Consider the following 57,671-nt stretch of genomic DNA (forward strand, 5'->3'; position numbering starts at 1 on the left):
GTTCAAACCCAGCAAGCCAGTGAACTTGGCAAACATATTCTGCCGCTACGCCAACGTGTTCCATCCATGCTGCAAGTTTATAGAGCGCCGTTGAGCCGATCACCATTGGGAAGGTAAACGCCGCATAGCCAGGACTAAATGGCAATCTCAGTAGTTTAAAGAAGGCTAGGTAGATGATCGCAGTCATTAATACCGCAATGCCAAACAGCAGACCCACGATCACTGGTGAAGGCTCGCTACTCACCGTTAGGTAGCCCGCCAGTGATAAGCTTGCAGGCGCCGCAAGAATTGCCATTGTCGGTTTAGCCGCATCAGGAATTTCCTGACTGAACATAAAGCGATAAATCATCATGGGTAGCATGACCGCATACGCCAACATACCAAACATCAAGGCACCATTAGCAATACCGCTCAGTGCAGGGTTACCTGAAAACGATACATCCGCAACGATAATGCCTACCGGTGGTACAAACCAGCTCGGAACCATATGGTGTAGCTCAAAGTCCTTAGCGCGGTGGTAAAGAAAACTCACCAAAAAGACAACGTGTAAACCAACGGCCACCAGCCACAGTCCATCTCCTAGCATCGGGTGAAAGTGCCCCAAAGAGTTAGACACCACCATGGTGCCCATCGCGAAGGTCGGCACCACACTGCCCACGACAGGGTGCGCTAAATCTTCACGCAACAAATGACGGTGAAAAAGGAATTTAACGGCTAGCACAATGAGCAACACACTCGCTAGCGCGGCTCCTGTCCATTGCGCATAACCATTAAACGACGCGGCGTTTTCCCAACACCAACCTAAACTGGCAATCCCTAGCGCTAAGCCAGCCATTGGGGTTGGCGCGCCCATCACTTTTGCTTTTGCTGCTTTAATCATTGTTGCCTCACACACTCTTTGTTTAGGCGTTCAGTTTACGCTTGCCAAACGTTCGAAAACATCTAATTATTTAAAACACTTGTTCAACTAAACTAAACGACCTTATGGCAGCCAATATTTCGCTCAAACAACTCAAAGTGTTTATCACGATTACTCAGCACGAGACGCTCACCTCGGCGTCTGAAGCGCTGTTTCTATCCAAAGCCGCCGTCAGCATGGCGCTCTCAGAACTCGAGAAACAGATCGGCCACTCACTATTTGACCGGGTAAACAACCGTCTTATTCTCAATCAAGAGGGGCAGAAGTTACTGCCATTGGCTGATGAGCTTATTGAGCGAGCGCAAGATATTGAGCAACTCTTCGATAACGACCAAACCTTGTCGGGCGAGCTGAAAATTGGCGCCAGTGACACCATAGGCAACCAAGTCGCGCCTTATCTGCTTAGTGATTTTCGCCAACAGACACAACACAGGTCACAAAGCTTGTTTATCTCCAACTCAGCGTTGATCTGCGAAAAGTTGGTCGACTATGAGCTCGATCTCGCGTTAATCGAAGGGAAGACCTTGCATCCGCAATTAATCTCTCAGCAGTTCAGTGAGGATGAAATGTGCGTAATCTGCCCGCCAGATTCCCCGCTCGTGAAACAAACTCACGTTCGCGTGGGCGACTTAGAAAGCAGCGAGTGGATACTCCGAGAGCCAGGCTCGGGATCAAGAGAGTTTTTCCTTCGCGTGATAGCGCCTCGCCTTGAGCATTGGCATGAGTCCTTTCAGCTCAATACCACCGAAGCATTGATTAACAGTGTTTCAGCAGGGTTGGGGTTGGGCTGTTTGTCGAGGTTATCCGCTGAGCCCGCGATTCAAGATGGCCGCGTTGTAGAGCTCAAACTGCCTCTCGATATGAAAAGACGCTACTGGTTACTGGTTCATAAAGAGAAGTATCAAAGCCCACTGCTGAAAACCTTTATTGAGTTTTGTTACCAGTGGCGGAAAGATTCAACAAGTTAGACAGCACTGGCACAAAGAGTAGCCACTTGGTTCTCAGAATCACCGCCTCATCTAGACTTAATTGGTCAAAAACTGTATAAAAAGCCAGTAATGATTTTGATAAATTTTGACTAGAGGACCAACCATGGCTGTAATCGTCAAGTACGTGGTAGAACGCAATGGAGAAGAGAAAATGACTTTTACCTCTAAAGCGGAAGCTGACGCATATGACAAAATGCTTGATATGGCGGATGAGCTGTTCGAGCTACTGGGTAAAAGTGACCTGCTAGAAGACGAAGGCAAGCAAGAAGACTTGGCGATGTTCCTAGCTCAAAACAAAGAAGAAGTGCTGTATGCACTTGGAGCGAAGCGCAAGCCAGCTCCGAAGAAAGCACAGAAAGTTGAAGCAGTCGAAGATACTGCTGACGAGCCGCAAGAAGACGCCGCTTAATCAACCTCCAAAATGCACTCAAGCCTCAGCACTACGCTGGGGCTTTTGCTTTTAGGGAAAGTAAATTCTTCAGCTTTACCCTAATACCAGACACCTCCTCACGCTATGATTGAGACAGTTTCCTGCTATCGAGAATCCCGATGAACCATCATATCGAAGTCTGTATCGACAACTTAGAATCCCTCCATCAAGCCATTCAAGGTGGCGCAACTCGAATAGAGCTCTGCTCCTCTCTTGCTTTAGGCGGACTGACGCCGAGCTTTGGTTTTATGAAAAAAGCGGCGCAGATTTCCACCGTTCCAGTCTATGCCATGATTCGTCCTCGCCAAGGGGATTTTCTTTACGATCAAGACGATATTGATGCCATGCTGCTCGACATTGAAGCAGCGGCAGAAGCGGGCTTACAAGGCATCGTGTTTGGTGTGTTGAATGCCGACGGTACAATCAACGTCGCTTTGGCTCAACAAGTCATGGACCGCGCTAACCTGTATGGCTTAGGAACAACCTTCCACCGAGCCATTGATCAATGCAGTAATTACCGCGAAGCCATTGAGCAAATCACAACACTAGGCTGTGAACGTATACTCACCTCTGGACTCGCGGAAAATGTTGAACAAGGCATTGATGTGCTCGCAGAAATGGTGCGCTTAGCCGACGGACGTGTCTCTATCATGGCAGGCGCGGGATTAACCGATAGCAACGTGGTTCAAATCGTTACGAAGACTGGCGTGAGAGAGGTTCACCTTTCAGGTAAGTCGACTCGTCGCAGTCACATGGCGCTCGCCGACAGTAAAGCCAAGATGGGTGCTAACAACGTAGATGACTTCACTATTCCGGTTACCTGCGCAGACAAAATTCAAAAGGTCGTAAAGGCTCTCAGTTCTCAGCGGTAATTCTTATCTTACTCGGCTCTAGTGCTAACATATTGATAGTTAGAGCAGCCGCAGTAGGGAGAAGCAGATGGCGAAACTGGATAAAAAGTTTTACGAGAACGAACTCGAGAAGCTTCAAGTCGAACTGGTCAAGCTACAAGAGTGGGTTAAGCAAGAAGGTCTGAAGGTCGTTGTTATCTTCGAAGGACGAGACGCTGCTGGTAAAGGCGGTGTTATTAAACGCATCACCGAAAAACTTAACCCACGTATTTGTCGAATTGCCGCGCTGCCGACTCCGACCGAAAAAGAGAAAACCCAATGGTACTTTCAACGTTACGTGGCACACTTACCTGCCGCTGGAGAAATCGTACTGTTTGACCGCAGTTGGTACAACCGCGCGGGTGTAGAGAAAGTGATGGGCTTTTGCAGTGATGAGCAATACGACGAATTCCTGCGCTCATGCCCAGAGTTCGAACGCATGTTGCAGCGCTCTGGGATTATTCTGCTCAAGTATTGGTTTTCCGTATCCGATGAAGAGCAAGAAAAACGCTTTTTAGGACGCATCAACACCCCAATCAAGCGCTGGAAGTTCAGCCCCATGGACTTAGAGTCACGCAACCGCTGGGCTGAATACTCAGAGGCCAAAGACAAAATGTTCGCCTATACCGATACCAAGCATTGCCCTTGGTGGGTGGTCCCTTCTGATGATAAAAAACGCGCTCGCCTCAACTGCATCAGTCACCTTTTGAGCCAAATTGATTATCACGAAGTAGAATACCCTACCGTAGAACTACCTGAATTAAACAAAGAAGGGTATATTCGCGCACCTATTGAAGATCAAACGTTCGTCCCCGAAAAGTATTAGGATAGCCATGGCCAAGGATCTGTTTTATAGCCTAGACCTCAATTTACTGCGGACCTTCTTGGTGTTATCGCAAGAACTCAACATGCGCAAAGCCTCTCAACGGCTATTTGTTTCTCAACCAGCGATAAGTCAAGCCCTGCAAAAGCTGCGTAATCATTTTGATGATGAGCTATTTATGAAAGTCCCAACGGGACTCGAAGCAACGCCATTTGCGGAAGAACTTGCGGTCGCCATTACCCCTCACCTAGATGGCTTAGCGGGAGCCTTAAATCATAAGAATCATTTTGATCCTGCGGCCATTGACTACCCGATTCGAATAGCGGTCTCTCCCGTGGTATTGACCTGCCTCTCTGGCGCGCTATATCAGCAAATCAAGCATGATGCTCCAAACTCAACGCTGGAACTGATTGGTTGGAATGAATCGACGCTAGAAGAAATTCAGAAAGGCCAAACCTTAGTCGGTATCGGCTACGACATGGACGCTATCAACAACGTATCGCGGGCGAAGCTCATCGATTTAACTGGGCAAATCATCGTGCGCAAAGATCATCCCATCACAAAAGATACCGTCTCTGCAGAAGATATGGTTGGTTATGATATCGCTTCCGTCATGACCCCTGGATGGAATGATAACTTTTCTCTAGCGCAGCAGATTATGCATCGCGCAGGCTATGAAGCCAAAGTCGGCTTTAGAAGTGAGTTTGTGTTAGCGGCTGTAGACATCATTCAGCACACAGATATGTACATGCCCCACTCTAACCTTTTTCCGATCAAGAGCTACCCACAATTAAAAGCACTTAATGCTCTAGTGAATGGAAATACGGTTCAATACCCAGTCCTTGCCTACTTTCATGCTAAACATCGTCAGAGCCCACTGGTGCTTTGGTTAAATCAGCTGATCAAAAGTGTCCTCAAACAGCAAATTGCCTAATAAGTATTGCTTATTAGGCTAATTAGCATTTTGAATTACTCATTGCGTTTTATCTCCATTACCCTTTGTGCTATAGCTCATGCCACGGAAGGCACCTCATTCGTCTTCAATAGGTATGCACATGAAAAAACTCGCTCTCATCGCCCTTTCACTTTCTAGCTTTATGGCCAGCGCGACAACGCTTCACGTCTCGCCAGAATTCAAAATAGGACCTTACGCGGGTTCAGGGATCTCTGGGGCAGGTTTGCAACTAGGGGTAACCGATGTATTCGGTCTTGATGCGCTTTATGTGAGCTACTCTCATACTGAAGCTGAAATCTTACTCGACGAAGATAAACTCACGACCTATCGACTCGGTGGGCAATATCAACTCGTTGATAAACCGATGAAAATGGCATTGCAACTTGAAGCCGGGATGGTTCAATACGAAGGTCATCGAGACTATATTTGGTCAGATCAATCCAAAAGCGCCGAAGGAAAAGGCGCAAGTATTTCAGGCGCTTGGGTTATCTTTGTTAACGATAATGTAGGCTTTCGCGTGGGAGCTGATATCAACTATATAGACCAGAAGAACACCTTATTCGGGACCAACTGGTCAGCCATGTTTTCAAGCGGCGTCGTGCTTCACTTTTAGCGCAACGCATCATCAATACTTTGTTCGCCCAAGTGGCGAACATCTTTGCCTTTGACAAAGTAGATGATGTACTCACAAATGTTTTGACAACGATCGCCAACGCGCTCAATCGCACGCGCAGACCACATGACCTGCAAGATATTCGGAATGTTCTTAGGATCTTCCATCATGTAGGTCATTAACTGGCGAATGACCGCCTCATATTCCGCGTCTATCTTGTCATCAAGCTTATACACTTCAGCGGCGGCATCGACATCCATTCGTGCAAAGGCATCCAGCACTTGGTGTAACATGGCAATGGCTTGGCGACACAATGGTTCAAGCGACACTTGAAACTGACGCTCTTTAGAAGATGGGCTCTCTATCGCAACGTAGGCGATTTTCGTCGCCACATCCCCAATACGCTCAAGGTCGGTGATGGTTTTGATGATCGCCATAATGAGGCGCAAATCTTTGGCCGTTGGCTGACGCTTGGCAATAATCCGAGTACAGGCTTCGTCAATCGACACTTCCATCGCGTTCACTTTATGATCATCGCGGACCACTTTGCGCGCTAACTCAATGTCTTCTTTGTGCAGAGCTTGCATCGCAAACGACAATTGCTGCTCTACTAATCCGCCCATAGTCAGAACATGGGTTCGAATGGATTCGAGTTCGACATTAAATTGACCTGAAATATGGCGCCCAAAGTTCATTAATTATCCTTAAATCCTATAAGTGTATTAACCGTATCTACCTGTAATATAGTCTTCGGTCTGCTTTTTCAATGGAGAGGTAAAAATAGAGTCAGTATCTGAGTACTCTATCAACTTACCCATGTGGATGAACGCCGTATGATCGCTCACACGAGCTGCCTGCTGCATGTTGTGCGTGACGATCACAACCGTGTACTTGGTTTTTAAATCGTTGATCAGCTCTTCAATGGTTAGCGTCGAAATCGGGTCCAAGGCTGATGTTGGCTCATCCAATAATAAAACCTCGGGCTCAATCGCGATCGCCCTTGCAATCACCAAACGCTGCTGCTGACCGCCAGACAAACCAAACGCATTTTCGTGTAATCGGTCTTTAACCTCATCCCACAAAGCGGCGGATCGAAGCGAGCGCTCTACCGCATCATCCAAGACTCGGCTATTTTTAATACCTTGAAGACGCAAGCCATAAACAACGTTTTCATAGATCGATTTCGGGAATGGATTCGGTCTTTGAAACACCATGCCAACTCGGCGACGTAAGGTGGCGACATCAACGTCAGCGTCATAGACATTTTTATTGTGCAGTTTTACTTTGCCAGATACCTGACACCCTTCCACTAAGTCGTTCATACGATTGATGCAGCGAAGCAGCGTCGACTTACCGCAACCTGACGGGCCGATAAACGCAGTCACCTGACCTTTCGGGATTCGCATCGAAATATCGGTGAGCGCCTGAGCGTTTTGATAGAACAAGTTAAGCCCCTCGATCGAAATCGAGGTCTGCTCATCGCTCAAATTATTTACATCTAATGGCGGCTGATAGCCCAATGTTTGATCGACTGAAAACATGCTCTAATCTTGTCCTAATGTGCGGTATTTTTCACGCAAGTTATTACGAATACTGATTGCCGTTAAGTTAAGTCCGATGATGACCGTCACGAGCAAGAAAGAGGTCGCATAAACCAACGGTCTTGCTGCCTCAATATTGGTAGTTTGAAAACCAACATCGTAGATATGAAAGCCTAGATGCATAAACTTTCTTTCTAAGTGTAGAAACGGAAACTGACTATCAACAGGCAGTGTAGACGCCAATTTAACCACACCAACAAGCATCAATGGCGCCACTTCTCCCGCTGCACGAGCAACCGCAAGAATAAGTCCGGTGATAATTGCAGGGCTTGCCATAGGCAGAACGATACGCCACATGGTTTCAAATTGCGTCGCACCCAACGCCAGTGAACCATGTCGAACGGAACTTGGGATTCGAGTTAACCCTTCCTCAGTCGCGACAATCACGACAGGAAGTGTCAACACCGCAAGTGTCAACGCCGACCATAACAGACCCGGAGTACCAAAGGTCGGCGATGGCAACCGCTCGGTGTAAAACAACGCATCTATTGAGCCACCTAAGGTATAGACAAAAAAGCCCAAACCAAACACACCGTATACAATCGATGGGACACCTGCAAGGTTAATCACTGCCACACGGATGATTCGTGTAAACGCGTTGTTCTTCGCGTATTCATGAAGATACACCGCCGCAATAACCCCTAATGGCATTACGACGATCGACATGATCAGTACCATCAAAACCGTACCAAACATTGCAGGGAAAACCCCACCTTCAGAGTTGGACTCACGAGGGTCGCTAGACAAAAACTTCCACGCTTGCTGCGCCCAATGACCAATTTTATCCAGCAGCGACATCTGATTCGGATACCAAATATCGAGAATATCGCTTAAAGGAATTCGGTATTGATCGCCATGCATATCTTCAATCACCAGCCCTTGCTCGAGCAGTTGCGATCTCAATCGATCTAACTCGCCTTCCATATCAACAAGTTGCTGGCTGATGATACGGGTCTGTGTGTCATAGCGAGTGATAAAGGCTTGGTCGAGTTTTCCATTCAACTCTCGTCGGCGTTTCTCTAAGCGCAATTGCTCAGCTTGACCACTCAAGACACGAATTTGCTTGCTGACCAATCGATCAATGTCGTCACGCAGTTCACTTGCAAAAGCCAAACCGCGAGTAATATGGGTTAAATGATCGTCAGAAACCTCTTCACCGTGATAGTAGCCACGAGGGATACCAAAGAAGTCGCCCCCACGCGTCCGCTCCACTACAGCCCAGCCTTGCGGTCGCGTTGCTTCGAGCAAGTCTAATTCCAACAGTGAGATAAAATCCGCGGGGTAGATATCTCGGTTGGCCACCTTGATACTGAGCCGTTTGACCTGCCCTTTTTCTTCTACCGTCGCTGGCAAAACAATGTCCATCTCTCGCAAGTGGCTTATAGGTACATACTCTTCGGCGTAGAGTTGACCCACTAAGCTATCCCCTTGCTGGGTTTGCCATTGATAAAGTGGCGCTGGCCAAAAGTAAGAGAGCCCCTTCCAGCCAATCAGTAACAACAGCCCCAACACAGACAACAAGCTGATGCTCACCGCACCGCCTGTTAACCATATCCAAGGTGAACCCGATTTTAGCCACTTAAACACAAATAACGCTTCCCACAAAAATTCGATTACAACGCACGGTATTTTTCTCTCAATCGTTGTCTTACCCACTCAGCGATTGAGTTCACTGCAAAGGTGAAAATAAGCAAAATTAACGCAGCCAAAAATAGAATTCGATAATGAGAGCTTCCAACCTCAGACTCAGGCATTTCTACCGCGATAGTCGCAGACAAGGTACGCATCCCTTCGAGAATATTCCAATCCATAATTGGTGTGTTACCTGTCGCCATCAGGACAATCATGGTCTCGCCTACTGCACGCCCAAGCCCCATCATAATGGCTGAAAAAATTCCCGGACTGGCAGTAAGTAACACAACGTGAATGAGCGTCTGCCAAGGCGTTGCTCCCAATGCTAGGGAGCCATCCGACAAATGCTTTGGCACAGAGAAAATAGCATCTTCTGCTATGGTAAAAATCGTGGGAATCACAGCAAAACCCATCGCAAAGCCAACCACCAAAGCGTTGCGCTGATCAAAGTCAATGCCATGCTCTGCAAGATAGACTCGCACATCGCCAGCGAAAAGCCACTGCTCGATGTTGGCACTTTGAGAAAGAATGATGACAGCCAACACGACGATCACTGGCATCAGGATCACGGCATGCAACCCATTGGGAAAACGTCCTACCCAAGCGCGTGGCAACTTGTGCCAAATCGCACCAACAATAACGGTCGACAGTGGTAAAAACAGCATCAAAGCAATAACTGCAGCAAGATTGCGCTCAACGATGGGCGCAAACCAAAGCCCCGCTAAGAAGCCAATGATCACCGTAGGCAGAGCCTCCATGAGTTCAATCGAAGGTTTTACGACGCGGCGCATTTTCGGCGTCATAAAGTAGGCGGTGTAAATCGCGCCAAATACTGCAATTGGCACAGCAAACAGCATCGCAAACGCCGCCGCTTTCAAGGTACCAAACGCTATCGGAACCAAGCTGAACTTAGCTTCGAACTCATCGTTGGCGGAAGTGGTTTGCCATACATACTGTGGCTCAGGGTAGCTTTCATACCAGACTTTCTGCCAAAGCGACGAAACTGAAATTTCAGGAAACGGATTATCAATACCTGCTAACGAAATGGTCGAGCCGGTAATCGCAACCAGATACTTTTCATTACTCGACATCGCCGCGAGATCGGGCGCTTTATCGTAGGCGCGGTTAAACATCACCAGTTTTTCGCTCGTGGTGTAATGGCTTTGCACCGTGCCGTTAATGTAGAAACTGTAAAAACCTTTGCGATACGTATCGGGCAGGAGAAATTGCAGCTCAGATGCCAACTTAAACTCGCGGATATGAGTTAAGTTTCGCTGGCCATCTTCGAGCACATCAAACCATTGCGAGACCAGGCCATCAGCATGACTGACCAACAAAGAATACGCTCCGCTGAGTAGTTTAATATCGGTCACCGTGTGCTTTTCTTGACCGAGGCTTAAGTCTACGACCTCACGAGTAATAAACTCAGATTCTGTCTTTTTCGCGACCACCAGCTCAGAGCCGCTACGCAGATACAGGGTCGAACCATCCGGAGTCAATAATATCTGGTCTAAGTTAGGAAAGGGGACGTTGAAACGATAGCGCTGCTCTTGACCTTGTGCGTTGAGCCACTGCACTACTACCGACTCGTCCGCAAAAAAGCCAGCCAAGGTCGGAGAAGCGTCAACAGAGAAACTCAGAGCGGTCAGTGGCGAAGATTCATTAAAGCGTAAGGCCGTCTTAAACGTTTCAACTCTCGGCTTAAAAACACGCGCTTGCCCTTCTAGGGTGCTGTTCATTTCTGGACGAAAAATTCGAACTTCTCCGGCTTCATTGGCAAAGGCAAACCAGCCTTGAGACGCCACCGACTGAGCAAACAATGGAAAGTCTGAAGCAACACTCTGACGAAATTCCGGCGAGTCAGATTGGGCATCTAATCGCCAAAACTCCACATTGCCGTCACGCGACACCACAAACGCATGCTCGCCATAATCGTCCACGCCCAGCGCGAGTGATTGAGTGTGGTGAATGTTTTTGCGGGCGATATTTGGGGAAAATTGGGCATCAGCAAACAGAGGCAAGACCATCATCGCCAGATAGACGAAGATCAAAACGAGAGCCGCCAAAACGCCGACTCCTCCGGTCGATACTGCAAGCCGAACAAAACGATCTTTAATTAGTCGCTTACGATCACGTTCTCGCAATGAAAATTCGGCTTTAGCCATTTGTCCCACTTAACTAGATTTGCCCAGACGTATAATATTTAATTTAGGTGACAATTATATTACAGATCGCATTAAACTGCTGAAAACAATGCAATAAAAAATTGCAATAAAAATGTCACACAAAGATCTTAATTTGCTTACGCTTAAAGGGGATCGCCCCCCTCACTCTCTTCGTCAGTCAGGTTAAAAAGGTACGTTCATGAGCGCAGAAAAACTCTACATCGAAAAGGAACTGAGCTGGTTATCATTCAATGAGCGAGTCCTCCAAGAAGCGGCAGACAAAGACGTACCCTTGATTGAGAGAATTCGTTTTTTAGGTATATTCTCCAATAACTTAGATGAGTTCTATAAAGTCAGATTCGCCGACGTTAAACGCCGAATTTTGATTAACCAAGAGCGTGGCGGCAATGATAATTCCAAACACCTGCTGACGAAAATGCAGACCAAAGCGCTGCGACTCAATGAACGTTTTGATGAGCTCTACGCAGACTTGATCAGAGAGATGGCGAGACGTCGAATCTTTCTCGTAAACGAGACGCAGCTGGATGAAGTGCAACAAAAGTGGGTCAAAAAATATTTCAGTAATGAGGTGCTTCCGCATATCACCCCACTGTTACTCCGTGAAGATATCGATGTGCTGCAGTTCCTCAAAGATGAATACGCCTACATCGCTGTCGATTTACATAAGGAAGAACAGAGCGATTACGCGCTTATTGAAATCCCCACCGATCACCTACCGCGCTTTGTTATGGTTCCGGAACAAAAGGGCAAGCGGCGCAAAACCATCATCTTACTCGACAACATTATTCGTTACTGCTTAGACGAACTGTTTAGTGGCTTCTTCGATTACGACGAGCTCAATGGCTACGCCGTGAAAATGACTCGCGACGCCGAATACGACCTGAGCCATGAAGTGGAACACAGTCTGCTTGAACAAATGTCTGAGGGGTTAAGTCAGCGCCTGACCGCGATGCCAGTGCGTTTCGTTTATGAACGTGATATGCCAAGCGAAATGCTCGATTTCTTATGTGATAAATTGCAAATCTCCAACTACGACAGTTTGATCCCTGGTGGTCGCTATCACAACTTCAAAGACTTTATTGGCTTCCCTAACGTTGGACGTGACTACCTCGAAAACAAACCTCTGCCGCCGATGAAATGCGCCGACTTCGACGGCTATGCCAACAAGTTCGATGCGATCAAAAATCAAGATATTCTGCTCTACTACCCATACCACACCTTTGAACATATCTCTGAATTGGTGCGCCAAGCTTCATTCGACCCTAAGGTTCTGAGCATCAAAATCAACATTTACCGTGTCGCAAAACACTCTCGTTTGATGAACTCGCTCATCGATGCGGTTCACAACGGTAAACAGGTCACCGTGGTAGTTGAGCTGCAAGCGCGTTTCGACGAAGAAGCCAACATCGAGTGGGCGCGAATCCTCACCGACGCGGGTGTACACGTCATTTTCGGCGCGCCCGGTTTGAAGATTCACTCAAAACTTCTTCTCATCAGCCGCCGTGAAGAAGAAGAGATCGTACGCTACGCTCACATTGGTACAGGTAACTTCCACGAAAAAACCGCTCGCATCTACACTGATTTTGCCCTGCTAACCGCGGACCCAGAAATCACCAATGAGGTGCGTAGCGTCTTCGGTTACATTGAAAACCCATACCGCCCCGTAAAATTTGAACATCTGATTGTGTCACCACGCAACTCGCGCAAGCAGTTATATCGTCTTATTGATGGAGAGATTGCCAACGCGAAAATCGGTAAACCGGCGTCAATCACTTTGAAAGTGAACAACTTGGTGGATAAGGGGCTTATCAACAAACTCTATGGCGCGAGCGCTTCTGGGGTCGAAGTGAATATGATCATTCGCGGAATGTGTTCTCTGGTTCCGGGGGTCGAAGGGATCAGTGACAACATCAAAATCATCAGTATCGTTGACCGCTTCTTAGAGCATCCTAGAGTGCTCGTTACACACAACGATGGTGACCCGCAAGTTTACATCTCGTCCGCCGACTGGATGACTCGCAACATCGATCACCGTATTGAAGTGACCGCACCAGTTCGTGACCCACGTCTTAAACAACGCATTATTGATATCATTAACATTCACTTTACCGATACAGTAAAGGCGCGTTGGATAGACAAAGAAATGAGCAATACCTATGTTCCGCGTGGAAATCGCAAGAAACTTCGCTCACAAATTGCCATTTACGACTATCTTAAACAAGTAGAGAAACAAACGAAAAATCAAAAACGTAAACAGCAGTCGGAGAGTTATGACTCAAGCACAGGAAATTCGTGATGTTGCTGCGATAGACCTTGGTTCCAACAGTTTCCATATGGTGGTAGCTCGTGTCGTCGACCAAGATTTACAACTCGTTAGCCGCCACAAACAGCGTGTTCACCTCGCTTCAGGCCTTGATGCGCAAAAAAATTTAGACAATGCCGCCATTGAACGTGGGCTTGAATGCTTAGCCATGTTTGCTGAACGCCTGCAAGGGTTTGACGTCGAAAACGTCCGCATAGCCGCCACCCATACATTGCGCCAAGCAAACAACGCGCACATTTTCCTCCAACGAGCGAAAGAGGTATTGCCCTTCCCCATCGAAGTGATCCCGGGTGTCGAAGAAGCCCGTCTGATCTATTTAGGTGTCGCGCATACCCAACCAGAATCCGACTCCAAACTGGTCGTTGATATCGGCGGTGGCAGTACGGAGATGATCATAGGCAAAGGGTTCGAGCCAGAGCTTATCAACAGCAAACAGATGGGCTGCGTGAGCTACACCAACCGTTATTTCGCAAACGGCAAACTGTCCAAAAAGAACTTTGCGCAGGCTACCCTTGCCGCCGAACAGCGTCTTGAATCCATTGCATCACGCTACCGTAAAAAAGGTTGGGACATCGCTTTTGGTTCTTCAGGAACCATCAAAGCTATCCGTGAAGTGTTGATTGGCATGGGCCATGATGATGGCATTGTCACCAGCAAACGCCTAGACAAACTGATTGAAAAGTTGTGTGAGTGGCAAACCATTGATGAGATCGAACTTGATGGTTTAACACCTGAAAGAAAACCGGTTTTTGCTGCTGGCGTCGCCATTTTGTCTGCCATTTTCAAAGCGCTCAAGATTTCAGAAATGCACTTTTCTCAAGGCGCATTGAGAGAGGGCTTACTGTTTGAGATGGAAGACAACTTCAAGCGTTCGGATATTCGTATGCGAACCACCGAAAATCTGGCCAGTAAGCATCTAGTGGATTTAGAGCATGCCGCGCGCGTCAAAGGACAAGCGCAAGAGTTTCTGCAACAAGTCCACCAAGTCTTGGGCATAAAACGCAGCTCTGAGCTGTTTGACTTGCTTGACTGGGGAGCATTACTGCACGAAGTCGGCTTAAGTATCAGCTTGCAAGCGTTTCACCGTCATTCCGCGTATATTTTGCGCCATACCTACATGCCCGGCTTCAACCAAGAACAGCAACGCGTGTTAGCGATGTTAGTACGATTCCAACGTAAAGCCCTTAAACTTCACGAGATGGAAGAGTTCTCGCTATTCAAGAAGAAAGATGTTATCGGCTTAATCCGCGTCTTGCGACTGGCGATTTTAGTCCACGGTCAGCGCAATGATGACCCACTTCCGGAGCTTGAGTTGTCGATTGAAGGAGATACATGGACACTCACCTCAAAAGATGAGCAGTGGCTGCAAAACAACCTTCTGCTTCACGCTGACCTGATGACAGAACAGCAACAGTGGGAAAATGCTGGGTGGGCGTTAAACTTTTAAACCTGAGTGACCGCTAACTGATCGGTTAGCGGTCGCGCTTAATGCCCACTTTCTTGAGCTCTTGCTCTGCTAGTTCTGCGGAAATAGGAATGTAACCATCCTTCTTCACCAACGCTTGCCCCTGCACCGAGAAAATGAAACGAATGAACTCTCGTTCGATGGGAGAAAGTGGTTTAGAGGGATGCTTATTCACGTAAACATAAAGGTAACGTGAAAGTGGGTACTTACCTGAAAGAATATTCTCTTGGCTTGCTTGTATGTAGTCGGTGCCATTTTTGGCTACTGGCAGCAACTTTACTCCCGACACCTGATAGCCGACCCCAGAATAGCCAATGGTGTTGATAGCAGAAGCCACCGACTGTACCACAGAAGCCGATCCAGGCTGCTCATTGACGCTGTTCTTAAAGTCACCACCACACAAAGCATTGTTCTTAAAGTAACCATACGTTCCTGATACGGAATTACGGCCAAACAACTGAATGCTACGCTTTGCCCATTGATAATCTAACCCCAACTCTGACCACGTCTCGACAGGCGCATTAGCACCGCAACGCAGCGTGGCAGAGAATATACTATCGAGCTGAGAGAAGTTCAGCCCTTTGATCGGATTGTCTCGATGAACAAAAATGCCGATCGCATCGATCGCGACGCGTAGCTCTGTCGGCTTATAACCATGTGCCCGCTCAAACGCTTCGATTTCTCGATTTCGCATCGGGCGACTCATCGGGCCAAATTGTGCCGTGCGTTCGGTCAAGGCTGGCGGTGCAGTCGAAGAACCAGACGCTTGAACCTGACCATAAACGCTCGGGTACTGCTGCTTAAACTCTTCAACCCAAAGCGTTGTCATGCCAGCGAGCGTGTCGGATCCTACACTGGTCAAAGTGCCTGTGACGCCCGGCACTTTAGTGTACTCAGACAATTGAGCTGCATGAGCAGAAAGAGCCAAAACAGAAGATAGAATTGTAGTAAGCACTAACTTCATTAACTCACCACCAAACGCTGTGGCAAGATAAATGAGAACTTACTCCCCACTCCGACTTCACTCTGAATTTCTAGATGAGAATCGTGGTGGGTCAACGCATGCTTCACAATGGCTAGGCCAAGACCACTACCACCAGTATCGCGAGAACGTGCTTTATCAACTCGGTAGAAACGCTCTGTTAAGCGATGCAAGTGTTGGGGCTCGATACCATCACCTTTATCTTCCACTTCTAAATGCGCGCCTTGGGGTGTTTGATACCAGCGGACGTAAACCTCAGCGCCAGCGGGCGTATACTTCACGGCATTGTAAACAAGGTTAGATATCGCACTGCGCAGTTGGTCCTCATCGGCAAACACTCGCAATCCAGTATCAACTTCAAATCGGAGTTGGTGCCCCTGTTCGCCACTAAGGCTCGCGGCCTCTTTTTCAAGCACATCGAGCATTGCAGGCACATTCACGACTTCATCGAGCTCGTGCATCGGCGCCGCTTCAATCTTGGACAAGGTCAGCAGTTGGTTCACCAAACTGTTCATTCGGTTGAGCTGCTCCGTCATCACTCCGTGAGCTTTCGGCCACATAGGCCCAACGACCATATCTGGGTCTTCCGTCATCTCGAGATAACCTTGCAGTACCGTCATTGGCGTGCGCAGCTCATGGGAGACATTGGCAAAGAAGTTGCGACGCATACCCTCAAGTTGCTTAAGCTGAGTCACATCACGTACCACCATCAGGTGCTCGCCTTCTGTGTAAGGCACAATACGCAACTCGAGCATACGCTCAACATTGAGTGGCGAACGCATTTCGAGTGGCTCGGCGAAATTCTGTTTATTGAGGTACTTAATAAAGTCTGGCGTGCGGATCAAATTTGAGATGGGCTGACCCGTATCATCGGGCCATTTAAAGCCTAAGAGATGCTGTGCGAGCTTATTACACCACACAATGTTGCCTTCGCTACGAAAAACCACGACTGCATCGGGCAGAGATTCAGCACCGTTGCGAAAACGGCGAATAAGATTGGTCAGCTCTTTGCGCTTTTTGCGTTGGCGCTGCTGTAAGCGGTAGATGCCATTAAAAAGCGACTCCCAGTTTCCAGACCCTGAAGGTGGCGTTAGGCGCTTTTCATCCCACAACCAAGCGGACAAGCGCATTTGATTATGCAAGTGCCATCCGAGCTGCAATACCGTTGCTGCCAACAGCAACCAAGGCATGTAACCAAAAATCCAGCCCACGATAACCCAAGGGGCGTAAAAAAAAGCCAGCTCCCAGGCTAGCTTCTTCCAAGTTAACCGCTCTACCACCTAATACTCCGTGTTTCGAATTCGTCTCTCAATTACGCTTTGGTCGAGAAACGGTAGCCTGCACCGCGCACTGTTTGGATCAGCTTATCATGACCGGCGGCTTCTAAGGCTTTACGTAAACGACGAATGTGAACATCAACAGTACGATCTTCGACATACACGTTGGTGCCCCATACGTTGTTAAGCAATTGCTCACGACTGTACACGCGCTCTTGGTGCGTCATAAAGAAGTGCAACATTTTAAATTCAGTCGGTCCCATATCGAGCGCTTCATCATTCGCGGTCACGCGGTGAGAAACGGGGTCTAATTTAAGACCTTGGACATCAATGACGTCTTCTAGCGCCGTCGGTGTAACGCGACGAATCACCGCTTTTAGTCGAGCCACCAGCTCTTTCGGTGAAAATGGCTTAGTAATGTAATCATCCGCACCCACTTCCAAGCCGCGAACTTTGTCTTCCTCTTCACCACGCGCAGTCAACATCACGACTGGGATATTACGCGTCAGCTCTTCACGCTTCATGTGCTTAATGAAGTTGATACCACTGCCACCAGGTAGCATCCAATCTAGCAGTACTAGATCTGGGAAGGGTTCAGCCAATTTAGTTACCGCAGAGTCGTAATCTTCCGCTTCTACTGCTTGGTAACCTTTTTGCTCAAGAACAAAGCATAGCATTTCGCGAATTGGCGCTTCGTCTTCAACAACCAGAATCCTTCTAGACATAATTGAATAACCTTTGTTTTAGTTGAATTTAATCGGGCATTAACCCTTTGCAACGATAAGCATTATTACTAGCAATTATGACACTTTTGTGACCTTTGAAAACAAATTTTCATATAACTTTCATCCCACTATTGTGTGTTTGCAGTAAGACAAACTCGACAAAAGTCTTTATGATTAGCTGCAATTTTTAAGGTATAGAGAAAGAGTATGTGGTTTAAAAACTGTCTGGTATATCGTTTTAACCGTGAAATCGAATTCAATGCAGATCAACTAGAAAAGCAGTTAGCTGAGTTTCGTTTTACCCCATGTGGCAGCCAAGATAAGCAAAAATTTGGCTGGGTTACAGCGATGGGTAAACATGGCGACATGATGACTCACGTCTCTGAAAACCGCATTCTTGTGTGTGCCAAAAAAGAAGAAAAAATGCTGCCTGCGTCAGTAATCAAAGATTCATTGAACGCAAAAATTGAAGCGATGGAAGCACAAGAAGGTCGCCCTCTTAAAAAGAAAGAGAAAGACAATCTAAAAGACGACATCGTGATGGATTTGCTGCCACGTGCATTTAGCCGCAGCAGCCACACATATGTGCTCATCCTGCCAAAAGAAGGCTTTATTCTGGTTGACGCAAGCAGCTCGAAGAAAGCTGAAGATGTACTAGCTCTGCTGCGCAAAACCATGGGTAGCCTACCTGTTGTGCCTGCAATCCCTGAAAAGCCGATTGAAAACACGCTGACAGAGTGGGTCAAAACGGGTGAAACACCCGTTGGCATCCAAATGCTTGATGAAGCTGAACTTAAGTCAGTACTCGAAGAAGGCGGCGTGATCCGTTGTAAGAAACAAGAACTGACCGCCGATGAAATTCGCAGCCATATCGAAGCGGATAAGATGGTGACCAAGCTGGCGATTTGGTGGCAAGAGCGTATCGAGTTTATTCTGGCAGAAGATGGCAGTATCAAACGCCTGAAATTCTCAGATGAACTGAAAGATCAAAACGATGATATTCCTCGCGAAGATCAAGCGGCTCGCTTCGATGCAGATTTTTCTCTAATGTGCGGTGAGTTCAGTGCCTTCTTACCAAACTTGTACGAGTGCTTAGGCGGTTTGCCTCACCCTAACGCTTAACTTCTCTTTAAGGTGCTCGACCCGTCGGGCACCTGCTTGCCAATTCCCTCACCGTAGTCATGGACTTTTTCCTAGTCACAAGTCACATTTTGGCGTAAAATTTGCGCCCCCGATCCCATCTGGTGGGTTCGGCCTGACTTGAGATCAGATTAAGAGAATTACACATGACTGAGAAAGCATTCGTACCTGAGCTACTGTCACCTGCAGGTAGCCTTAAAAACATGCGTTACGCATTTGCCTACGGCGCAGACGCGGTATACGCAGGCCAACCTCGTTACAGCCTTCGCGTACGTAACAACGAGTTCAACCACGAAAACCTAAAAATCGGTATCGATGAAGCTCATGCCCTAGGAAAAAAGCTTTACGTGGTATGTAACATCCAACCGCACAACTCTAAGCTAAAAACCTTTATCCGCGATCTTAAACCGGTTGTTGAGATGGGCCCTGACGCACTAATCATGTCTGACCCTGGTCTTATCATGATGGTTCGTGAAGCCTTCCCTGAAATGCCAATCCACCTGTCTGTTCAAGCGAACGCAGTAAACTGGGCAACAGTGAAGTTCTGGGCAGCTAACGGCGTTGAGCGTGTGATTGTTTCTCGTGAGCTTTCTCTAGAAGAGATCGAAGAGATTCGTGAGCACTGCCCTGAGACTGAACTGGAAGTATTTGTTCACGGCGCTCTATGTATGGCTTACTCTGGCCGCTGCCTACTTTCTGGTTACATCAACAAACGTGACCCTAACCAAGGTACATGTACTAACGCATGTCGTTGGGAATACAAAGTTGAAGAAGGCAAGGAAAACGACACTGGCGACATCGTAGAGAAGTTTGACCCGGCAGAAGCGCAAGCGGTTGAGGTTCAAGACGAGCGCCCTGAAACGACTATCGGTCGTGGCAAACCTACTGATGAAGTGGTTCTGCTTTCGGAAGCGCACCGTCCAGAAGAGAAGATGGCCGCTTACGAAGACGAGCACGGCACTTACATCATGAACTCAAAAGACCTACGTGCAGTTCAGCATGTTGAGCGTCTGACCAAGATGGGTGTTCACTCACTGAAGATCGAAGGTCGTACTAAATCATTCTACTACTGTGCTCGTACTGCTCAGGTTTACCGTAAAGCGATTGATGACGCAGTTGCAGGCAAACCATTTGATGAAAGCCTAATGGGTACACTAGAGAGCCTAGCGCACCGTGGTTACACCGAAGGCTTCCTACGTCGTCACACGCACGATGCGTACCAAAACTACGACTACGGTTACTCGGTATCTGACGCGCAGCAATTTGTGGGTGAGTTCACTGGCAAACGCCGTGGTGACCTTGCTGAAGTTGAAGTGAAGAACAAATTCGTTGTCGGTGACAGCCTTGAGCTGATGACACCAAAAGGCAATGTAATCTTCACGCTTGAAGCAATGGAAAACCGCAAGTCAGAAGTTATCGACGACGCAAAAGGAAACGGCCACTTCGTATTCATTCCAGTTCCACAAGACATGGACCTAGAATACGGCCTATTAATGCGTAACTTAAATGCAGGTCAGGATACCCGTAACCCAACAGGTAAATAAGCATGGCTTTACTGATCACTGATAAGTGCATTAACTGCGATATGTGTGACCCAGAGTGCCCAAACGGCGCGATCACTATGGGTGACACCATCTTTGAGATCGACCCCGATCTCTGCACTGAGTGTAAAGGTCACTACGAGAAGCCAACGTGTCAATCGGTGTGTCCGATTACTAAATGTATCATCACCGATCCAGACCATATTGAGACTGAAGAAGAACTGCTCGAAAAGTTCGTTATTATTCAGGGCTTAGCTTAATAAATAAAACGCCGCTCATCCTCGAGCGGCGTTTTCGTATCGATGTTTTACTTGTAGCTCAACTCCGTCGCTTTCCCCTTAAAGATTCGATACACCGCGAAGGTATAAAGCAAGATCATCGGCATCACGATCATTACCCCATACCCGACAATCATCAAAGTTGCAGGAGAAGACGCCGCCTCTTTTGCTGACATGGTGCCCGGTACCACCTCTGGGAAAAAACTGTACGCTAAGCCAAGGAAGCTGAGCGCAAAAATCAGAGTAACGCCAAAGAATGGCCAGCGGACACCGAGGTCATTGACCATAGGGACTTGACGCAGATAACGGTCGACTAGAAATATCGTCGCCAGCACCACAAGTGGTACAGGGGTTAATAGCAAGATTTCTGGGAAACTAAACCAGCGAAGAGCGACCTGCTCGTTGACGATAGGGTTAATCACACTCACAGCCAGAATGCCCAGAGCAGCAAGCCAACCCGCGCGCCTTGACCATCGCGCTGAACGGATCTGTAAATCTCCTTCAGTTTTTAGTACCAGCCAAGCACCACCAATGTAGACATACGCGGCGGCGACGCATAAAGCACTTAACCAAGCAAAACCAAACGCCTCACTGCTGTGCTCAAAGCCCATGATGTAACGGCCAACCATGTAACCTTGAGTCAGCGCGGTCACCAATGATCCGATCCTAAAACACCAATCCCAGCGCGGTTTGTGGTCAGCGTTTGCTTTGGCTCGGAAATCAAACGCTACCCCACGCATGATTAGCGCAATCAGCATAATCGCCGTTGGCAAATAAAGCTCGGTAAGAATCAAACTGTGTGCGGTAGGAAAAGCGATCAACAAAATACCTACTGCGAGTACCAACCAGGTTTCATTGGCATCCCAAAATGGTCCGATCGAGGCAATCATCCTATCGCGTTGAACTTCACTATCACTAGGCAACAAGATCCCCACGCCCAAATCGTAGCCGTCAAGTACTGCGTACATAAAGACCGAAAAGCCAAGCAGCAAAAGATAAATTTCTGGTAAATAGTCGAGCATGATTAGGCCTCTTGTTGCTCTAGAGTAACTTGATGCGCTGCCACGTCTTTACGTGCCAAATAGAACAGAGTGTGGATGTACGCCACCAGCAAAATCGCGTAGATCACTAAATACATAACCAGCGAAATCATCACTTGGCTGCTCGCAACTGGGGTCACAGCTTCAGAGGTTCTCAGAACTCCACTCACAAGCCACGGCTGCCTGCCTATCTCTGTCACGTACCACCCAGCCAATGTTGCTACCCAGCCGGAAAACGTCATCGCCAACACGGTATAAAGATAGGGCTTCGGCAGTGCTTTTTTGCGAGCCAACTTAGCCGCCCCAAGCCAACTGACCAATAACATCAACACACCGACCCCAACCATGACTCTGAAACCAAAGAACAGCGGCTTGACCGGAGGGTGATCCGGCGCAAACTCATTTAAACCCGCAATCTCCCCGTTAAGGTTATGCGTCAATATCAGACTCGCGAGCTTAGGAATACCAACAGCAAAATCGTTGCTTCGCGTCTCTTCGTTCGGCACTGCAAACAACAGCAAAGGAGCTCCTTGCTCGGTCTCCCAAACTCCTTCCATCGCAGCGATTTTGGCAGGTTGATGCTCTAGGGTATTCAATCCATGCAAATCCCCAACTAATATCTGCAGCGGTATAAATCCTGCTGCCGCAAATAGAGAGACTTTCAAGCCCAATTTAGCGGCTCGATGATTCGGCTGCTTAATCACTTGATAAGCTGAGATACCGGCGATTAAGAAACTTGCCGTCAAGGCGGAGGCGAGCAAAGTATGAGCAAAGCGGTAAGGCAGCGATGGGTTGAGAATCACTTCTTTCCAACTGGTGACGTGTACGATGCCATCGACCACTTCGTAGCCACTTGGCGTATGCATCCAACTGTTGAGTACTAAGATCCAAAACGCTGACATGGTTGTCCCCACCGCAACCAATACCGTCGCAAGGGTATGAAACCAATCAGGGACGCGGCCTCGACCAAACAACATCACCCCAAGGAAAGTCGCTTCCATAAAGAATGCGGTCATCACCTCATAGCCTAATAGCGGTCCTGCGACATTGCCGACTCGCTCCATAAAACCAGGCCAGTTGGTACCAAATTGAAAACTCATCGTAATACCCGACACGACGCCCAAAGCAAATGTCAGGGCGAAAATTTTGACCCAGAAATAATAAACATCCAGCCAAACAGGTGCTTGAGTGCGATTGTAGCGCCACTTAAAAAAGACCAGCATCCAAGCTAAAGCGATGGTGATGGTCGGAAAAAGAATGTGAAAGCTGATATTGGCCGCGAACTGAATCCGCGACAGCATGAGGGTATCTAACATCTCGGTTCCTCAATAACGTGTCGTGCTTAAAACGTAGTTAACTGTAATTTATTTACGAAAAAAGAGACCGTTTGGATTTATGGTCAGAGAAAATCAGGTGTTCTGGTTCTCTACAGCCATGATTTATATCAACTCAAGTGGTAAAAAGAGCCGTAAAAATCGTCACAAAAGACGTGAAAGCGTAGCGAAAATTGAAAAAGAGAAAAGAAATGTAACTAGATAGAGACGAAAAATCAGAGTTCGAATTATTCGTACTTAGAGTTCGGAACATATGAAATTAAATTACAAAAACAAGAGTAACTGTGTGGCTATTATGAATTTATCAACGACCATTTACAGCCAGAAGTTGTCGACACTGTTCGGGCATCACTTTTGGTGATTTCTTCTTCGCTTTTACAGAGGCGGCTTTTGGGGCTGCTGGCTTAGGCTGTGGCTTCCAACTCGCCAACTCGGCACCACAACCATCCCCCTGTGGCGGCGCTGCTTGTGGCTTACAGTGACGGCTATCTTGCGGGCACTTTAACCTCACGTGCATATGGTAGTGATGGCCCCACCACGGGCGCACTTTGCGTAGCCAAGCCCGATCACTCGCTTGTTCACTGGCACATAGCTTCTCTTTAATCACAGGGTGAACAAAAATTCGCGCCACCTGCTCATCGCTTGCAGCCAGTTTAACCAGCTCAAAATGTCGCGGGTTCCAATTGTTTTTCAGCAGTTGGTATTGCTCGATGTTAACGACACTAAGCGGTTTGGGCTCTGCCAACTGAGTCTGTGACAACGGCTCATCGGCCAGTTTTAACCAGATATCAATATCTAAGCCGGTTTGATGGCTGGAATGCCCTGAAGAGAATCGCCCGCCTTGAGGCAGTGACATATCGCCGATCAAAATATGTGTGGAGAGCTGCTGCTGAGACAAGGCACCAAGACGCTGGATAAAGCCAATTGCGTCAGGGTGACCATAGTAACGAGCTCGTTGACTTCGAATCACTTGATAACCATCGCCACTTAACGGTAGAGAGGTACCACCAGCAAGGCACCCATTAGCATAACTGCCGATTGACTGAGGCGCTTGTGATGAAGGCTGTGTGACTTGCTCCCAGGGGCTGGCGTGTGCTGGTGAGAACACTAAAATAAGCAACAGAGCCCAAAAGCCTTTTCGATAACCGAACGTGATTTTCATTCCCTTGAGCTCCCTTGCTTGCGCCGATTGAAACCGCTCTTATCGGCTCTAGTAGTGTGATCCGTTGTCGTAATAACCTTGCGCATTCAACGCCGTAAAGATAACCGCAACATCGACATCTTCACCGATAATCCCACGAACTTGAGAAGTAATGATCTTAGCCACGGCATCTTGCGTCTCTTGCCCGCGGTCAAACCAAAGCACTTCGACAAATGGGTATGCTGCGCTAACTTCCCCCTCATGGAAAAAGGTACTGTAGATATACTCAAAGGTAAAATCCTCTCTTGGGCAATCCATATGAGGCTGCAACCCGTCAATGAGAGATTGAGAAAGAGTTTGAACCGTTTGTGGTTCGACTGCACGAAAACGTAAATGTGGCATGACTTGCTTCCTATTTATTATTTTCAACCATCATAACAAGTTATGACTTAAAGTTTGTAGCCAATAAGAAAAGTGTGCGGCATCTAGAGAAGTTTATTTTTGCGTTTCACCGCGGAATTAAACTCAGCGAAATGAGCTCGCCATCACTCACCAACTTGGCTTTCCATAATAGGCTTTGCCAAGTTAAAACTCTTGGCTGCCCAGCTGGAAAAGCATTAATGAACTCAATGAGCGCTTTATCGGCCTCTTCAGCCCCTTTAACGATTAACTGCTGGTTCACATCAAACTGCTCCCCAGCGATATCAACGTGGATCAAGGAAAACCCATCACTACGCAGATTCAGTTGAAGATCCGAGAATCGATGGTTCGAATACTCACTGAACAACTCCAGCACCCACTGCTCATGAATCCGTTCAGCTTGCCCATAGTAGTCATGGCGATAATAAGTTAACACGTCCTGACACCAGACTTGCTCCTCACATTGCACCCAAGACGATTGCACGTCAGAGACAAACTCTTGGATAGGTGTTGTGAGCAGCAAAGTCGTCGCCGATGCGTGACATGACAGTAAACCAAGCCATAAGACGAGTATGCGCATTCTCTGCCCTCCAAAAACAACAAAGCCGCTGACAAGCAGCGGCTTTACACTCTTAATCGAGATGATTATGGCATCTCATCGAACTCTGCACCCTCTTTTTCTACTTGAGGTGGCATTAGGTGTTCTTTGGTAATACCCAGTTTCAATGCTAGCGCTGATGCTACGTAGATTGATGAGTAAGTACCGACCGTAATACCCAGTAGAAGTGCGGTTGCGAAGCCATGAATCATAGCTCCACCCTGCGTAAACAGTGCAATAACTACAAACAAGGTAGTACCAGAAGTAATCAAGGTACGGCTCAATGTTTGAGTGATTGAGCTGTTCATGATGTCTGCTGGCTCTCCTTTACGCATCTTACGGAAGTTCTCACGGATACGGTCGAAGACAACAATGGTATCGTTGAGCGAGTAACCGACCACCGTCAATAACGCCGCTACGATAGTCAGGTCCACTTCAATTTGCATCAAAGAGAAGATACCAAGCGTAATAATAACGTCGTGAGCAAGCGCCAATACCGCACCCGCTGCCAAACGCCATTCGAATCGCACCGATACGTAGATCAAGATACAGATAAGCGAAACAAGGATCGCAAGACCACCCGCTTCAGTTAGTTCGTCACCCACGTTGGGGCCTACGAACTCGATTCGACGCATTTCTACGCTTTCACCTGTACCATCTTTGATAGCGTTTAGGATCTGGTTGCCCAGCGTTTCACCCGCAACATCATCACGTGGACGAAGACGTACCATCACGTCACGAGCACTACCAAAGTTCTGTACCGTTGCATCACCAAAGCCTTTTGCTTCAAGCGCGCTACGAATGTCTTCAAGGTTTGCTGGCTGCTCGAAACCCACTTCGATTAGCGTACCGCCTGTAAAATCTAGACCCCAGTTCAACCACTTGGTTGAGAGAGTAAAGATAGACGCACCAATCATGAGGATTGAGAACACGAATGCCAGCTTCGACCAACGCATAAAGTCGATCGTATTTTCTGCTTTTAGAATCTGAAACATACTAATTCCTAGCCTTAGATCGACAGTTTGTTGATTCGCTTACCACCGTATGCAAGGTTCACGATACAACGTGTACCCACAATGGCTGTAAACATAGACGTTAAGATACCGATAGACAGTGTCACGGCGAAACCTTTGATCGCGCCCGTACCCACTGCAAACAGGATGATTGCTGTGATTAGGGTCGTGATGTTCGCATCGGCAATGGTACTGAATGCGTTCGCATAACCTTGGTGAATTGCTTGCTGAGGGCTGCGGCCATCACGAAGCTCTTCACGAATACGCTCAAAGATCAGTACGTTCGCATCGACGGCCATACCGACGGTAAGAACGATACCCGCAATACCCGGTAGCGTCATGGTTGCACCAGGGATCATCGACATCACACCAATGATTAACACTAGGTTCGCCATTAGCGCGACGTTAGCAATCAAGCCAAACTTGCGGTAGTAAACCAAGGTAAACAGCATTACCGCAACCATACCCCAAATCATCGCTTGGATACCCATATCGATGTTTTGCTGACCCATAGATGGACCAATGGTACGCTCTTCAACAATCGAGATCGGTGCAATCAAAGCACCTGCACGAAGTAGAAGTGCTAGGTTGTGGGCTTCTGCCGCAGAATCAATACCTGTGATACGGAAGTTACGACCTAGCGCAGATTGAATCGTTGCTTGGTTGATCACTTCTTCGTGCTTGTTCAGAATCACACGGCCTTCAGGAGTTCGGCGACCGCTGTCTTTGTATTCAGCGAAAACCGTTGCCATTAGCTTACCGATGTTCTGGCGTGAGAACGCAGCCATCTTGTTACCACCTTCGCTGTCTAGCGAGATGTTAACTTGAGGGCGACCATATTCATCAACACTTGAACTTGCGTCAGTAATGCTTTGACCGCCTAGAATGACACGCTTCTTAAGCACAACTGGGCGACCATCACGGTCTTGCTTGATTTCGCTGCCAGCTGGCGCGCGGCCGTTGGCTGCTGCTGCAAGATCCGCTTGAGAGTCCACTTCGCGGAACTCAAGCGTTGCCGTTGCACCAAGAATTTCTTTCGCGCGAGCGGTGTCTTGAACACCAGGTAACTCAACTACAATTCGGCTTGCACCTTGACGCTGAACAAGAGGCTCAGCAACACCCAGTTCGTTTACACGGTTACGCAGAATCGTAATGTTCTGCTCTACCGCATAGTTGCGAATTTCAGTTAGACGTTGCTCAGTAAAGGTTGCGGTCAATGCAAAGCGACCATTCGAATCTGAATCAACAAAGATCATATCCGGATGATTTTTCTTAAGTAGCGCTTCGGCCTCAGCAAGTTGCTCGGCGTTGCGAAGTAAAACCTCTACGCCGTCTTTCCCTGCAGGGCGAATGGCACGGTAACGAAGTTTCGCTTCACGTAGCTCACTGCGGAACGCTTCCTCTTGCTGACCAACCAGTTTTTCCATTGCAGCGTCCATGTCGACTTCCATCAGGAAGTGAACACCACCACGTAGGTCAAGACCGAGCTTCATTGGATTTGCACCAATAGACTCAAGCCAATCAGGGGTTGCAGGAGCAAGGTTCAGAGCAACAATCTTGTCTTTGCCAAGCGCTTCATTGATCACGTCACGAGCACTAATTTGCGTATCAGTGTCGTTAAAACGTACGAGAATAGATCCATTTTCTAAAGCAATGGATTTATGAGATAAGCCCTGTTTATCAAGAGCTTGTGTGACAGAATCCAGCGTTGACATATCAACAGAGGCGCCACGCGCCCCTGTAACTTGAATAGCCGGATCTTCACCGTAAATATTTGGAAGTGCGTACAAGGCCGCAACGGCGATGGTTAACACCACCATCAGATACTTCCATAATGGATAGCGGTTTAGCACAGCGGAGATCCTTTAGCTGTTTATAGAGACTTAAGCGTACCTTTTGGTAGCACTGCAGTAACGAAATCTTTCTTGATAACAACTTCGTTATTTGTGTTTAGCTCGATTGAGATGTAGTCGTTGTCTTCTGCGATTTTCGTGATTTTACCCACTAGACCACCGCTTGTTAGCACTTCATCACCTTTACCCATCGAGCTCATTAGGCTCTTATGCTCTTTTACACGCTTAGCTTGTGGACGGTAGATCATGAAGTAGAAGATCACCGCGAACATACCTAACATGATTAGCATTTCGAAACCGCCGCCTGCTGGTGCGCCTTCTGCTGCTGCGTGAGCTTGAGAAATAAACATTAAAACATCCTCTAGTATTTTTTATTAATGTCCAAGTTGGGCTTTCGCAATTTAGTTTCAAGTCTGAGAGTGACTAATAGAGATCGCTCTCTCAAAAATAGCTTGCGTTTGCCTACTTTATTAGCAAAAGCCTCTGGCAAAATGCCAAAGGCTTTGAATCTTTATGTCGTGTCAATTACTGCTCTTTCGATAGTGGCGGTACTTCACGGCCACGACGCTCATAGAACTCTTTCACGAACTCATCAAAACGATCTTCGTCAATCGCCGTACGGATACTTTCCATTAGGCGTTGGTAGTAACGAAGGTTGTGGATCGTATTTAGACGAGCACCCAAGATTTCGTTACAACGCTCTAAGTGGTGCAAGTACGACTTCGAGTAGTTTTGACAAGTGTAACAGTCACAGTGCGGATCCAGAGGGCTTGTATCCGTTTTGTGTTTCGCATTACGGATCTTGATCACACCACCAGTCACAAACAGGTGACCGTTACGTGCATTACGCGTTGGCATTACACAGTCAAACATGTCGATACCACGGCGAACACCTTCAACCAAGTCTTCAGGTTTGCCCACACCCATTAGGTAGCGAGGCTTGTCTTCTGGTAGCTGAGGACATGTGTGCTCTAGGATGCGGTGCATGTCTTCTTTAGGTTCACCAACTGCAAGACCACCGACAGCGTAACCATCAAAACCGATTTCAGTTAGGCCTTTTACAGACACATCACGCAGGTCTTCGTAAACACCACCTTGAACAATACCAAATAGGTTGTTCGGGTTTTCTAGCTTATCGAAGTGATCACGAGAACGCTGTGCCCAACGCAGTGACATTTCCATCGACTTCTTCGCTTCATCGTGCGTCGCTGGGTATGGCGTACACTCGTCGAAGATCATTACGATATCCGAACCTAGGTCTTTCTGGATTTCCATCGACTTTTCAGCGTCCATGAAGATCTTGTCACCGTTTACAGGGTTGCGGAAATGTACGCCTTCTTCAGTGATAGTGCGCATTTTACCTAGGCTGAATACTTGGAAGCCGCCTGAATCCGTAAGAATAGGACCGTGCCAGTTCATGAAATCGTGCAGGTCACCGTGCATTTTCATGATTTCTTGACCAGGGCGTAGCCATAGGTGGAATGTGTTACCAAGCAGGATTTCAGCACCAGTGCCTTTTACTTCTTCAGGAGTCATACCTTTAACGGTACCGTAAGTACCTACTGGCATGAATGCTGGCGTTTGAACTGTGCCACGTTCGAAGGTCAGTTGACCACGACGTGCAACACCGTCTTTTTTCTTAAGATCGAATTTTAACTTCACGAAGCCTCCGGTTGTCAGAGAAACAGTCTGACGATATTTTCGGGATTATCCCATTGTAGGAGCGGTCGCCTTCCGTGCGAGATACCAACCAGCCTTCTGGTCAGCCTCCTAGCATACTGCTAGCACTCGTAAATCATAAATGGTGAAAAAGCTAACTAGCACAAGGCTAGTCAGTTTTTTTCTTGATGAACATCGAGTCACCATAAGAGAAGAAACGGTACTTGTTCTCTACAGCGTGTTTGTATGCGTTCATCGTATTTTCATAACCTGCGAATGCGCTGACCAACATGATCAGTGTCGATTCTGGCAGGTGGAAGTTAGTGATTAGACAATCCACTAACTGATATTCGTAACCTGGGAAGATGAAGATCTCGGTATCACCGAAGAAAGGAGCCAACTCAGTGCCCTTTTTGATCGCATCTTGCGCGGCACTTTCTAGAGAGCGTACAGACGTAGTCCCCACGGCAATAATACGGCCGCCACGTGCTTTGGTTGCGTTAATTGCATCCACCACTTCTTGTGGTACTTCAACGTACTCGGCATGCATGTGGTGTTCATTGATATTGTCGACTTTCACAGGTTGGAACGTACCTGCACCCACATGCAAGGTAACGTAGGCAAACTCAACGCCTTTTGCTTTGATCTTTTCAAGCAAAGGTTCATCAAAGTGAAGACCTGCCGTTGGCGCCGCTACCGCACCCGGTTTTTCATTGTAAACCGTTTGGTAGCGCTCTTTATCTGAATCTTCATCAGGGCGGTCAATATACGGAGGAAGTGGCATGTGGCCGATTTCTTCCAATACCGCCAATACATTTTGTTCTGCGTTAAACTTCAGCTCAAACAGTGCATCATGACGTGCCACCATTTCCGCTGAGTATTCATCGTTTTCACCAATGAAAATCGTCGTTCCCGGCTTTGGAGATTTAGAGCAGCGAACATGCGCGAGAATGCTTTTCTCATCCAGCACGCGTTCTACAAGCACTTCCAGCTTACCGCCCGACTCTTTTCGACCGAACATACGTGCAGGAATCACTCGCGTGTTGTTAAACACCACCAAGTCGCCTGGCTGGACTTGCTCTAAAACATCGGTAAATGTGCCATCAACCAGTTCGCCGGTATTGCCATCCATTTGCAATAAACGGCTCGCAGTGCGCTCTGGCTGTGGGTAACGAGCAATAAGCTCATCCGGTAAGTCAAAATGGAAATCAGATACTTGCATGTTACTAAATCTTTTGTCGTGGTTTTTCATGTGAGTCGAACTGATTCTGTCACAAACAGACGACGAGTTTTTCGCAGCCGACTAGTATATTCTGCGTGCTCGCAATATCAAGGAAAGAGATGTGAATTATTGTAATCATTTGCCCCATTTACCCCTTCATTCGCCTCCCGCTCTCGCCGAGTAAACTCACCATTGATTTACCGCAAAAAAGTTGCGGTTATCGGGACAAAAACGCGTTCAGCTCTCAAACTCAAGTGAAGAAAATCACTATATTTAAAGAGCAAAAAAGAATAAATCAGGAGGCAGCCATGATTAAGGTAGAAGATATGATGACGCGTAACCCGCATACGCTTCTTCGCTCCCACAATCTCGCCGATGCCAAAAACATGATGGAAGCGCTCGACATCCGTCATGTTCCTATCATCGATGCGGATAGAAAGTTATTGGGCGTCGTCTCACAGCGTGATGTACTCGCCGCACAAGAATCAAGCCTACAAAAACTTCCCGAAAGTCAGTCCTATACTCTCAATACGCCGCTTTATGAAGTGATGAAAACCAGCATTATGTCCGTCGCGCCACAAGCAGGGTTGAAAGAGAGCGCAATCTACATGCAGAAACACAAAGTGGGCTGTTTACCTGTGGTAGATAAAGGCCATTTGGTTGGCATTATTACCGACAGCGACTTTGTTTCAATCGCCATCAATTTACTTGAACTGCAAGAAGAAGCCGAACCAGAAGAAATGGAGTAGATGCGAACGTCTACATAGCAATGGAAGCGCACGATATCGCTAGCGCTTCCATCACCCTCGACATCGTAATTTGCCATGACACCGACAAGCTATTGTCGCGGCTAGAGAATATTACTCTCACCGTCGGAGATATACCGATTTCCCTCTACAAAGCCACCAGCAACAAGGCATTTTTGCCTAAAGGTCACTCCATCAGATTATTTCTCTGAAAAAACGCCAATCTGTCATTATAATTTAGTTACAAAACTATAAACATAGATACATACCCACGTCAGTACACACCAATTGAAAAAGTCAGCTTAACAGGAACATTGGTATGAGCCTTAAAAAATTATTAACCCTTGGTTTTGGGGTAATCTTAGGCCTAATTTTGGTCATCTCCGTTGTCGCTTCATTTCGCTTCTATCAATCCAGTGGTGGGTTCAATACCTACCGTGCGCTGGCATTAACCAGTGTCTCTACGGGTCGTATTCAAGCCAACATTCTTGAAGCGCGTCTCGCAGCGTTAAAGTACATTCAGAACCATAACCCAGAAAACATCGCTGCGCTAAATGAGCGCATCAACACCGCCATCTCTCTGATAGAAGAGGTTCTTAACTCGCATATTGATGACGGTCACAAGTCAGAGTTCATCTCGATTGAAAATCAACTGGCTCAATACAAGCAAGGTTTCAACCAAGTGATACAACTGGTGAATCAGCGTAATCAGTTGGTCAAAGAGCAGTTAGATCCAGCCGGTCTCAATATGAGAAAGTCAGTAACAAATATCATGAATCAGGCAGCGACTGAGGATGATTTAGATGTGGCAGTCAGCGCGGGCACACTTCAGCAACATTTGTTGTTGTCGCGCCTTTATGCTTCTAAATTCCTGACCAGTAATGCACAAAATGATGCAGAGCGCGCCAACGAAGAGTTTGCCAAAGTGGCACAAATCGCTGAGCAAGTAGAATCTCAGTTGATGACGTCAGAGCAAATTTCCCATCTCAATGCATTTCAAGCGTCATTTAAGCAGTACCGTGAAACGTTCAATAACGTAGTAACGACGATCAATTCCCGCAATCAAGTTATCTCTGGCACGCTAGATGTCATGGGCGCCTCTGCGGCGGCAACCATTGAAGAGATAAAACTCGCGACAAAAGAAAACCAAGACAGCGTTGGTCCTGAAATGGTCGATCGCTTCTCAAATGCTCAGTGGACCATTTTTGTACTTTCTGCAATCGTGATCATTATTGCGCTGGGCATTGCCATTGCTATTTATCGTAGCGTGCTAAAAGTGGTCGGTGGCGAACCAAGTGATATTGAAAAAATTGTCGCAGACGTATCCAAGGGTGACTTATCTAACCATATCCAAACGACAGGCAACGAAACCGGGATTTACGCCAACATCTTGCAAATGCGCACTGAGCTTCGTCGAATCATTGATGGCTTCCACCAGATCTCAGACAACGTCTCATCCGCTTCAGTTGAGCTAACCGCCGTCATGGGTGAAACGGAAAACAATGCTCGCCAAGAGCTGAGCCAAATGGAGCAAATCGCAACGGCGATCAATGAGCTTTCAAGCACCGCAAGTGAAGTGAGCCAAAATGCCGCGAACGCTGAAAACGCAGCATCTGAAGCGTCTACCAATGTGCAAAATGGCGGTAACTCTCTCGATTCCTCTGACCAAATTGCAAGCAAAGTGGACAGCTCGATTGGCGAAACGTCGAAAATTGTTAACCAACTGCAAGAGTACTCTGTCGAGATTGGCACGGTCGTGGAAGTGATTAACTCTATTTCAGAGCAAACTAATTTGCTGGCGTTGAACGCAGCCATCGAGGCCGCTCGTGCTGGGGAGCAAGGACGTGGATTTGCTGTTGTTGCTGATGAAGTCCGCTCTCTTGCAGCGAAAACTCAGCAATCAACCGTCGATATTCAAGAAATCATCTCGCGCTTACAGGCTCAAGCAAAAGATGCCAATCAGTTTATGCAATCTAACTTAGCGCTCGCTGAAGAGTCACGTAAATACAGTGACGAACTCAGATCGGCATTTACCTCGATTACTGAGTCGGTTGGTTTGATTTCTGATATGAACACTCAGGTTGCGACCGCATCTGAAGAGCAGTCTGGCGTGACACAAGACATTTCACAAAACGTCTCTCTTACCTTCGATCTGGTCAACCAAAACGTCTCCGGTATTCAGCAAAGTAAGAGCGCCAGTGAAGAGCTTGCCTCTTTGGCGGTTAAACAAAAAGATCTGTTAAGCTTTTTCAAACTTTAAGGCATAAAAAAAGAGCGGCCTGCGCCGCTCAAAGCATGTCAAAGTTTATGCCTAAACAGAATATCTGTACCTAAAATCGAGAGAGTTAACGCCTGACTATTAACTCTCTCGAGCGGTACGAATGGCTAAGGGATTAAAATTGGTCCTCTTCGGTAGAGCCAGTCAGTGCCGTCACTGAAGAGTTACCACCTTGGATAGTGTTGGTCATCTTGTCGAAGTAACCGGTACCCACTTCTTGTTGGTGTGCAACGAATGTGTAGCCTTTCTCTGCCGCTTGGAACTCAGGACGTTGTACTTTCTCAACGTAGTGACGCATACCCTCACCTTTCGCATAGTCATGCGCAAGCTCGAACATGTTGAACCACATGTTGTGGATACCCGCCAACGTGATGAACTGGTACTTGTAACCCATGTCAGAAAGCTCTTGTTGGAACTTCGCAATGGTTTCTGCGTCTAGGTTCTTCTCCCAGTTGAACGATGGAGAACAGTTGTAAGCAAGCAGTTGGTCTGGGTATTCCGCGTGAATCGCTTCTGCGAACTTACGCGCTTCCTCTAGACAAGGCGTTGCCGTCTCACACCAAATTAAGTCCGCGTATGGTGCGTAAGCCAGACCGCGAGAGATTGCTTGGTCAATACCAGCACGTACACGGTAGAAACCTTCTTGAGTACGCTCACCAACGATGAAGTCTTTATCGTATGGGTCACAGTCTGATGTTAGTAGGTCAGCGGCGTTAGCATCCGTACGAGCAATTACCAGCGTTGTCGTGCCTGCAACGTCTGCTGCTAGGCGCGCAGCAACCAATTTTTGCACCGCTTCTTGCGTCGGAACCAGTACTTTACCGCCCATGTGACCACATTTTTTCACTGAGGCAAGTTGGTCTTCGAAGTGAACACCCGCTGCGCCCGCATCAATCATCGACTTCATTAGCTCGTAAGCATTAAGTACACCACCAAAGCCTGCTTCCGCATCCGCAACGATAGGTAGGAAGTAATCAATACCGCCTTCATCCGCTGGAGACTTACCCGCTGACCATTGAATTTGGTCGGCGCGACGGAATGAGTTGTTGATACGCTTAACCACAGACGGTACTGAGTCTACTGGGTATAGCGATTGGTCAGGGTACATAGTTGACGCTGTGTTGTTATCCGCAGCAACTTGCCAACCTGAAAGGTAAATCGCTTCAATGCCTGCTTTTGCCTGCTGCACTGCTTGTCCACCCGTCAGTGCGCCCAGACAGTTTACGTAGCCTTTCTTTGCATCACCGTTGACTAGTGACCACAATTTATCCGCACCACGCTGTGCAATCGTGTTAGCAGGAACCATTGAACCACGAAGTTCAACAACTTCTTCAGCAGTATATGGACGCTTTACCTGTTTCCAACGTGGGTTGGTTGCCCAGTCTTTTTCCAGAGCTTCAATTTGTTGGCGGCGAGTTAAGTTAGTCATCGGTCTATCCCTCTTTGATGAGCGCTTCTATTTGTATCAACACGAGCGCTGTTATTGCTTTTCGTTGGCGGTACTTCCTGGTCCGCCGCAGACATTCACGTTATTGTTTCGTTGTTTGTTCTAGTCCAAGTAGTCGTAACCTGGAATAGTAAGGAAATTGGTGAGTTCATCACTGGTGGTCAGCTTCGCCATTAAGTCAGCGGCTTCTTCAAAGCGCCCTGATTGATAACGTTCGTTGCCCACTTCTTGCTTCACAACCTCGATCTCTTCTGTCAAATATTGTTCAAATAGCGCTTTAGTCACGGTTTGTCCGTTATCTAAAGATTTGCCATGTTGAATCCACTGCCAAATCGAAGCGCGAGAGATTTCAGCGGTCGCCGCGTCTTCCATCAGGCCATAAATAGGCACACAACCATTGCCTGAGATCCAAGCCTCGATGTATTGCAGCGCAACTCGAATGTTGTGGCGCATCCCCTGCTCTGTGATGCCTCCATCACACGGGGCGAGCAGATCTTCTGCCGTCACAGGCGCATCTTGCTCACGAGAAACATTCAGCTGGTTGCTTCGCTGACCTAACGCTTGGTCAAACACAGCCAGTGCCGTATCGGCAAGTCCTGGGTGCGCGACCCAAGTGCCGTCATGGCCGTTGCTCGCTTCGAGTGATTTGTCGTTGTAAACCTTATCAAGCACCTGTTGATTGGTTTGCGGGTCTTTCGCTGGGATAAAGGCAGCCATCCCTCCCATTGCGAAAGCGCCTCGCTTGTGACAAGTACGAACAAGTAAACGCGAATAAGCATTTAGGAACGGCTTGTCCATTGTCACCACCTGGCGATCCGGCAGCACGCGATCGGGGTGTTTTTTCAAGGTTTTAATGTAGCTAAAGATGTAATCCCAGCGGCCACAGTTAAGACCAACGATGTGCTCTTTGAGTGAGAACAAAATCTCATCCATCTCAAACACTGCAGGCAAGGTTTCAATTAATACAGTGGCTTTGATGGTGCCAGTATCCAAGCCGAAATAGTCTTCGGTGAAGTGGAATACCTGGCTCCACCACTGCGCTTCTTTGTGCGATTGCAGCTTTGGAATATAAAAGTACGGGCCGCTGCCTTTTTTCAACAACGATTTGTGGTTGTTGTAAAAATAAAGCGCAAAGTCAAACAGCGCCCCTGGAATGATCTGTCCGTTGAAAGTTACGTGTTTTTCTTTTAGATGTAAGCCACGCACGCGGCAGATCAAAACGGCTGGGTCATCATCCAGCACATAGTGCTTGCCATTGACCGGATTGGTGTAACTGATGGTGCCTTCAACCGCATCGCGCAAGTTGATTTGTCCATCGAGCACTTTATCCCAAGCGGGCGCCATCGAATCTTCAAAATCCGCCATGAATACTTTTACATTGGCATTCAATGCGTTGATAACCATTTTTCGGTCAGTTGGACCGGTAATCTCAACGCGGCGATCTTGTAGATCGTGTGGTATCCCTTGGATCTTCCAGCTCCCTTCACGAATATCTTGCGTATCCTCTAGGAAGTCCGGCAACTCACCAGCATCGATGCGCGCTTGCTTCTCTTCTCGATCAGCAAGCAACTCATCGACCTGACTAGCGAATTTGTCACACAGCAGAGATAAAAAGGTTTGGGCTTCAACAGGGAAAATCGCTTGATGGTCTGGTGAAAGGGTACCAATCACATCAAGCATGCCTTCTTTACGTAGGGTTTCTTGGGCTTCTACTGTTGTTTTGTCTCTATCTGGTGTATTGGCAAGCATAATTCGTTCCTTCCAAAGCTCGTTTTATCCGGATTACATTTGTAACTATCAAACAACAAGACCACATCCTCACTCTTTGCTATTTGATTCCGGTTTTTCTGTTTTGTGGCTCTACTTTCGCCAACCTTGGATAGGTTTGCAATCTAGACATAAGTCTTACTAGGCCTGCATTTAAGCTATACCAACATGCGTTAGAGTAAAAGACCTAAAGTAAACAAAACGTTAAATTCAAAGTTTTGTTCCGCTCGATGCAAGTTGTTGATTTTGATCACCAAACCGTAACCAGTTACGTAATTTAATTACAGTAAAATTGGCAATGTAAAATCGTTTCAAACAAGCGTTTAACTTTAGAGAGGAGAGGAGTAAGCCTTGTTGAGCAAGGCTGAAGGGCGATATGCAACCATTGGGTTAAACAGGCTGTTTTTTTACAGCTGTAAAATTCACATTGTGAAATTTCACAATTTAATGAAATCTTCATCAAAATTTCGTTGTGAAATTTTACAAGTCAAAGTTTACCAACAGAATAAAATGCTAAAAAGCACACTAAAACTAGTGTGCTTTTTGAGGTGATATTGGGGCGCTCAGCTAATACTAAGCGCTAAAACCGGATGAAATAAATATCAAAGCAGTTCAGAAACGACATCTGCAAGCTGATTAAAGGTACTGACTCGAGAAGAACTCGGACGCCAAACCAAGCCAATATGTCGATGGGCTTGCTGCCCAGGTGCATCAACAACCACCAGGTTTTGGTTATCAATCAAACCATGATCGATCGCCATTTGGGGAATAAAAGTGGTGCCCATCCCGTTCGCCACCATTTGCACTAAGGTATGAAGGCTCGTCGCTGAAAACGGATTGATCTTCTCTTTATCAGTCAATTGACAGGCAGAGACGGCATGTTCAGTCAAACAGTGCTCTTTCTCTAATAAGAAAACAAATTCATTCGGCAAGTCTGCATACTTTATGGGTGTTTGAATCGCGTCAGCTTGATTTTGACTGATGATCATTCGAAACGGGTCATTACCCACAATGCGACTGTCCATGCCATCGATATCAACCGGCAATGCCAATATAAGAACATCCAGTTCGCCATGACGCAGCGCTTCAAGAAGATTCGTTGTCGTGTCTTCTCTTAGTAGTAGGTTTAATTGAGGAAAACGCTGATTCACCTCTTGCACGAGGTCACAGAGTAAGAAAGGCGCAATGGTCGGTATACAACCCACTCGCAACTGGCCTTCCATCTCGCCGCCTTGGCACAAACGGCCAAGCTCGACTAAGTCTTGACCTTTGGCCAATAAATCGCGACCGCTTTGGACAACGAGCTCGCCCGCTTGAGTAAATACCAGTGGGCTTTTCTTGTCTTTTTTCTCATAGAGAGGACAGCCAATCAGTTCTTCTAGATTTTGAATGCCTTTACTTAAGGTCGATTGACTCACGAAGCACTTTTCCGCCGCTTCGCTAAAATGACGCGTTTCATGCAGGGTGATCAGGTAATGTAACTGTTTAAGACTAGGCCACTTATTCATAGAACTATTTATAACTAACAGGTAGAAGTTGACCAAGTTAATGAATTCGAACTTATCGCTTTTTTCGATTAACTTAATCTATTTAATTCGCTTTTTCCCATACTACAATCTGTACTATAGTTTGTCGCGTACAAACACGGACTGAGTTGATAAAACTGACATCAATTCGGAACTAACCATACTTTTTAGGAGCAAAAAAATGGTACTAGTAGGTCGTCAAGCCCCAGATTTTACTGCTGCAGCTGTTCTAGGTAACGGTGAGATCGTTGATAACTTCAACTTCGCAGAGTTCACTAAAGGTAAGAAAGCAGTTGTTTTCTTCTACCCACTAGACTTCACTTTCGTTTGCCCATCAGAGCTAATCGCTTTTGACAACCGTCTAGCTGATTTCCAAGCTAAAGGCGTTGAAGTAATCGGTGTTTCTATCGATTCTCAATTCTCTCACAACGCATGGCGTAACACTGCTATCGAAGATGGCGGTATCGGTCAAGTTAAGTACCCACTAGTTGCTGACGTTAAGCACGAAATCTGTAAAGCATACGACGTTGAGCACCCAGAAGCAGGCGTAGCTTTCCGTGGTTCTTTCCTAATCGACGAAGACGGTCTAGTACGTCACCAAGTTGTTAACGACCTACCACTAGGCCGTAACATCGACGAAATGCTACGCATGGTAGACGCACTTAACTTCCACCAGAAGCACGGCGAAGTATGTCCTGCACAATGGGAAGAAGGTAAAGCAGGTATGGACGCATCACCAAAAGGTGTTGCAGCGTTCCTATCTGAGCACGCATCAGACCTAAGCAAGTAATTGCTTAAACACACCTAAGCTCAAAGGGTGTGATGGTTGGACGATATAAAGCTATAAGCACTAAGCGCGAAAAGCGCAACGCCAATCAGTTATAAGTAAAGTCTTAATCGAAAACCCGAAGCCATGCTTCGGGTTTTTTTATACCCCTTTATGGGCCTATCCCTATATAGGCAGAAAGACAACATATCGCTAAAGAGACAAAAAATATCGGCTTACAGACTTTCTCGATTTCAGCCCTTTAAAGTCCCGATAGCTCTCTTTATGATGACTCTAACTTAATTTGAGAGAGCAACGACGCCCTCTAAGCAAATACAAACACGGAGATTCAACATGGCTTACTTTTCTCTTGCTTTTGGTACCGCGACTAAAAACCGCGACGGCAAAATCATTGAAGCATTTTTCCCAAACCCAGTACTAAACCCTGCTGATGCACTTGTTGACGCAGTAGCAAAAGTGGCAGGTTACGAGCAAGGCAACCAGGCGATCGAAATCTCTGCAGCGCAAAGTGCTGAACTTGCCGCAGCGTTTGAAGCAAACGGTGATAGCGCAAACGCGTCATTCGCAGCGAAAGCGGCAGAATCGGCTCAACCACTTGTGCTTGTTGTTCTTGCAACTGATGAAAAGCCAGCATCGGTAGCTGAAGGCTTCCTAAAACTACAACTTATCTCTAACCGTCTAGTTCAGCCACACGGCACAGTACTGGATGGTATCTTTGGCCTACTGCACAACATCGCGTGGACGAACGAAGGCCCAATCGACTTACCTGAACTTGCCGATCGTCAAATCGAAGCTCGCCTAGCGGGTCGCACACTGTCTGTAGACTGTGTCGACAAGTTCCCTAAAATGGTGGATTACGTGGTGCCAGCTGGCGTTCGTATCGCTGACACGTCTCGCGTTCGTCTTGGCGCACATGTGGGTGAAGGTACAACGGTAATGCACGAAGGCTTCATCAACTTCAATGCGGGTACCACTGGCGTAAGCATGGTTGAAGGTCGTATTTCTGCGGGTGTTGTCGTTGGTAACGGCTCAGATATCGGTGGCGGTGCCTCTATCATGGGCACACTATCTGGTGGCGGTACCGTGGTTGTGTCTATCGGTGAAAACTCACTGCTAGGCGCAAACGCAGGTCTTGGTTTCCCTCTAGGCGACCGTTGTACGGTTGAGTCTGGTCTATACGTAACTGCAGGCTCAAAAGTGCGCATGCTAGACTCTTCTGGCCAAGAAGTAGAAGTGGTTAAAGCGCGTGATCTTGCTGGCGTGTCTGATCTTCTATTCCGCCGCAACTCCGTGACGGGTCAAATTGAATGTCTTGCAAACAAATCAGCAGTTGAACTGAACAGTGAGCTTCACAGCAACAACTAATTCAGCATATCTGCTCTAAAAAATCCCCCTTTAGTGATCTGTTGGGGGATTTTTTGCTTAAGCCTCACGCTATGACGATAAGCGTCATTGCCGATGACGTTGTTTTATCTTCCACTAGGCTAATGCCGCTTTCTCGCGAGCTTTTTGCTCATGGTGAGCACGCTCGCCTAAAAACGCATACGTCAGACACACAATCGAGGTAATACAAGAGCCGACTAGAATGATAAATCCACCATCCCAACCAAAGTGATCAACCGTGTAACCCAAAATGGCGTTCGCCGCGACCGCACCACCAAGATAACCAAATAGCCCCGTTAAACCTGCCGCTGTCCCTGCTGCTTTTTTCGGTGCAAGCTCAAGCGCATAAAGACCAATCAGCATCACAGGTCCATAAATTAAGAAACCAATCGCCACCAATGCCATCATATCAACAGTCGGGTTGCCTGCTGGGTTAAACCAGTAAACCAAGACAGCAAACGTCACTAACACCATAAACAAAATACCTGCAGGTGCACGACGGCCTTTGAATAGTTTGTCTGAGATCCAACCACAAAGAAGTGTGCCAGGAATCCCCGCCCATTCGTACAAGAAGTAGGCCCAAGATGATTTATCGACCGAGAAATCTTTCGCCTCTTTTAGGTAGACAGGCGCCCAGTCCAAGACACCGTAGCGAATCAAATAGACAAACGCATTGGCAATCGCGATCGACCACAGTAATTTGTTAGAGAATACGTATTTGAAGAAGATCTCTTTTGCCGTCATCTCCGTCTCATGTGACTTGTCGTAGTCATCTGGATAATCATTTTTATGTTCTTCAATAGGAGGAAGTCCGCAAGACTGAGGTGTATCGCGAACCGTGAGCCAGATAAAGACAGCAACGAGAGTGGCAAAGAAGGCGGGAACATAGAAAGCAGTACGCCAATCATCGTTGAAGGCCCAAAGACCAAGAATAAACAGTGGACCAATCAAACCACCACCGACGTTATGAGCAACGTTCCAAACCGATACAATCTCGCCCCGCTCTTTACGTGACCACCAGTGAACCATGGTTCGTCCACATGCAGGCCACCCCATGCCTTGCACCCAGCCGTTGATAAAAAGCAGAATGAACATCGCAGTAATGCTGCCCGTCGCCCATGGCATAAAGCCAAAGCAGAACATAACCAAGGCCGACATTAACAAGCCACCACTCAAGAAGTAACGCGGATTCGAGCGATCAGACACGCTGCCCATTAAGAATTTTGACAAGCCATAAGCAATAGAAACGGCTGCTAGAGCCACACCAAGATCGCCGCGGCTAAACCCTTGTTCAATAAGATACGGCATCGCCAAGCTGAAGTTCTTCCGTACTAGATAATAGCCTGCATAACCGACAAAAATGCCGATAAACAGTTGCCAACGTAGGCGCGAGTAGGCGCTATCGATCTTGTCTGCGGGCAAGCGATCGATATGCGCCTTAGGTTTAAAGATTCCAAACATAAAGGCCTCATTATAATTTTGAGCGATGGTAGGAGATTAAAACTCGAACGAGCAAAAACAACTTTCGTTCGAAAACATGCGCATTCTATTTGAAAATCAATCGCTTTCTGTGACAAATGTTGCATAACAATTAAATTTAAGTAAAAACAGAATGTTAAGTACCTCTTTTAAGGGCAGCATTCCACTTCTAACAGAATTCGTTACTATCTTTACTCATCGAAAGCGAGCAAACGAATCCTTTCCCTGCGAATCATCATCAATAATGCGCATCCAAAGCACACGTAAGAAAGCAAAAAAGGCCTCATGATATTGAGACCTTTCACTTGCAGCTTGCGGTTTAATTCGCTCTATTGGGCGCTAATCTATCGATTCTAAACGTGAAAGCGCTCCTCTCACACTGGCTAGAGCTATCACCTTATGAAAGGGAATGATCGCCATTAAGTAGACGCGACCAACCAAACTGTTCGTGTTGACTAATGTAGATAGGGTGAAGTGCCCAGCATCACTTTTCAGCAGCGATAGACTCACCTGCATATGTTTGTCTTCACTGGTGCAAATCACCTCCTCTTCAGACAACCACTCAACGCGGTGTAAGCCATTCGTGCATTGCTGCTCAAGCATCTCGACAGTGAGCGCCTCTAAGCGTGGTGAAACCGCAAAACCCAACGGCTTGACCAAACGGTTTCTTAACGCCATCAAGGTTTCAACAAATTGAGGAAGACGACCAAAAATATCGACATAAACCTCGGCAGGGCTGCGATCTTGGTCGGTGAGTGTAAAACTCAAACTATCGCTAAAGCCATGTTTTTCCTGCCGCCCGAAGAGGCGACTTTTGCTTGGAATATCTCCTGAAACGATACAACTCATACGCTTTCCTTAACCATTTTCATGATCGCAGAGCGTACTTCTGGGCCACCAATAATGGCCAAAAACATCAGAGCGCCCGGGATCAGCACCAACATAAGTAAAGGACGTAAAAGATAAGAAAAACAAAAAAGCCCAGGGATAAAGATCAGCCACCGACACAGCAAAATGGCAAACGTTCGAAGCATACTTTCCATGAATCACCTCAACAAAAAATGAGCACGCTCAATTTTATAAATGAGCGCGCTCAGTTTGTCAATAACCAGCACAAAGAGTATGATTCGAGCAAAGGAATTAATCCTGAGATGATGATGAGCAAACGCGAACAAACGAGACAAAAAATTCTTACATCAGCATGGCAACTGTTTGAGCAGCAAGGCTATCAGGAGACGTCTACCCGACAAATTGCTCGGCACGCAGGGGTTGCAGATGGCACTGTGTTCAGCCACTTTGAGACCAAATTGGCGATTTTACGTGAAGGGATGGTTAATCAACTTGCTGCCCTATCGCACCAAGCGCTACCTTTGCCGAGTCAAGATCCGATTGAGTTAGGAATGCAGTTTGCGAAAGCCTATTACAGCTACTATTTTGCCAACATTAATCTCAGCAAAGCACTGCTCAAAGAAGTGATTTGGGACATGGACTACTATCAATCATTTAATCAAGCGCTGTTTGACCAAGCAGAGCTTCCTGAATCTGTCCAAAGTAAGATCCCACTTATCCTCGATTGTTATTTTATGACCTTGATAAAGCACTTGAGTAAGCCAGCACCAAATGTGGAGATGGCACTCAACGAACTTCGCGCTAAATATCAGCAGTTGATTGATTATCGCTAAGTCCCCTCCCCTTCGCTTTCCATTACGCTCGATCGCACTCTCTTTGGTATGACCAGTTACCACCATCTTCTGGTCAAACTTTTCCCAAACGGCTTTTGTTCTTGTAACCAAGGTCACAAGCAAGCAACAGTCACTCCCATTTAAGGTTAGAAAAATGTAACATATACAGCATGTTACATCTAAACCACTCGTTAAGCGCACCCAAACCAAAGCCTAACCGCATTGACTTAGCGGTCAATTTACTGCCCGAACGTAAAATGTTCGAAAACACCAACTTCATTAACAAAAAAACCACTTTAATTTATCAAAATGATGCTCGAACGCTCATTTTTGAAGATTGTTTATTTTCGAATTGATCTAAATGTGCAGAATGTGCGTTGTGCCAAACGATTACGCACACAAATGGAACAAAAGGACTCTTACTATGAATAATAAACAACCCTCTCTATTTGGAGAGTGCCTGTCCGAGTTTATCGGCACAGGATTACTGATCTTTTTTGGCGTTGGCTGTGTTGCTGCTCTGGTTCTAACCGGCGCACAATTCGGTCAATGGGAAATAAGCATTGTATGGGGCTTTGGTGTTGCCATTGCGATTTACTGTACAGCGGGCGTCTCTGGGGCTCATATCAACCCAGCGGTCACCATCGCACTTGCTGCCTTTCATGGCTTTGATAAGGCGAAAGTCGTGCCTTATATCATTTCACAACTGCTAGGCGCATTTTGCTCAGCGGCATTGGTCTACGCTCTCTACAGCAACCTGTTCACCGATTATGAAGTAGCGCAGGGCTTCGCACGAAGCAGCCAAGAAGCGCTCTCTACCGCAGGCATTTTCTCGACATACCCACACGCTTCACTCTCTTTCTTTGGCGCTTTTGCTGTGGAATTTGTCATCACTGCTGTTCTTATGTTCGTGATTCTTGCGTTGGGCGACGAAAGCAATGGCGCTTCACGTGGTGCGATGAACCCGTTACTAATTGGTATCCTCATCGCGGTGATTGGCGGCTCGCTTGGTCCACTGACTGGCTTCGCCATGAACCCAGCTCGTGACTTTGCTCCTAAGTTATTTGCCTACTTCGCTGGTTGGGATTACGCACTATCAGGTGCGAAGGACATTCCATACTTTATTGTCCCTATCCTTGCTCCTATCGCGGGTGCCTGTTTTGGTGGTTGGTTGTATCCAAAAGCTATCGCGGCGTACCTTCCTCAAGAAGGCCATGGCTGTACCATTCCAAACCAATGTGACACAGAAGAAGACGCACAAGAAGCTCGCGCGTAACCTATCTGCCCTGTATTAACTAAAATAGAAATAATGAAACAAAAAGGATTCTTACCATGACCGAGCAAAAGTACATTGTCGCCCTAGACCAAGGCACAACAAGCTCTCGCGCCGTAATCCTAGATCACGATGCGAACATCGTCAGCGTCGCGCAGCGTGAATTCACACAGATCTACCCAAAAGCAGGCTGGGTAGAACATGATCCTCTTGAGATTTGGGCAACCCAAAGCTCTACCTTAGTCGAAGCACTGGCTAAAACGGGTATCCGCTCAGATCAACTCGCAGGTATTGGTATTACTAACCAGCGTGAAACCACCATTGTCTGGAACAAAGAGACAGGCAAACCAGTTTACAACGCCATCGTATGGCAATGTCGACGCACAGCAGATATCTGTGAGTCGCTCAAAGAGAAAGGGCTAGAAAGCTACGTTCGAGACAACACGGGCTTGGTGCTCGACCCGTACTTCTCTGGCACCAAAGTGAAATGGATTCTTGATAACGTTGAAGGCGCACGTGAAGATGCACAAGCAGGCAAACTTCTGTTTGGTACTGTCGATACTTGGCTTGTCTGGAAAATGACCCAAGGCCGCGTGCACGTAACCGACTACACTAACGCATCGCGTACTATGCTGTTCAACATCAATGACTTGTGTTGGGATCAGAAAATGCTCGACGAGCTGGACATTCCAATGTCGATGATGCCAGAAGTTAAACGCTCGTCGGAAATTTACGGTCAAACGAACATCGGTGGTAAAGGAGGAACACGTATTCCTATCGCCGGTATTGCAGGTGACCAACAAGCTGCCTTGTATGGCCAAATGTGTGTTGAAGCTGGTCAAGCGAAAAACACCTACGGAACAGGTTGCTTCTTGTTAATGAATACAGGCCAAGAAAAAGTCACATCCAGCAATGGACTCCTTACTACCCTAGCTTGTGGCCCAGCTGGTGAACCGGCTTATGCATTAGAAGGCGCGGTATTTATGGGTGGTGCATCCATCCAGTGGCTACGAGATGAAATGAAGCTGCTTGCCGATGCGAAAGACTCTGAGTATTTCGCGACAAAAGTAGACTCTTCTAACGGCGTGTATGTGGTACCTGCGTTTACAGGACTAGGCGCACCATACTGGGACGCGTATGCTCGCGGAACCATTGTTGGCCTAACTCGTGGAGTAAGCTCTAATCACATCATTCGTGCGACGCTAGAAGGCATTGCCTACCAAACCCGCGACGTACTAGATGCGATGCAAGCAGACTCTGGGATCAAGCTCGCTAACCTTCGCGTTGATGGCGGCGCAGTGGCCAACAATTTCTTAATGCAGTTCCAATCCGACGTGTTAGATACCGAAGTACACCGACCAGAAGTCACCGAAGTAACCGCACTGGGCGCTGCTTATCTAGCGGGCTTAGCAGTGGGCTACTGGAACAACATTGATGAACTTAAAAACAAAGCGGTGTTAGATCGCACCTTTATCCCGCACCACGATGAAGAGAAGCGAAACCGCCGCTATAAAGGTTGGAAGCGTGCTGTGAAATGTGCGCAAGTATGGTCAGAAATGCATAGCGAAGACGACGAGTAACCCTCCTTTTCACTCAGCAACAGCGACATTGGGCACCTTAAGGGTGCCCTTTTTTGCGTCCTCCCCCCGATTCCACTCATGCTTCGCTTCTCAGAACGAAAGAATTCGCGCACAATAGCGCGAGTTATTATTTTCGAATCAAGCTCGAACACAGGGAGCGACGAGTGAAGCAAATACCCAGGCATCAACAAATAATTGCCCTAGTTCAAAAACAAGGCTACGTGAGCACTGATGAACTCGTGGAAAAGTTCAATGTCAGTCCGCAAACCATTAGGCGAGATCTCAACGAACTTGCCGATGAGAACAAAATCCGCCGCTATCATGGCGGTGCGACCATTCCTTTGAGTTCAGAAAACACCTCTTATTCCGCGCGTAAGAACATGAACTTCAATGAAAAGGACGTGATCGCTGAAGAAGTGGTTAAGCACATTCCAGATGGCGCAACGCTGTTTATCGATATCGGTACCACACCTGAAGCCATCGCGCGTGCGCTGAGCAAAAGCCATAAACAGCTGCGTATCGTGACCAATAACCTTAACGTCGCGACCATTCTACTGCCTAACCCAGAGTTTAAAGTCATCCTTGCCGGTGGCGAGGTTCGTAACCGTGACGGTGGTATCGTCGGTGAAGCGACACTCGACTTCATTAAGCAGTTTCGACTTGATTTCGGCATTCTCGGCATCAGTGGTATTGATTTCGATGGCTCACTGCTCGATTTCGACTACCACGAAGTGCGAGTCAAGCAGGCGATCATCGAAAACAGTCGCAGCGTATTTCTTGCGGTCGATCACACCAAATTTGGCCGCAACGCAATGGTCAAACTGGGCAATATTTCTCAGCTGCATATGCTCTTTACTAACAAGCAACCGCCAAAAGAGATCCTCACAATACTGCAGGAAAACGCAATCCCGCTTGAAGTGATCAGCGAGTAAGCACATTTCACACAGACTCATTACTTTTTAACCTTATTGAAACCTTTGTCGGCAGACGAAGGTTTTTTTTGTGTTTAAATCACACAAACGAACATAAACGAAAATAAAAGATGATCAAAAACGAAAGCTAAGCTAAGATTCGTTTAGATTCAAAAAATGCTCGTTCGCTCAACATAAGGTCATATTTATGAGTAACAATTCGAATGCGGCTAATTCGCAAAACATTTTAGATTTGATCGTTATTGGTGGTGGTATCAATGGCGCTGGTATTGCAGCTGATGCAGCAGGACGTGGTTTATCTGTTGGTCTGTATGAAGCAAACGACTTTGCTTCAGCCACTTCTTCAGCGAGCTCAAAACTCATTCACGGCGGGCTACGTTACCTTGAGCACTATGAGTTTCGATTAGTTTCGGAAGCGCTCGCAGAACGCGAGGTGATTCTGAACAAAGCACCGCATATCGCTCAGCCGATGCGTTTTCGTCTTCCTCATCGCCCTTTCCTGCGTCCAGCTTGGATGATCCGCTGCGGTCTGTTTTTGTACGACAACTTAGGAAAGCGTACCACTTTGCCTGCAAGTAAAGGTGTCGATTTAGCCAAATCAGGGATCCTCAAGCCTGAAATGAAAAAAGGCTTCGAGTACTCAGATTGCTGGGTCGATGATGCGCGTTTAGTGCTACTCAATGTTCTGGCTGCAAAAGAAAACCAAGCGGAAATCCGTAATTATTGCCGAGTTGAAAGCGCGCAGCGTGAAGGGGCAATGTGGAACGTCACCATTCGCGATGAATTAACAGGGCAAACCTTCGAGCGTAAATCGAAAGCCTTGGTCAATGCCGCTGGCCCTTGGGTGAAACAGTTCTTTGATGATGGGTTAGAGCAAGTCTCTCCAAGAAACATTCGTTTGATCAAAGGCTCGCATATTGTGGTTCCAAGAATCCATGATGAACCTCAAGCGTACATCCTACAAAACAAAGACAATCGCATTGTGTTTATGATCCCTTATTTGGATAAGTTCTCGATCATTGGCACAACAGATGTCGAATACAAAGGCGATCCGCGTGAAGTGGCGATCTCTGAAGATGAAGTCGATTACCTCATCGATATTGTTAATCAGCATTTCGTTCATCAATTAACACGTGATGACGTCGTTTGGACCTACAGTGGCGTTCGTCCATTGTGTGATGATGAATCAGACTCTCCACAAGCGATCACTCGCGACTACACGTTGGAACTCGACGCAGAATACGACCAAGCGCCACTGCTTTCAGTGTTTGGCGGCAAACTCACCACTTACCGCAAACTGGGTGAAGCCGCGCTCGAAAAACTAAAACCCTACTTGCCAGAGATGGGCACAGGTTGGACAGCCAATCATGCGTTGCCAGGTGGTAACTTTAGCTGCTCACGGGAGCAACTCGCGCGCAAAATCCACGCTGCGTATCCATGGATCCGTGAGTCTTTGCTACTGCGTTACGTCACTCAGTTTGGCACCTACACTTGGAAGCTGCTTGATGGTGTAGAAAGCATCGAAGATCTCGGCATGCAATTTTCTGAGGCTGCGGAAGGTGTCTATCAACGTGAAATCGATTATTTGATTCAGCAGGAGATGTCGGTCACCGAAGAAGATATCCTGTGGCGTAGAACCAAGCTCGGGCTCTATCTAAATAGCGAAGAACAGTCGGCGCTAAGTGATTATCTAAAGCGTCAACAGCCTTCTGAAGTGGTGACCCTTTCTAGAGCAAGCTAAGGTAGGTTATCCCCCATTTTCCTACCCAACAAAAAGGCTTGGCGAATATGCCAAGCCTTTACTTTCCCTCTACCCCGGATGCCCGTCAACTCTGGCTTTTGTCAGCATCGCGCCAAATTTAAAGACGAATAAGCCAAACGCCAACGTCCAAAGCGCTGCACTCACATTGATCCAAAGCATCATGTTCGCAGGGTCAAATGCGACCCCAAGACTGCGTACCAGCGCAGCACCAATGATGGCAACAAACGCTACAACCATGTTGGGTCCTTGGTAGATTGCACGCCCAGTGTGGCCCATAGTCACACGAGCAATCATCGCAAGAATCACTCCGCCTATCGCGCCAATGGCAAACAGATGCAGCATGTTATGAGTTGCAAATGGATTATCAATCAAGCCACGAAGGAGCAGGCTAATGGGAATGCACAGATAGGTCGCATGTAGAGACCAAACAAGCGGTTCGCTCAAGGTTTTCCACGGTTTCCAGCGCATCACTCTTATCAAGTGCGCCATACCCGAAATCACCATGAGAGGCGCACCGAGCTGAGCCAATGTCATCGGGAAGAAACTTAAAATGAACAATCCAACCAATGGAAGGTTTGCTGCCCAATCAAGCCAAACAATAGGTTGCGGCTTGTCGAACTGAAAGCGACGCGCCGTAAAGAAGGGGATCACCCGACTCCCCATGATCGACAACAGCAAGGTGAACCACCAAAGCATCGCTTGCCAAACAGCAGAAGCCGGAAAAGGTGGCATTCCTTTAATCGCCGCATAGCTGGCAAAGTTAGCCACCACCGCGAGAACAAATAGAGGGACAAAAAATAGGTTTCGCCATCCCTTCGCTTTAACCACTCGAGAACCGACTTCGTAAGTTGTCATCAGTAGAAACAGCGCCTCAATGCTCGAAATGAGCCACAGTGGTGTCGGTGTCCAAAACAACACTCTTGGTAGCAACCACAGCAAGACCAGCAGCGCAAGACGATAGTGCTTGGTACCGTTGATGCCCGTCCAGTTTTGTACCGCCGTCAGCACAAACCCCACCACAATCGCCATCGCAAAGCCAAACAACATTTCGTGGACGTGCCACCACAACGCAGGCACTTGCAGCGCTGACGGTTGACCCGCTTGAAACATCCATACCCAGACAACAATTGAAATAACGGCGTACAGTGCGCCAAGCAAAAAGAAAGGTCTAAACCCTAGTCGCAACAAAGGCACAATCGCCTCTTCGACTTTTTTGTCGGTAATATTGAGCACAGAGTGACTCCTAAGTCATTCACATTGATATACCCGCAAGACATCGCAAGAAACATTCCAAGTTGTAAAACCCCGTCATCGCTTGTTTTCAAGCAATTATCGCGACAAAAGAACGTCAAAAAGACACAAATTAAAAGTGTCATTCTGACTCTTTAGGGTCATTTATTTATCTTTCAATTGCGGTTGAAACTCGGTAGTTTTAGAAGAATAAAAAATGGCCATACACTCAAGAGCCAAACAGAGGAGAGACGGATGACCCACTACATTTTCGGCTATGGCAGCTTAATGAACTCGGCTTCACGTCAGTTAACGGGCCAGACATCAGCGGCGCTCCCTGCGACTGCCCATGGATTTAAACGCTATTGGGGAAAGGTGGATGACAGCTACATCTTGTCGCCACTGGTGGTCGACCGTGGTGAAGGCAGCGTCAACGGCGTTGTTCTTCAAGTCAGCGATTCCGGGTTGGCAGAATTTGATCGCAGAGAGAGAGGCTACCACCGCGTGAGTATCGCCCCTGAGAAACTGGACTGTGAGCAGACATTCACCTCGCAAGATACGGTGTGGGTCTACATCAAAGATGCGCCCGAACCACCATGTTCACTCAGCCCAATCATGCAAACTTATGTCGATACCGTACTCGCTGGCTGCTTAGAAATTTCTGAACAATTTGCCAAGCAGTTTGTTGAACAAACGGTTGGATGGCATTTCCCACTAGAGAATGATCGCCACCAGCCGAAATACGGTAATTTGGCGGGAGTAAAGCCAGAGCACCACAACACGATTGATGCTCTGGTGGCTGAAGCGAGAGCCTGAGAAGCCCAGCCGAAGATAGACCAACATTTCCACGTTGGCGTGTTCAAATAGAAAAGGCGAGACTCACAGCTCGCCTTTTTTGCATCGATTACGCGACGCCATGACCTTTAGAGGCAGTCCAGATGCGATACCACTGCTCTTTGGTTAGGGTGAGATCCATTGCCGCAACGGCGGTTTTTACACGCTCAATTTTGCCACTACCTATAATCGGCACGGGTCTCGATGGTAAGCGCATAACCCAAGCGTAGACCACTTGATCAATCGAAGTTGCTCCCACCTCTTGTGCAACTTCATCAAGAGTGGCACGTAGACGCGTCAACTGCTCACTCTGCCCATTAAACAGTTCTCCTTGCGCCAAGCAAGACCACGCCATTGGGCGAACACGCGCCTGTTGAAGCTGTTCGAGCGTGCCATCTTCTGTCACATGCAAGTTCACTGGGTTAATTTCAACTTGGTTAGTGATCAGCGGTGTATCCAAACGAGACTGCAACAGCGCAAACTGAGCTGGGGTAAAGTTCGACACGCCAAAATGCTTCACTTTGCCCGCCGCTTTTAGCTCGGCAAACGCTTCTGCCGCCTCATCCGCATCCATCAATAAGTCTGGACGGTGAAGCAAAAGTACATCCAAGTGGTCGGTGTTTAGACGCGTGAGTGACTCATCCACCGATTTTACGATTGCCGCCTTACCGCTGTCGTAGTGATTAACTTGGTTGCCATACCCACGATAAATACCACACTTGGAGACAATCTGGATTTGCTCACGTAACTGACTATCCAGCGCCAAGACTTCACCAAACAGTCGTTCACACGCTGAATCTGGTCCGTAAACAGGGGCGTGATCTACCGTGGTAATTCCTAATTCAACATGCTGTTTAACAAAAGCGTGTTGCTCTTGAGTGGTCATTCCCCACTCAGCCATTCGCCAATAGCCTTGGATCAGCGGCGAAAACACAGGGTGATCGTTTTGCATGGTTAATTTCCTATTTCAAAAGGCCTTGGTACGGTTGGCCAATAACTTCACTGCCCTCACTATACGCCCGACCTATGGCCTGATTAACCCCAACTTTGAGAAAATATAATTCGATATAGCAAACAATCATCAAGTTTTCATTTTCTATATTGAATTATAATTCGCGCTCTAGGATGACGATTGGGTAATGAACCATGCACAAAATGCATAAAAGATTTGAGCGCTACGCCCTGTTTAGTGAGGTTGCTAAGCAGCTCAGCTTTTCAAAAGCCGCCGACCAGCTCGGTATTTCACGAAGTTACCTCTCCTCCCAGATCCAAGAGCTCGAACAAGAGTTAGAAACCAGCTTACTGATTCGCTCCACTCGCAGCGTGCGTTTGACCTCTGCGGGAGAAAAAATCCTCACCAAGATGCAAGGCGTCAACGAATCAATCTTGCAGTTAGAAAAAGAGCTCGACCACACCAAAAGTGAAGTCACTGGCGCTTTGAGGATCACAGCCCCAACGATTTTTAGCCACCGATTTTTGATCAATATTTGCCGAGAGTTTCAAGCGCTTCATCCGCAAATCGAGTTTGATCTCGACATCGGTTACACCCGTGAAGATCTGACCAAAAGCAACTTTGACCTCGCCATTCGCGCAACCAACTCACCTCCCGAAAACATGGTGGCGAAAAGGTTGATGTCTTATCAGCACATTTGCTGCGCTTCTCCCGCTTACCTAGAGCGAAGAGGCCGCCCGCAACATCCAAAAGATCTTAAGCAACACAACTGCTTGTCTGATCCACATTTGACTCACTGGTCGTTTTCCAACGGCAATAACACCTTCGTCATCGACACTGATGGCGATATGTTTATCAACGATAATTTGTTATTGCTTGAAGCGGCCAAACAAGGCAAAGGGGTCATAAAAATGCCGGACTATTTAGTTCAGCCGGCGATTGATAATGGCGAGCTGATTCGCATCCTTGATGACTATTTTATTGTCGAGAGTGGCATCTATTTAATCTACCCGCCAGAGCTTCGTGGCAGCACCAAACTCTCTGCCTTTACTGAGTTTGTCGTGCATTGGTTTAGCCGCAAGCACACTAACGAGCGCTCCTCTGTTGGTGCCTTAAATCAAGGGATTGCCTAAGCCATGCTTTCTATTACTCTGAACAGTTTTATCCATCGAGTCGGCGACAAATCCGCAGTGCTTGCGCTCGCCTGTCAGCTCAACTGCCAACTCAAACGCATTCGGCGCTCTCGACACTGGCAACTGACGGGGAAAGAAGACGCGCTACGAACACTGATGACCCAGCTCGACTCAGAGGCAAACCTTTGGATTATCAAAGCGATTGAAAAACACCTTCCGGCTCCGAGCATCACGCCAGAACAGCTATTGGAAGACAATCCAACCATGAGCGTCAGTCAATTGGTGAGCGAGAGCGGTTGTTCGTTAGCTCAAGCACGTGAAGCCATTGATAAATTTGAAGGGTTCTAGGCATGTTGACCACCAGCGAACTGAGAAAGCCAATCCACACCACCAGAATACGATAGAGAACACATTCGATGCCCCAAGAACAACTCCTCCAAGCTCTCAAAGAGAATCAATGCCTCGACTTATTCGAGCTGTACTACGCCAATCAGCACCGCTCTTTCTACCAGTTGGTTGACGATCTCTACCAATTGCGCGATGAACACGGCCTTTCTACTCGCATCTCTGCATTGCGTTCAGAAATTGAAGCGCTCACCGAGCATCTAGACACAGAATCCATAACCCCTGAGCAGTTCGCACAAATCTGCCGAAACCTAGACCTAAATCAACGAGCACATAAAATGAGCCGATTCATCCTGACCCAAGACAATCACTCCGCCTTTGCGACAACAGTCGATCTTGTAATGTTTGGTGATTCAATCACGGAATGGGGCCCGTGGCATGACGCTCTCTCCAACATAAAACTGGCCAATCGCGGCCTTGCAGGTGACACCACATCAGGCATGGTTCGTCGCCTGAGTACAACCACCGCCTGTCAGCCAAAACTGGTCTGTGTCATGGCGGGGATCAACGATCTCTCGCAAGGCTACTCAGTTCAAGAGGTTATGGATAACTATCGTCAAATGCTCGAACACTGGGAAAGCCACAATATTGAAGTCTGGGTTCAGTCTACGCTCTACGTCGGTGAGCGAATCGCGTCACTCAATCCACAGGTGACAGAACTCAACCAAAAGCTAGAGCAGCTCTGCAGCGAGAAGAACATGCGCTTCATCGACTTAAACACGTCACTCTCACCAGAAGGATTTCTGCCGTTGACCCACAGTTGCGATGACCTGCATCTAAACTCGAACGCCTATCGACTCTGGATAGACACATTAGCCCCACAACTGGACGCGTTCTTCCAGCATCAAGATTGATCCCACCTCTATTCGGCAGCCTTTAGATACAATACTAGGCTGCCACATTTGCAAGTTTTCACCTTGTCCTAAAATGACTGAGCGCGCTGCGTCACGCACAGCAGCGACGCTAAGTTGCTCACTCAATAACTTAACAACTAGCCCTACAAACTGAGATCTTGTCGCCTTTTTTCTCACTCAATAAGAATACCTTTACCCTTACTTTTGGTGTGCTTATATAATTACTCACTTATCTCTCTCTTTTTTCATTCGCTATGCCAAACCCAACTTCTTCCATCGACAAAAGAATGAGCATTGTCGCGCTGACTTGGCCTCTATTTGTCGAGATCTTGCTGCGAACCGCGCTCAATACCAGCGATGTATTCATGCTAAGCGGCTACTCTGATAAAGCGGTATCTGCGGTTGGGGTGATTTCTCAGTTGTCGTTCTTTCTGATCATTGTCTCTTCGATGGTCAGCAGTGGCACTGGCATACTTATCGCTCAGTACAATGGCGCCAATCGACATCAAGATTCTGCCTATGTGGGCGTGGCCAGTATTGCGCTGTCGTTTGTGGTTGGCTTAGCGCTGAGCGTTATCGCACTCGTTGGTGCGTATCAGTTCTTGCCACTCTATGGTTTGGAAGCCCAGGTCGAGCAATATGCGCATGAATATTTAGTGATCAGTGGCGCCCTCACCTTTAATGTCACCATGGGCATCGTCTTAACCACCATTTTGCGCAGCAACGGCTACTCTCGCTCTCCGATGGTGGTCAACCTTATCAGCGGCGTGATCAACATCGTCGGCAACTACATTGCGCTCTACCAGCCTTTTGGCCTGCCCGTTTACGGTGTTGAAGGCGTCGCGATCGCAACTGTAATTAGCCAAGTCATCGGCACGCTGATTCTATGCGTCGTCGTCAAACGTTCCGATATCGCCCTTCCATTCGCCGAATTTGGTCAAATTCCGAAACTCATCTACTCACGTATTGTGAAAATTGGCGTGATGAATGCGGGAGAAGTGCTCTCGTATAACATGGCGCAAATTTGCATTACCTTTTTTATTGTCCAAATGGGGACGGCCTCTCTCGCAGCGTTTACTTATGCACAAAACATTGCTCGCCTCTCGTTTGCTTTTGCGCTCGCGCTTGGGCAAGGCAGCCAAATTCAAGCAGGCTACTACATCGGGCGCGGCTGGATTGACTCCATTCTGCAACTGGTTCAAAAGTACTTTGTGATCGGTTTTATCGTCTCCACCATAGTGACCGTTTCCATCTACTTGCTCCGAGACAGCATCATCGCGATTTTTACCACCCAACCAGAAATTGCAGCGTTAACTGCAAGTTTGATCGCAGGTTCCATCATTTTGGAAGCGGGACGGGTCTTTAACTTGATTTTTATCTCCGCCCTGAAAGCGGCTGGAGACATCCAATTTCCTGTCAAAATGGGGATTCTCAGCATGTGGGGATGGGGCGTTGGAATGAGTTACCTATTCGGCGTTCACTGGGGGGCAGGCGTATTGGGCGCTTGGATGGCCATCGCCCTCGATGAGTGGTTTCGTGGTTTGATTATGGCTCACCGTTGGCGCTCTAAAGTTTGGACTCGATACACACTCAACTAGCTACACTTCAAAGCCTCTGCCTTGTAGAAATTTCCCACAAACTGCTGCAAAAATCAGCTCGAAAGATCAACAGACCCTAATGTTCTACACTTTTAAAAAGTATGGAGAAGACCAAGCTGGCTATGGATACCCCAAGCGCCTCACCAACGCAGTGGCAACGAGTAAAGCAAGATATCTTTGATGACAGGCTTTTGTATGGCTATGTCATCGTGACGAGCGCTTTGCTTTATCTCGCCTCACAATGGTTTGTTGAACAGTCACAACTCAAGTATGACCTCACTACCTACCTACGGGCACTGTTTACCATTTGCTACATTACGTTTCTTGCTTGGAGCTCGGGCTATTACCTCTACTTGGCCTATCACAAAACGCCTCACCCTTTGTTGGTCTATTCAAAAACCATTACCGGCTTCTTCCACCCCATCGCTAAGCCGATCAGTTTTGTATTGCTGGTCTTATCGCTCAACTTGACGTTTTCTTGCTACACCTATCTCAAATCGATCATTCCGGATATCAACCCATTTCAATATGATTTGCTCTTCTATCAGCTCGATCAGTGGCTCCACTTTGGCAATGATCCTTGGCGTCTCACCCATCAATGGTTCTCATCCATCTACAGCTCTTTTGTGATCAACTTTCTCTACAATCTGTGGTTTTTATTGATGTGGGGCAGCGTCTTATTCTTTATTGTCCGCCGAGATATGGCCATTTTGCGTAATCAGTATTTGATTACCTTTATGTCTAGCTGGCTGGTGATTGGTGGAGTGACCGCAACTCTAATGTCGTCCGCAGGGCCTTGTTACGCCCACTTGGTAGACGTCAATCAAACCCAATATCTGCCATTAATGGACAGGCTTACTACCCAAAGCCTAGCATTAGAGAAACTGGGACTCCCCCCGCTGTGGGCACTCGATGTTCAAGACCTACTGTGGTTAAAATACCTGGGCAGAGAAAGCGGCATTGGCACGGGGATC

General features: G+C 47.4%; 52 protein-coding genes (2 of these 52 running past the window's edge). 26 read left to right on the forward strand and 26 right to left on the reverse strand.

Annotation, left to right across the window (positions count from 1 at the left end; translation table 11 throughout):
- Positions 1-880 carry the 5' portion of a TDT family transporter gene (locus tag RJ47_RS06895; RefSeq protein ID WP_039482632.1) on the reverse strand. The gene continues 98 nt to the left of window position 1, outside the view, so 880 of the gene's 978 nt are visible here — the first part of the coding sequence; the start codon lies at positions 878-880; its stop codon lies off the left edge, out of view.
- A 104-nt stretch (positions 881-984) separates the two neighbouring features.
- Here RJ47_RS06895 and RJ47_RS06900 point away from each other — a divergent pair, with 104 nt between their 5' ends.
- The 6 genes from RJ47_RS06900 to RJ47_RS06925 all read left to right on the forward strand — a co-directional run bounded on the left by RJ47_RS06900 (position 985) and on the right by RJ47_RS06925 (position 5,619).
- Positions 985-1,887 carry a LysR substrate-binding domain-containing protein gene (locus tag RJ47_RS06900; protein ID WP_005471506.1) on the forward strand — a complete coding sequence of 301 codons (903 nt, stop codon included), beginning with the start codon at positions 985-987 and terminating at the stop codon, positions 1,885-1,887.
- A 124-nt stretch (positions 1,888-2,011) separates the two neighbouring features.
- Entirely contained in the window at positions 2,012-2,317 is a 306-nt protein-coding gene (locus RJ47_RS06905) for a YebG family protein (protein ID WP_039482636.1), read from the forward strand.
- A 140-nt stretch (positions 2,318-2,457) separates the two neighbouring features.
- Positions 2,458-3,210 (forward strand): copper homeostasis protein CutC, encoded by a 753-nt coding sequence (locus RJ47_RS06910; RefSeq protein ID WP_039482639.1) that lies wholly within the window; start codon positions 2,458-2,460, stop codon positions 3,208-3,210.
- Positions 3,211-3,277: 67 nt separating this feature from the next.
- Positions 3,278-4,054 carry a polyphosphate kinase 2 gene (gene ppk2, locus RJ47_RS06915; RefSeq protein ID WP_039482644.1) on the forward strand — a complete coding sequence of 259 codons (777 nt, stop codon included), beginning with the start codon at positions 3,278-3,280 and terminating at the stop codon, positions 4,052-4,054.
- A gap of 7 nt (positions 4,055-4,061) precedes the next feature.
- Complete coding sequence (locus RJ47_RS06920) at positions 4,062-4,985, forward strand: LysR family transcriptional regulator (RefSeq protein WP_039482647.1); 924 nt, start codon at positions 4,062-4,064, stop codon at positions 4,983-4,985.
- Positions 4,986-5,106: 121 nt separating this feature from the next.
- Positions 5,107-5,619, forward strand: coding sequence for a hypothetical protein (locus tag RJ47_RS06925; RefSeq protein WP_039482650.1), 513 nt, complete (start codon positions 5,107-5,109; stop codon positions 5,617-5,619).
- Here the strand turns inward: RJ47_RS06925 and phoU are convergent.
- The 4 genes from phoU to RJ47_RS06945 are packed head-to-tail and all read right to left on the reverse strand — an operon-like array spanning position 5,616 to position 11,017.
- The gene (phoU, locus tag RJ47_RS06930; protein WP_038139917.1) at positions 5,616-6,314 is read right to left on the reverse strand and encodes a phosphate signaling complex protein PhoU; all 699 of its coding nucleotides are present in this window, start codon (positions 6,312-6,314) and stop codon (positions 5,616-5,618) included. The genes RJ47_RS06925 and phoU overlap by 4 nt on opposite strands.
- A gap of 27 nt (positions 6,315-6,341) precedes the next feature.
- Entirely contained in the window at positions 6,342-7,160 is an 819-nt protein-coding gene (pstB, locus tag RJ47_RS06935) for a phosphate ABC transporter ATP-binding protein PstB (protein WP_005471455.1), read from the reverse strand.
- 3 nt (positions 7,161-7,163) lie between these two features.
- On the reverse strand, positions 7,164-8,807 hold the full coding sequence (pstA, locus tag RJ47_RS06940; RefSeq protein ID WP_039482653.1) for a phosphate ABC transporter permease PstA: 1,644 nt from the start codon (positions 8,805-8,807) through the stop codon (positions 7,164-7,166).
- Positions 8,808-8,833: 26 nt separating this feature from the next.
- Entirely contained in the window at positions 8,834-11,017 is a 2,184-nt protein-coding gene (locus RJ47_RS06945; RefSeq protein WP_039482658.1) for an ABC transporter permease subunit, read from the reverse strand.
- Positions 11,018-11,216: 199 nt separating this feature from the next.
- Here RJ47_RS06945 and ppk1 point away from each other — a divergent pair, with 199 nt between their 5' ends.
- Both ppk1 and ppx read left to right on the forward strand, forming a co-directional pair.
- Positions 11,217-13,334, forward strand: coding sequence for a polyphosphate kinase 1 (gene ppk1 / locus RJ47_RS06950; protein WP_038189750.1), 2,118 nt, complete (start codon positions 11,217-11,219; stop codon positions 13,332-13,334).
- Complete coding sequence (ppx, locus tag RJ47_RS06955) at positions 13,309-14,808, forward strand: exopolyphosphatase (RefSeq protein ID WP_039476132.1); 1,500 nt, start codon at positions 13,309-13,311, stop codon at positions 14,806-14,808. The genes ppk1 and ppx overlap by 26 nt, the downstream gene beginning before the upstream one ends.
- Before the next feature lie 25 nt (positions 14,809-14,833).
- Here ppx and RJ47_RS06960 read toward each other — a convergent pair whose 3' ends face one another.
- From RJ47_RS06960 to phoB, 3 genes are read right to left on the reverse strand one after another with little or no spacing between them, the layout of a single operon-like run.
- Positions 14,834-15,790, reverse strand: a complete 957-nt coding sequence (locus RJ47_RS06960; RefSeq protein ID WP_038215282.1) for a PstS family phosphate ABC transporter substrate-binding protein — start codon at positions 15,788-15,790, stop codon at positions 14,834-14,836.
- Positions 15,790-17,088 (reverse strand): phosphate regulon sensor histidine kinase PhoR, encoded by a 1,299-nt coding sequence (phoR, locus tag RJ47_RS06965; RefSeq protein ID WP_005471446.1) that lies wholly within the window; start codon positions 17,086-17,088, stop codon positions 15,790-15,792. The genes RJ47_RS06960 and phoR overlap by 1 nt, the downstream gene beginning before the upstream one ends.
- 32 nt (positions 17,089-17,120) lie before the next feature.
- Positions 17,121-17,810, reverse strand: a complete 690-nt coding sequence (gene phoB / locus RJ47_RS06970) for a phosphate regulon transcriptional regulator PhoB (RefSeq protein ID WP_004747931.1) — start codon at positions 17,808-17,810, stop codon at positions 17,121-17,123.
- A gap of 207 nt (positions 17,811-18,017) precedes the next feature.
- On the opposite strand from phoB, the gene rdgC reads away from it, so the two are divergent.
- From rdgC to RJ47_RS06985, 3 genes are all read left to right on the forward strand, one after another.
- Positions 18,018-18,932, forward strand: a complete 915-nt coding sequence (gene rdgC, locus RJ47_RS06975; RefSeq protein ID WP_005471494.1) for a recombination-associated protein RdgC — start codon at positions 18,018-18,020, stop codon at positions 18,930-18,932.
- A gap of 164 nt (positions 18,933-19,096) precedes the next feature.
- Positions 19,097-20,494 (forward strand): tRNA 5-hydroxyuridine modification protein YegQ, encoded by a 1,398-nt coding sequence (gene yegQ / locus RJ47_RS06980; protein WP_038139905.1) that lies wholly within the window; start codon positions 19,097-19,099, stop codon positions 20,492-20,494.
- A 2-nt stretch (positions 20,495-20,496) separates the two neighbouring features.
- Positions 20,497-20,751, forward strand: coding sequence for a YfhL family 4Fe-4S dicluster ferredoxin (locus RJ47_RS06985; protein ID WP_038139904.1), 255 nt, complete (start codon positions 20,497-20,499; stop codon positions 20,749-20,751).
- Between the two features lie 47 nt (positions 20,752-20,798).
- On the opposite strand, the gene RJ47_RS06990 is transcribed toward RJ47_RS06985, so the two are convergent.
- The 10 genes from RJ47_RS06990 to queA all read right to left on the reverse strand — a co-directional run bounded on the left by RJ47_RS06990 (position 20,799) and on the right by queA (position 31,049).
- Positions 20,799-21,791, reverse strand: a complete 993-nt coding sequence (locus RJ47_RS06990; RefSeq protein WP_039482662.1) for a cytochrome d ubiquinol oxidase subunit II — start codon at positions 21,789-21,791, stop codon at positions 20,799-20,801.
- A 2-nt stretch (positions 21,792-21,793) separates the two neighbouring features.
- The gene (locus RJ47_RS06995) at positions 21,794-23,125 is read right to left on the reverse strand and encodes a cytochrome ubiquinol oxidase subunit I (RefSeq protein ID WP_039482664.1); all 1,332 of its coding nucleotides are present in this window, start codon (positions 23,123-23,125) and stop codon (positions 21,794-21,796) included.
- Between the two features lie 322 nt (positions 23,126-23,447).
- Positions 23,448-24,305 carry a penicillin-insensitive murein endopeptidase gene (gene mepA, locus RJ47_RS07000; protein ID WP_082016327.1) on the reverse strand — a complete coding sequence of 286 codons (858 nt, stop codon included), beginning with the start codon at positions 24,303-24,305 and terminating at the stop codon, positions 23,448-23,450.
- A 48-nt stretch (positions 24,306-24,353) separates the two neighbouring features.
- Positions 24,354-24,686 carry a DUF1904 domain-containing protein gene (locus RJ47_RS07005; protein ID WP_005471597.1) on the reverse strand — a complete coding sequence of 111 codons (333 nt, stop codon included), beginning with the start codon at positions 24,684-24,686 and terminating at the stop codon, positions 24,354-24,356.
- Positions 24,687-24,792: 106 nt separating this feature from the next.
- Positions 24,793-25,284, reverse strand: coding sequence for a hypothetical protein (locus tag RJ47_RS07010; RefSeq protein ID WP_039482666.1), 492 nt, complete (start codon positions 25,282-25,284; stop codon positions 24,793-24,795).
- 65 nt (positions 25,285-25,349) lie between these two features.
- The gene (gene secF, locus RJ47_RS07015) at positions 25,350-26,297 is read right to left on the reverse strand and encodes a protein translocase subunit SecF (protein WP_005471464.1); all 948 of its coding nucleotides are present in this window, start codon (positions 26,295-26,297) and stop codon (positions 25,350-25,352) included.
- A 14-nt stretch (positions 26,298-26,311) separates the two neighbouring features.
- Positions 26,312-28,168, reverse strand: a complete 1,857-nt coding sequence (secD, locus tag RJ47_RS07020; RefSeq protein ID WP_072016636.1) for a protein translocase subunit SecD — start codon at positions 28,166-28,168, stop codon at positions 26,312-26,314.
- A gap of 20 nt (positions 28,169-28,188) precedes the next feature.
- Entirely contained in the window at positions 28,189-28,518 is a 330-nt protein-coding gene (gene yajC / locus RJ47_RS07025) for a preprotein translocase subunit YajC (RefSeq protein ID WP_004747918.1), read from the reverse strand.
- A gap of 175 nt (positions 28,519-28,693) precedes the next feature.
- Positions 28,694-29,830, reverse strand: a complete 1,137-nt coding sequence (gene tgt, locus RJ47_RS07030; protein WP_005471490.1) for a tRNA guanosine(34) transglycosylase Tgt — start codon at positions 29,828-29,830, stop codon at positions 28,694-28,696.
- Positions 29,831-29,996: 166 nt separating this feature from the next.
- On the reverse strand, positions 29,997-31,049 hold the full coding sequence (queA, locus tag RJ47_RS07035) for a tRNA preQ1(34) S-adenosylmethionine ribosyltransferase-isomerase QueA (protein WP_038139897.1): 1,053 nt from the start codon (positions 31,047-31,049) through the stop codon (positions 29,997-29,999).
- Between the two features lie 308 nt (positions 31,050-31,357).
- Between queA and RJ47_RS07040 the strand changes: the two genes are divergently transcribed.
- Both RJ47_RS07040 and RJ47_RS07050 read left to right on the forward strand, forming a co-directional pair.
- The gene (locus RJ47_RS07040; RefSeq protein ID WP_005471529.1) at positions 31,358-31,798 is read left to right on the forward strand and encodes a CBS domain-containing protein; all 441 of its coding nucleotides are present in this window, start codon (positions 31,358-31,360) and stop codon (positions 31,796-31,798) included.
- 316 nt (positions 31,799-32,114) lie between these two features.
- On the forward strand, positions 32,115-34,055 hold the full coding sequence (locus RJ47_RS07050) for a HAMP domain-containing methyl-accepting chemotaxis protein (RefSeq protein ID WP_039482672.1): 1,941 nt from the start codon (positions 32,115-32,117) through the stop codon (positions 34,053-34,055).
- 133 nt (positions 34,056-34,188) lie between these two features.
- Here the strand turns inward: RJ47_RS07050 and aceA are convergent, their stop codons facing one another.
- The 3 genes from aceA to RJ47_RS07065 form a co-directional block, all read right to left on the reverse strand.
- The gene (aceA, locus tag RJ47_RS07055) at positions 34,189-35,502 is read right to left on the reverse strand and encodes an isocitrate lyase (RefSeq protein ID WP_005471528.1); all 1,314 of its coding nucleotides are present in this window, start codon (positions 35,500-35,502) and stop codon (positions 34,189-34,191) included.
- 120 nt (positions 35,503-35,622) lie between these two features.
- A complete protein-coding gene (gene aceB, locus RJ47_RS07060; protein ID WP_039482674.1) occupies positions 35,623-37,269 on the reverse strand; it encodes a malate synthase A in 1,647 nt (548 codons plus the stop codon).
- A 620-nt stretch (positions 37,270-37,889) separates the two neighbouring features.
- Positions 37,890-38,795: a hydrogen peroxide-inducible genes activator gene (locus RJ47_RS07065; RefSeq protein ID WP_005471575.1), complete on the reverse strand. Its 906-nt coding sequence runs from the start codon at positions 38,793-38,795 to the stop codon at positions 37,890-37,892.
- Positions 38,796-38,994: 199 nt separating this feature from the next.
- Here RJ47_RS07065 and RJ47_RS07070 point away from each other — a divergent pair, with 199 nt between their 5' ends.
- Together RJ47_RS07070 and dapD are read left to right on the forward strand one after the other, a co-directional pair.
- Complete coding sequence (locus RJ47_RS07070; RefSeq protein WP_005471449.1) at positions 38,995-39,603, forward strand: peroxiredoxin C; 609 nt, start codon at positions 38,995-38,997, stop codon at positions 39,601-39,603.
- A gap of 330 nt (positions 39,604-39,933) precedes the next feature.
- The gene (gene dapD / locus RJ47_RS07075; protein ID WP_039482677.1) at positions 39,934-40,965 is read left to right on the forward strand and encodes a 2,3,4,5-tetrahydropyridine-2,6-dicarboxylate N-succinyltransferase; all 1,032 of its coding nucleotides are present in this window, start codon (positions 39,934-39,936) and stop codon (positions 40,963-40,965) included.
- 114 nt (positions 40,966-41,079) lie between these two features.
- Here the strand turns inward: dapD and glpT are convergent, their stop codons facing one another.
- From glpT to RJ47_RS07090, 3 genes are all read right to left on the reverse strand, one after another.
- Positions 41,080-42,444 (reverse strand): glycerol-3-phosphate transporter, encoded by a 1,365-nt coding sequence (glpT, locus tag RJ47_RS07080; protein WP_005471482.1) that lies wholly within the window; start codon positions 42,442-42,444, stop codon positions 41,080-41,082.
- A gap of 357 nt (positions 42,445-42,801) precedes the next feature.
- Complete coding sequence (locus RJ47_RS07085; protein WP_039482680.1) at positions 42,802-43,311, reverse strand: DUF2867 domain-containing protein; 510 nt, start codon at positions 43,309-43,311, stop codon at positions 42,802-42,804.
- A complete protein-coding gene (locus RJ47_RS07090; protein ID WP_038215253.1) occupies positions 43,308-43,505 on the reverse strand; it encodes a hypothetical protein in 198 nt (65 codons plus the stop codon). The genes RJ47_RS07085 and RJ47_RS07090 overlap by 4 nt, the downstream gene beginning before the upstream one ends.
- A 114-nt stretch (positions 43,506-43,619) precedes the next feature.
- On the opposite strand from RJ47_RS07090, the gene RJ47_RS07095 reads away from it, so the two are divergent.
- The 5 genes from RJ47_RS07095 to glpD all read left to right on the forward strand — a co-directional run bounded on the left by RJ47_RS07095 (position 43,620) and on the right by glpD (position 49,670).
- Positions 43,620-44,144 (forward strand): TetR/AcrR family transcriptional regulator, encoded by a 525-nt coding sequence (locus tag RJ47_RS07095; protein ID WP_038190135.1) that lies wholly within the window; start codon positions 43,620-43,622, stop codon positions 44,142-44,144.
- A 424-nt stretch (positions 44,145-44,568) separates the two neighbouring features.
- Complete coding sequence (locus RJ47_RS07105) at positions 44,569-45,420, forward strand: MIP/aquaporin family protein (RefSeq protein WP_039482684.1); 852 nt, start codon at positions 44,569-44,571, stop codon at positions 45,418-45,420.
- Positions 45,421-45,476: 56 nt separating this feature from the next.
- A complete protein-coding gene (gene glpK / locus RJ47_RS07110) occupies positions 45,477-46,997 on the forward strand; it encodes a glycerol kinase GlpK (protein WP_005471471.1) in 1,521 nt (506 codons plus the stop codon).
- Positions 46,998-47,161: 164 nt separating this feature from the next.
- Positions 47,162-47,929, forward strand: a complete 768-nt coding sequence (locus tag RJ47_RS07115) for a DeoR/GlpR family transcriptional regulator (RefSeq protein ID WP_038139885.1) — start codon at positions 47,162-47,164, stop codon at positions 47,927-47,929.
- 187 nt (positions 47,930-48,116) lie between these two features.
- Complete coding sequence (glpD, locus tag RJ47_RS07120; RefSeq protein WP_082016328.1) at positions 48,117-49,670, forward strand: glycerol-3-phosphate dehydrogenase; 1,554 nt, start codon at positions 48,117-48,119, stop codon at positions 49,668-49,670.
- Between the two features lie 69 nt (positions 49,671-49,739).
- Here the strand turns inward: glpD and RJ47_RS07125 are convergent, their stop codons facing one another.
- On the reverse strand, positions 49,740-50,924 hold the full coding sequence (locus RJ47_RS07125) for an NnrS family protein (protein ID WP_039482689.1): 1,185 nt from the start codon (positions 50,922-50,924) through the stop codon (positions 49,740-49,742).
- Between the two features lie 252 nt (positions 50,925-51,176).
- Between RJ47_RS07125 and RJ47_RS07130 the strand changes: the two genes are divergently transcribed.
- The gene (locus RJ47_RS07130) at positions 51,177-51,737 is read left to right on the forward strand and encodes a gamma-glutamylcyclotransferase family protein (RefSeq protein ID WP_039482692.1); all 561 of its coding nucleotides are present in this window, start codon (positions 51,177-51,179) and stop codon (positions 51,735-51,737) included.
- An 88-nt stretch (positions 51,738-51,825) separates the two neighbouring features.
- On the opposite strand, the gene RJ47_RS07135 is transcribed toward RJ47_RS07130, so the two are convergent.
- Positions 51,826-52,707, reverse strand: coding sequence for an aldo/keto reductase (locus RJ47_RS07135; protein WP_039476077.1), 882 nt, complete (start codon positions 52,705-52,707; stop codon positions 51,826-51,828).
- Positions 52,708-52,901: 194 nt separating this feature from the next.
- Here RJ47_RS07135 and RJ47_RS07140 point away from each other — a divergent pair, with 194 nt between their 5' ends.
- The 5 genes from RJ47_RS07140 to RJ47_RS07160 form a co-directional block, all read left to right on the forward strand.
- Positions 52,902-53,840 carry a LysR family transcriptional regulator gene (locus tag RJ47_RS07140; RefSeq protein WP_039482710.1) on the forward strand — a complete coding sequence of 313 codons (939 nt, stop codon included), beginning with the start codon at positions 52,902-52,904 and terminating at the stop codon, positions 53,838-53,840.
- 3 nt (positions 53,841-53,843) lie between these two features.
- Positions 53,844-54,188, forward strand: coding sequence for a ribosome recycling factor family protein (locus RJ47_RS07145; protein WP_039482725.1), 345 nt, complete (start codon positions 53,844-53,846; stop codon positions 54,186-54,188).
- A 68-nt stretch (positions 54,189-54,256) separates the two neighbouring features.
- Complete coding sequence (locus tag RJ47_RS07150) at positions 54,257-55,099, forward strand: SGNH/GDSL hydrolase family protein (RefSeq protein WP_039482745.1); 843 nt, start codon at positions 54,257-54,259, stop codon at positions 55,097-55,099.
- A gap of 254 nt (positions 55,100-55,353) precedes the next feature.
- Positions 55,354-56,697, forward strand: a complete 1,344-nt coding sequence (locus RJ47_RS07155; protein WP_039482764.1) for an MATE family efflux transporter — start codon at positions 55,354-55,356, stop codon at positions 56,695-56,697.
- A 122-nt stretch (positions 56,698-56,819) separates the two neighbouring features.
- Positions 56,820-57,671 carry the 5' portion of a phosphatase PAP2 family protein gene (locus tag RJ47_RS07160; protein ID WP_039482852.1) on the forward strand. The gene runs 231 nt beyond the window's last position, so only the first 852 of its 1,083 coding nucleotides appear in the window; it begins with the start codon at positions 56,820-56,822; the stop codon falls past the right edge of the window.

It is taken from the genome of Vibrio sinaloensis (genome assembly GCF_000808535.1).
In the GTDB taxonomy this organism is placed as follows: Bacteria; Pseudomonadota; Gammaproteobacteria; order Enterobacterales; family Vibrionaceae; genus Vibrio; species Vibrio sinaloensis_D.

Excerpts from the sequence above, each read along its gene's own strand:
- RJ47_RS06900 (WP_005471506.1), top strand. The coding sequence starts at position 985 with ATGGCAGCCAATATTTCGCTCAAACAACTCAAAGTGTTTATCACGATT.
- RJ47_RS06905 (WP_039482636.1), top strand. The coding sequence starts at position 2,012 with ATGGCTGTAATCGTCAAGTACGTGGTAGAACGCAATGGAGAAGAGAAA.
- RJ47_RS06910 (WP_039482639.1), top strand. The coding sequence starts at position 2,458 with ATGAACCATCATATCGAAGTCTGTATCGACAACTTAGAATCCCTCCAT.
- ppk2 (WP_039482644.1), top strand. The coding sequence starts at position 3,278 with ATGGCGAAACTGGATAAAAAGTTTTACGAGAACGAACTCGAGAAGCTT.
- RJ47_RS06920 (WP_039482647.1), top strand. The coding sequence starts at position 4,062 with ATGGCCAAGGATCTGTTTTATAGCCTAGACCTCAATTTACTGCGGACC.
- RJ47_RS06925 (WP_039482650.1), top strand. The coding sequence starts at position 5,107 with ATGAAAAAACTCGCTCTCATCGCCCTTTCACTTTCTAGCTTTATGGCC.
- phoU (WP_038139917.1), bottom strand. The coding sequence starts at position 6,314 with ATGAACTTTGGGCGCCATATTTCAGGTCAATTTAATGTCGAACTCGAA.
- pstB (WP_005471455.1), bottom strand. The coding sequence starts at position 7,160 with ATGTTTTCAGTCGATCAAACATTGGGCTATCAGCCGCCATTAGATGTA.
- RJ47_RS06945 (WP_039482658.1), bottom strand. The coding sequence starts at position 11,017 with ATGGCTAAAGCCGAATTTTCATTGCGAGAACGTGATCGTAAGCGACTA.
- ppk1 (WP_038189750.1), top strand. The coding sequence starts at position 11,217 with ATGAGCGCAGAAAAACTCTACATCGAAAAGGAACTGAGCTGGTTATCA.
- ppx (WP_039476132.1), top strand. The coding sequence starts at position 13,309 with ATGACTCAAGCACAGGAAATTCGTGATGTTGCTGCGATAGACCTTGGT.
- RJ47_RS06960 (WP_038215282.1), bottom strand. The coding sequence starts at position 15,790 with ATGAAGTTAGTGCTTACTACAATTCTATCTTCTGTTTTGGCTCTTTCT.
- phoB (WP_004747931.1), bottom strand. The coding sequence starts at position 17,810 with ATGTCTAGAAGGATTCTGGTTGTTGAAGACGAAGCGCCAATTCGCGAA.
- rdgC (WP_005471494.1), top strand. The coding sequence starts at position 18,018 with ATGTGGTTTAAAAACTGTCTGGTATATCGTTTTAACCGTGAAATCGAA.
- yegQ (WP_038139905.1), top strand. The coding sequence starts at position 19,097 with ATGACTGAGAAAGCATTCGTACCTGAGCTACTGTCACCTGCAGGTAGC.
- RJ47_RS06985 (WP_038139904.1), top strand. The coding sequence starts at position 20,497 with ATGGCTTTACTGATCACTGATAAGTGCATTAACTGCGATATGTGTGAC.
- RJ47_RS06990 (WP_039482662.1), bottom strand. The coding sequence starts at position 21,791 with ATGCTCGACTATTTACCAGAAATTTATCTTTTGCTGCTTGGCTTTTCG.
- RJ47_RS06995 (WP_039482664.1), bottom strand. The coding sequence starts at position 23,125 with ATGTTAGATACCCTCATGCTGTCGCGGATTCAGTTCGCGGCCAATATC.
- mepA (WP_082016327.1), bottom strand. The coding sequence starts at position 24,305 with ATGAAAATCACGTTCGGTTATCGAAAAGGCTTTTGGGCTCTGTTGCTT.
- RJ47_RS07005 (WP_005471597.1), bottom strand. The coding sequence starts at position 24,686 with ATGCCACATTTACGTTTTCGTGCAGTCGAACCACAAACGGTTCAAACT.
- RJ47_RS07010 (WP_039482666.1), bottom strand. The coding sequence starts at position 25,284 with ATGCGCATACTCGTCTTATGGCTTGGTTTACTGTCATGTCACGCATCG.
- secF (WP_005471464.1), bottom strand. The coding sequence starts at position 26,297 with ATGTTTCAGATTCTAAAAGCAGAAAATACGATCGACTTTATGCGTTGG.
- yajC (WP_004747918.1), bottom strand. The coding sequence starts at position 28,518 with ATGTTTATTTCTCAAGCTCACGCAGCAGCAGAAGGCGCACCAGCAGGC.
- queA (WP_038139897.1), bottom strand. The coding sequence starts at position 31,049 with ATGCAAGTATCTGATTTCCATTTTGACTTACCGGATGAGCTTATTGCT.
- RJ47_RS07040 (WP_005471529.1), top strand. The coding sequence starts at position 31,358 with ATGATTAAGGTAGAAGATATGATGACGCGTAACCCGCATACGCTTCTT.
- RJ47_RS07050 (WP_039482672.1), top strand. The coding sequence starts at position 32,115 with ATGAGCCTTAAAAAATTATTAACCCTTGGTTTTGGGGTAATCTTAGGC.
- aceA (WP_005471528.1), bottom strand. The coding sequence starts at position 35,502 with ATGACTAACTTAACTCGCCGCCAACAAATTGAAGCTCTGGAAAAAGAC.
- aceB (WP_039482674.1), bottom strand. The coding sequence starts at position 37,269 with ATGCTTGCCAATACACCAGATAGAGACAAAACAACAGTAGAAGCCCAA.
- RJ47_RS07065 (WP_005471575.1), bottom strand. The coding sequence starts at position 38,795 with ATGAATAAGTGGCCTAGTCTTAAACAGTTACATTACCTGATCACCCTG.
- RJ47_RS07070 (WP_005471449.1), top strand. The coding sequence starts at position 38,995 with ATGGTACTAGTAGGTCGTCAAGCCCCAGATTTTACTGCTGCAGCTGTT.
- dapD (WP_039482677.1), top strand. The coding sequence starts at position 39,934 with ATGGCTTACTTTTCTCTTGCTTTTGGTACCGCGACTAAAAACCGCGAC.
- glpT (WP_005471482.1), bottom strand. The coding sequence starts at position 42,444 with ATGTTTGGAATCTTTAAACCTAAGGCGCATATCGATCGCTTGCCCGCA.
- RJ47_RS07085 (WP_039482680.1), bottom strand. The coding sequence starts at position 43,311 with ATGAGTTGTATCGTTTCAGGAGATATTCCAAGCAAAAGTCGCCTCTTC.
- RJ47_RS07090 (WP_038215253.1), bottom strand. The coding sequence starts at position 43,505 with ATGGAAAGTATGCTTCGAACGTTTGCCATTTTGCTGTGTCGGTGGCTG.
- RJ47_RS07095 (WP_038190135.1), top strand. The coding sequence starts at position 43,620 with ATGAGCAAACGCGAACAAACGAGACAAAAAATTCTTACATCAGCATGG.
- RJ47_RS07105 (WP_039482684.1), top strand. The coding sequence starts at position 44,569 with ATGAATAATAAACAACCCTCTCTATTTGGAGAGTGCCTGTCCGAGTTT.
- glpK (WP_005471471.1), top strand. The coding sequence starts at position 45,477 with ATGACCGAGCAAAAGTACATTGTCGCCCTAGACCAAGGCACAACAAGC.
- glpD (WP_082016328.1), top strand. The coding sequence starts at position 48,117 with ATGAGTAACAATTCGAATGCGGCTAATTCGCAAAACATTTTAGATTTG.
- RJ47_RS07130 (WP_039482692.1), top strand. The coding sequence starts at position 51,177 with ATGACCCACTACATTTTCGGCTATGGCAGCTTAATGAACTCGGCTTCA.
- RJ47_RS07135 (WP_039476077.1), bottom strand. The coding sequence starts at position 52,707 with ATGCAAAACGATCACCCTGTGTTTTCGCCGCTGATCCAAGGCTATTGG.
- RJ47_RS07140 (WP_039482710.1), top strand. The coding sequence starts at position 52,902 with ATGCACAAAATGCATAAAAGATTTGAGCGCTACGCCCTGTTTAGTGAG.
- RJ47_RS07145 (WP_039482725.1), top strand. The coding sequence starts at position 53,844 with ATGCTTTCTATTACTCTGAACAGTTTTATCCATCGAGTCGGCGACAAA.
- RJ47_RS07150 (WP_039482745.1), top strand. The coding sequence starts at position 54,257 with ATGCCCCAAGAACAACTCCTCCAAGCTCTCAAAGAGAATCAATGCCTC.
- RJ47_RS07155 (WP_039482764.1), top strand. The coding sequence starts at position 55,354 with ATGCCAAACCCAACTTCTTCCATCGACAAAAGAATGAGCATTGTCGCG.